This is a genomic window from Streptomyces sp. MJM8645, from assembly GCF_001625365.1.
Lineage (GTDB): Bacteria > Actinomycetota > Actinomycetes > Streptomycetales > Streptomycetaceae > Kitasatospora.
Map to the genome: position 1 here is coordinate 3,545,001 of NZ_LJJF01000001.1, position 56,857 is coordinate 3,601,857.

Sequence of the window (56,857 nt, forward strand, 5' to 3'; positions counted from 1 at the left end):
GCCGGCCCCGGTTGGCGGGGCGGCACGCCAAGGGACTCCGGTGAGCCGGGCGCTCCAGCGCATGAGGTTCAAACGACGGCCGCTTCCTCGATTTCCAGGCATATCATCACTTTTTGTGTGCACATCAGCACACGGGGTAATGACTAGGTTGGGCTGATCCTGTCAGGCAAGGGCCCGATTCCGGAAGTCGCCCGCCCGGCGTGGCCGCCCGTTCCGCCCCGGCACGGGGCGCCGGGGCGCTCACCGCGGGGCGTCCGGACCGCCGTCGGGCCGCGGCCCGGACCCGGCCTCGAACTCCGGACGCGGATGCTCCGCCGCCCCCAGCGAGACCACCTCGCGGGAGAACAGCCCGCCCAGCACCCAGTCCATCAGCACCCGCACCCGGCGCTCCGCGCTCGGCAGGCGCCGCAGGTGCCGGGCGCGGTGCAGCCACCAGGCCCGCCGCCCGGTGATCCGGCGGCCGCGCCGGGTGTGGGCGACGGCCCGGCGCAGGCCCAGCGAGGTCGAGCAGGCGGCGTGGCCCGGCCGGTACTCGGCGAGGCCGGGGGCGTGCGGTCCGGCGTCCAGGGCGACCGCGATGTTCCGGGCGAGCAGCTCGGCCTGGGCGAAGGCGTGCTGGGCGTTGGGCGCGCAGGGCGCCCCGTCCGCGTCGGGGTCCGGTACGGCGGCGCAGTCCCCGGCCGCCCAGACCCCGGGCAGCGCGCGCCCGTCCGGGCCGACGGCTTGCAGGGTGGCGAGGCAGCGGACCCGGCCGAGGGTGTCCAGCGGCAGGTCGGTGTCGCGCAGCAGCGGGGCCGGCCTCACCCCGGCCGTCCAGACCAGGGTGCGGGCACCGAAGCGGCTGCCGTCGGACAGGGCGACGACCCGGTCCGCGGCGGACGCCAGGGTGGTGCGCAACCGGATGTCGACGCCGCGTTCGCGGAGCTGGCCGAGGGTGTGCTCGGCCAGCTCCGGCGACTCCTCGGCGAGGATCCGGTCGGTGGCCTCGACCAGGACCCAGCGCAGGTCCTCGGGGCGGACGTTGTGGTAGCCGCGCACCGCGGTCCGGGCCATGTCCTCCAGTTCGGCGAGCGCGCCGACGCCCGCGTACCCGGCGCCGACGAAGACGAAGGTGAGCGCGGCCTGGCGCAGGGCCGGGTCGCGGGTGGCGGAGGCGAGGTCGAGCTGTTCCAGGACGTGGTTGCGCAGGCCCACGGCCTCGCCGACGGTGGAGAAGCCGCGGCCGTGTTCGGCCAGACCGGGCACCGGCGCCGTCCGGGAGACCGAGCCGGGCGCCACCACCAGGACGTCGTAGGGGAGTTCGATCGGTGCGGCGGCCTCTCCGGGGCCCGCGGCGTCGGCGAAGGCGCGACGGGCGGCGTGTTCGATCCGGGTGATCCGGGCGGTCAGCACCCGGCAGTCCGGCAGGGCCCGGCGGAGCGGGACGACCACGTGCCGGGGGTCGATCGAGCCAGCCGCGACCTCGGCCAGCAGCGGGTGGTAGGTGAAGTAGGCCTGGGGCTCGACGACGGTGATCTCGGCCTCGCCGCGTCGCAGGCGTTCCCGCAGGCCGCGCTGGAGGTGCAGCGCGGTGGCCATCCCGGCACAGCCTCCGCCGGCGATCAGGATTCTGATGGTGCACCTCCTGCCGATTGGCGCTTCCTCCCGGCCCCGCGGCCGGGGGTGTCCCCCCTCGCGCCCCCCTATGAAGGACCGGCAGGGGCGGTCTTGTCCACAGTCCGTACCGCGCCGGATGTGACGGGAGTCGACGGGTGGGGCCAGTTGTGCTGCCCGGGCGACTTTCTGACGGACTTTCGGCCGCGAACGGGCGTGAACTATGGTCGGATTGTGTGCCGGAGCGGTTACCGCCATGACAATCGGCGGCGACGCACCGTGGAGCGGCCACTACGGCCAGTTCCAGCGTTGGCTCGAGAACCCGACTGCGGGACAGTCATCCGGGGAAGGGTAGTTCCCGGACAAGGCCCCGGACGGTGCCGACGCGCCGAGCCGGACGCGAGCCGGCCCGGAGGCACGAACCGTGGTCACGAAACGGGACGGGCGGCAACGAGCGATGGGTCATCAGGTCATTTCTGACGGGCTGAGCTGCACCGGGGGGTGCAGGGGCGGGCGACGACAGGGTCCGGGTTCGGGCGCCTGCGGGGGAGAGTTGGGATGATGGAGCAGGAGCAGGTGTTGGGGCGAACGGGAGCACCGCACGCCGGCCAGGGCATGGTGCCGGAACAGCGCGGCCCGGTGGACCTGCCGCCGGAGGTCGGGGCCGCCTATCCGGGCGTCCCCTACCGGGTGGAGCCGCCACCGGTCGTCGTGCACGTCCCCGGGGCCCGACTACGGGTGGACGCCCGGCGGAATCTGGAGAGCGTGCTGCGGGCCGCCCGCGAGGTGTTCGGCGAGTTCGGCTACGGCGCGCCGATGGAGGAGGTCGCGCGCCGGGCCGGGGTCGGCGTCGGGACGGTCTACCGGCGCTTCCCGAGCAAGGAGGTGCTGGTCCAGCGGATCGCCGCCGAGGAGGTGGCCTGGCTGACCGCGCAGGCGCGGGAGTCGCTGTACGGCGGCGGCGGGGCCTGGGAGTCGCTGGCCGGCTACCTGGCGCGGGCGGTCGGCACCGGCGCCGGGCGGCTGCTGCCGCCGGAGGCGTTCCGGTACGCGGAGGAACTGGGCCGGGTGCCGGAGCAGCGGGTGCCCGAGCCGGCCGCCGTCCGGTTCGACCTGCGCGGCGAGGACGCGCAGAACGGTGCGGCCGTCGAGCCGTCGGCGGCCGACGCCGATCCCCGGCTGCTGCTGCAGCTGCTGGCCGCCCTGGTCGCCAGGGCCGGCGCGGCCGGCGAACTGCGGCCGGGCGTCACGGTGTCGGACGTCGTGCTGGTGCTGACCGCCTCGGTGCCGGTGCACGCGGCCCGCACCGCGCCGACCACGGCCGGTTTCTCGGCCGGGGTCCAGCAGGCGGAGGGGCAGCCGACGGCCGGCCCCTCGGAGCGGCTGCTGGAGATCCTGCTGGACGGCCTGCGGGCACGCTGACGCGCCACCGCGGGCGCGGCCGCCGCAGCTGGCGGGGACGGGAGTTGGACGGGAGACCGGCGCGCGGACCAGTCACGCGCGCCGGGTGCGGGCGGTACACAACCACCCGCCCTGTGCTGGCCGAACACATCCGCGACGGCTCCTCGGAAGAGTGGGTCCCGGCCGGTCCGGCTACCGCCCATCTCTGCGCTATGCCATCCTTTGCCCGTGGTTGGAGCCAATGTCCCGATGCGCGCCCTTCGCGCGCCCTCGGCGCCGTACAGCGCGGAACCGTGCGCCCACGCGCTCCCGCGCGCCCTGCCACACTGCGGGGGCTGTCGTGGAATCTGGGGTCCGTTGTGAGCGCCGAGGAACAGAACGACTACGGGTACGGCCTCGACTTCGGCCCGTCCGGAGGCTTGACCGGGGGACTGGCCGACGGCTCGTCCGGCAGTACGTCCAGTACGTCCGAAGGCCCCGCCACGGCCTCCGGCGGCCCGGCCCAAGTACCCGGCGCCGCACCGGGTTCGGCCACCGGACCGACCGCCGGACACGTGCCCGACCAGGCGGGCATGCCCAGCCGCGAGTCCCTCTCCGCCTCCGCCGCCGCGCTGCCCCCCGGGCGGGTGCCCGGCCAGGCCCCGGCCGGCCGCGGCGGCGTCGCCCCCGAGGCGTTCGTCGGCGCCGGCCGCCCCGCCCGCCCCACCGTGCCCGCCCCCGCCGACCCGGTCGACGGCGAGCGCCCGGCCTCCGACGCCGAGTTGACCGCCCGGGTCCGGGCCGGCGACGACACCGCGTACGAGGAGATCTACCGCCGGCACGCCGACTCGGTGCGCCGCTACGCCCGCACCTGCTGCCGGGACAGCTTCACCGCCGAGGACCTCGCCGGCGAGGTCTTCGCCCGCACCCTGCAAGCCCTGAGGGCGGGTAAGGGCCCGGAGTTCGCCGTCCGCGCCTACCTGCTGACCGCCGTCCGCAACGTCGCCGCCGCCTGGACCCGCAGCGAGCGGCGCGAGCAACTCGTCGACGACTTCAGCGTGTTCGCCCAGACCTCGGCCGCCGTCGTCGACCTCGACCTGGCCGACCCCGGTGCCGATGCCTGGGCGATGGCCATGGCCGACCAGCGCATGGTCATGCAGGCCTACGCCGAACTGCCCGAGGACGACCGGATGGTGCTCTGGCACACCGAGGTCGAACGGGAGTCCCCGAAGACCGTCGCCGTGATGCTCGGCAAGACCGCCAACGCCACCGCCGTCCAGGCCCACCGGGCCCGCGACCGGCTCGCCGCCGCCTTCCTCCAGGCGCACGTCTCCGGCAGCCAGGACCGCACCTGCGAGGCGTACGCCAACCGGCTCGGCGCGTACGCGCGCGGATCGCTGCGCAAGCGCGCCTCGGCGGAGGTCGGACGGCACCTCCAGGAGTGCGACCGCTGCACGGCCGCCTGCCTCGAACTCACCGAGATCAACACCGGCCTGCGCGCGCTGCTGCCCGGCGGCGTGCTCGTCTGGATCGGGGTCGGCGGGTTCAGCGCCGCCGCGGCGGCCGTCGGCGGGGTCGCCGCGGTCGGCGGTGCGGCTGCGGGCACCGCGGCGGCCACCTCCGGAACCGCGGGTGCGGGTGCAGTTGGCGGAGCGGGTGCGGGCGCCGGTGCGGCCTCCGGCGGAGGCGGGGCCGGCGCCGGCGCCGCGGCCGGCGAGGGCCTGGGCACCGCCGCCAAGGCCGGGATCGCCGCCGCCGTCGCGGTGGCCGCGGCCGCCGTCGCCGCGTACGCGCTCACCGGCTCACCCGAGCCCAAGCCCCCCACGGCCGCGCCCCCCGCCGCCGGCGCCCCCGCCACCCCCCGGCCGCAGGCCCCCGCACCCGCACCGCCCGCGCCCGCCGACCCGGCGCCCAGCAGCGCCGCGGCCGCCCCGGTACCGTCCGAGCCGAGCCCGAACCCGAGCCCGAGCGCGACGCCGGTCACCCGGTCGACGCCTGCCCCGACAGCCGCCCCGGCAGCCGCCCAGACCACGACGAAGGCCGCGTCGCCGGTCACGCCGAGCTCGACGACGCCCAAGCGGACCCCCACGCCGCCGGCCCCGGCCGTCCCCGTCGTGCCGACGCCCAGCGTGCCGCCGCTGCCCACGCCCGAGCCGCCGGTCGTCCCCGTCGTCCCCACGCCCACCGTGCCGCCGCTGCCCACCCCGACGGTCGTCCCGCCCTCGCCGCCCGCGCCCGCCGACTTCTGGGCCGACTCACTGCCCGTGGTCAAGCCCGGCAACAACCGGGTGCCGCCGCCCGGCCCCAGCATCCGGCAGAAGGGCAGCGACTGGTTCTGGCAGCACGACAGCGCCTGGATCGGCGGCGAGCGCCACGGGCACGCCATCACCGTGCGCGCCCCGGCGACCACCCTGATCGACCTCAACCGCAGCTGCACGTCCTTCGACGCGGTCGCCGGGGTCGACGACGCCACGCTCTCGCCGGGCGGCGTGGTCTTCTCCGTCCAGGGCGGCGACGGCAGCACCCTGTGGCGCTCCTCCCCGCTCGCCGCAGGGGACGACGCGGCACCGGTGCATGTGTCGCTGGCCGGGCAGAAGTCGATCCGGCTGGTGGTCACCCCGGTGCACGGGATCTGGTCGGCGCTCAACGTGGCGGACTGGGCCGAGGCCCGCTTCAGGTGTTCCTGAAACGGGCCTCGGCGGGGGCTGTGCGGGGTGGGGCTGTGCGGGGTCAGATCGCGCAGGAGCCGTCCGCGCAGGCCTCCCCCGCCGGGGCGACCTGCACCGGCGCCGGGCGGGTCTCGCCGATCTCGGCGGCGACCTGCTCCAGCACCTTGCGGAAGGTCTCTTCGTCCTGGCCGCCCTGCACCGCCCACTTGCCCTCGAACACGAAGGTCGGCACGGCGGTGATGCCCAGCTCCCGGGCCTCGGCCAGCTGCGCGCTCACCTCGGTGGCGCCTTCGTCGCCCGCCAGGTAGGCGGTGACCCGCGCCCGGTCCAGGCCGGCCGCCACCGCGACGTCGGTCAGCGCGGCGCGGTCGCCGACGTCGACGCCGTCGGTGAAGTGCGCCTTCAGCAGCTCCTCCTTCAGCCGCCCCTGGACGGCCGCGCCGTACTCGGTCTCGGCGAGGTGCAGGAGGCGGTGGCCCAGGAAGGTGTTGGCGTGCAGCGCGGCGTCGAAGTCGTACGTGATGCCCTCGGCGCGGCCCAGCTCGGCCACCCGCGCGTCCATCGCCACCGACTGCGGGCCGTAGCGCTCGGCCAGCCACGCGCGGTGCGGGCTCGCCGTCGCCGGCGCGTCCGGGACCAGCTGGTACGGCCGGTAGACCACCTCGACGCCCTCCTTGCCGGCGAAGCCCTCCAGGGCCTGCTCGAAGCGGCGCTTACCGATGTAGCACCACGGGCAGGCGATGTCGGACCAGATCTCGACCTTCATGAGGGGACTCCAGGGGTGGGGCGGGGACGGGTGTCGGGATAGGTGAACGATGAACCATCTCGGTACATTCCCGGCACCCCGGTCAGCCTCCCTGGTCAGCGCCCCGAGCCGGGCTGGTCAGCGCACCGGCCCCGCCCCGGGTCAGCCCTCCGCAGGCGCCGGAACCACCAGCACCGGGCAGGCCGCGTGGTGCACCGCCGCCGAACTCACCGAACCCAGCAGCAGCCGCGCGAACCCCCCGTTCCCCCGCGTGCCGAGCACCAGCGTGTGCTGCCGGGTCGAGGCCTCCAGCAGCACCTCGATCACGTTCCCCAGCACCACGTGCAGCGACATCTCCCCCGCGTACGGCCGGGAACGCTGCCCCTGCACGGCCACCACCGCCCGGCGCAGCCCGTCCGCCATGCTCTCCACCAACGTCTCGACGCTCTCCTGCACCAGCTCCGCCATCCCCGGCGGATAGCCGGCCGGCGCCGGGTTCACCACGGCCAGCACGTACAGCGGCAGCCCGAACAGCTCCGCCTCGGTCATCGCCCGGTCCAACGCCCACAGCGACCCGTCCGACCCGTCGCACGCGGCCAGCACCCCCGGCGGGCGCCCCGTCGGCGGTCGCCCCAACACCGACAGCACGACGGGAACGGACTGCTCCGGGCTCACGCTGGCCACCACGGCTCTCCTCACCGACGGACTCGTTGCCCGCCATCATCACCTGCCCCGGCTCCCGGACCCCGCCGCCCGGCCGGGCGCGGCGGGCGCGGCGCGGGGGCGTGGGGCGCGCGGCGCGGGCGGCGGGGTCAGGAGGGACGGACGGGGCTGAGGGCCGGGGGTTGGGCCAGGGGAAGGCCGGTCCAGCAGGCTCCGTGGCGGCGGGCGCGGATGCGGCGGAGCCAGAGTTCGGTGGAGACCAGGTCGGCGAGGCCCGCCAGGGCGGCCGGGGAGAGGGGGGTGGCGGGGTCGGCGAGGCCGGCGCGGACGGCGGGGAGGTCGATGAGGCCGGCTTCGGCGAGGAGGGGTGCGTCGAAGAGTTCGGCGAGGCCGTCGGCGGCGAGGCGCAGGCCGGCCCGGGCGGGGGCGGTGCGGTCGGGGCGGGGGCCGCGGCCCCAGTCGGGGGGCAGGTCGGTACGGCCGGCGCCGGTGAGGACGGCGTGCAGGAGGGCGTGCCGGGCACCGGGCTGGAGGCGGACGTCGTCGGGGAGCAGGCGGGCGGCGCGGACCACCTGGTTGTCGAGGAACGGCGCGTGCAGCCGCTGGCCGGGCTGTTCGGCGGCGTGGACGAGGGTGCGGTAGGAGCGCGCGTGCCGGTAGAGGGCGTGCCGGGCGCGGTGTGCGCCCGGGCGTTCGTCGGGCGCCGGTCTGCGCGCCGCCAGTCGCAGCCGGAGGGCGACGGAGGAGAGCGCCTCGTCGGACAGCCAGCGGGCGGCCGGGCCGGGGACGCACCAGGCGAGGTCGCCGGCCGAACGGTCGCCCGCCGTGCGGCCGTTGCCCGGAAGATGGCGGGCCGTCAGCTTGGCGGCGGCGTCGTCCAGCGCCTCGGCGTACCGGACCCGGGAGAGCCGGTGGGCGGCCCGGACCACGGTGAGCGGGGTGCGCAGCGCGCCGGCCAGGACGCCGACGACGGCCCGGTCGGCACCGGCCAGCGCGGCGACCGGGGGCAGCAGTTCGCGCGGGCGGCCGGCCCGGATGAGGTCGGCGAGCCGGGCCGGGTGGCCGTCGAGGACCTGGCGGGCGCCGTAGCCGGTGAGGTGGTCGGTGCCGCCGACGTCGAAGCGGGCCTCGGCGCGGGCGGCGGCGACGAGTTCGGGCCCGGGCTCGTCGGTGAGCCGGCCGGGCGGTGCGTCGGCGTGCAGTCCGGCGTACGGGAGGGTGTCGGGGCCGGGGTGGAGCACGGTGTGCCGCAGCCGGGGGGTGTCGGGGGCGAGCGCGAGGGTGGTCGGGGGTTCGGTCTCGCCGAGCGTGACGGCGGCCAACTGTTCCGGGGCGGAGGGTTCTTGGGCGGCGACGCGGGTCCAGGAGCCCTTGACCGCGCCGTTCCTGGCCCCGGCACGGACGGCCGGCAGGCGCTCCGGGCCCGTGCTCGCGGGCACCGGCGGCAGCGGTACGGCGGCGGCGAGCAGGGCGACGGTGGCGGAGGCGGTGCCGTAGGAGAGGTCGACGCCGAGCCGGGCGCGGCCGGCCGAACCCGGCACGGTGGCGGGCGCGGTGGTGCGGACCCGGGAGCGGACGGACTCCAGCAGCGCGCGGGTGAGTTCGCGGACGGCGGGCGCCTCGTCGCGCGGCTGCTCCCGGACGGCGGGGTCGTCGTAGGCGGAGAGGTAGGGGTGGCCGCCGCGGATGGCGAGCACGTGGCCGGGGGGCACCCGCTGGACGCCCAGGTACGGGGTGCCGGTGCCGAGCGCCTCGGGCGATTCGGGGCAGGCGAGCCGGGCGGCGAGGTGGCCGGTGTCCAGCGGGGCGCCGACCAGGTCGGCGAGCGGGAGGGCGGCGGTGGCGTACGCGGTGCCGCCGGCCCAGGGGGTGTGGAAGACCGGCTGGGCGCCGGCCAGGTCGGTGAGCAGCAGGGTGGAGCGGGTGCCGGTGCGCAGGACGGCGGTGTAGCTGCCGGGCCAGGCGGTGAGGTGGCGGACGGCGCCGCCGCGGGCGGCGGCGAGGCCGGCGGCGAGTTCCGCGTCGGTGGCGCCGCAGTGGCCGAGGACGGCGAGGCGCAGGGTGGCGGGGGTGTCCTCGACGGGGTCGGGGGCGGTGGGGCCGGTGGTGACCGTGGCGGGGGCGCCGGGGCGGAGGGTGGCGAGGCGGATCTCCTCGGGGCGCCAGTCCCCGACGGCCCAGAGCGGGTTGGGTCCGGTCCACAGGGGGCGCGCGGCGATCGGTGCGACCGTACCGAGTGCCTCGTGCGCCGGTGCGCCCGCCCGGGGCGCGCCCGTGCTCCAGCCCGTCAGCCACCGCATCGCGCCTCCACCGGACGAGGACCTGCACCCGTACGGCGCGTCCGCCGCCGGGCGGCTCCTCGCCGGTCCGCGGTGTGCCGTGACGGCGGCCCCGGGTACCGGCGCGCCGTCAGGAGACATCGTGCCACCGGTTGGCGCTCCCGTGGCCCGTGTTGCCGGTTCCGGTTCCGCCGGTGACCCCGGCGCGGGGTGGTTCCGGCCCCGGCGGCGATCCCGGTGCGGGCAGCGGGTGTTGACGTGTTCGCGTGGTCCGCAGGGCGGGCCGGGCCTTCCCCTCCCCGGCCCGGACCGCCCGCCGCGCCGCCTTTGACATGGGCATCGCGAGATGGCCGAAAGGCGTCGCCCAGCCCGGGAGGGCATCCGCATGCCCTCCCGGACTCAGCCACCACCCGCGGGGATTGAGGCGGCGGCGTCCCCCGGCCCGCCGGGTCCTCGACGGCGGGCCGACCCACGACCACCAGCGAATCGCCGACCAGCCGGTCGAGCCAGGGGGCACGGCCGGGCGCACGTGAACACAGGACCGGAGCACGACGCTCCGGCGCGCGGCACCCTCGGCCCGATCCGAGTGGTCCGGACCAACCCCGGCGAGGAGCCGGCGCCGCACCGCCGGGTGCGCGATCCCGCCATCCGGAATGCGGCCTCTTAACCGTCGGAACGCGTCCGACTACTCTAGGTACAGCAGCTACGGCCCGGTGCCGCCCGGGCCCCGCGCACAAGGCCGCAGGAGGTGCCGCCGCCACCATGACCGTCAGCCCACGAGGACCGAACGAACGGCTCGGCACGCTCCTGACCCTCGCCCAGATCAGCAACGCCGGACTGGCCCGCCGGGTCAACGACCTGGGCGCCCAGCGCGGGCTGACCCTGCGGTACGACAAGACCTCGGTGGCCCGCTGGGTCAGCAAGGGCATGGTCCCGCAGGGGCCCGTCCCGCACCTGATCGCCACCGCGATCGGCGGCAAGCTCGGCCGCCCGGTGCCGCTGGAGGAGATCGGCCTCGGCGACACCGACCCGGCCCCCGAACTCGGCCTGGCCTTCCCGCGCGACGTCGCCGAGGCGGTCCGCTCCGCCACCGACCTGTGGCGGGTCGACCTCGACCTGCGCCGCGGCCCCGGCGGCGGCCGCTGGAGCGACAGCCTGGCCGGCACCTTCTCGGTCGCCGCCTACGCGACGCCGGTGTCCCGCTGGCTGATCACCCCGGCGGACGGTTCGGTCGCCCGGGAGGCGCCGCGCGCGCCCAGCGAGGCGTCCTCCTACCGGGTCGGCCACTCGGACGCCGCCAAGCTCCGCGAGGCCGCCCAGGAGGCCCGCCGCTGGGACTCCAAGTACGGCGGCGGGGACTGGCGTTCGTCGATGGTGCCGGAGTGCCTGCGGGTGGAGGCGGCCCCGCTGCTGCTGGCCTCGTACAGCGACACCGTCGGCCGGGCGCTGTTCGGCGCGACCGCCGAACTGACCAGGCTGGCCGGGTGGATGGCCTTCGACACCGGGCAGCACGAGGCCGCCCAGCGCTACTACATCCAGGCCCTGCGGCTCGCCCGGGCCGCCGCCGACGTACCGCTCGGCGGCTACGTGCTCGCCTCGATGAGCCTCCAGGCCGGCTACCGGGGCTTCGCCGAGGAGGCGGTGGACCTCGCCCAGGCCGCCCTGGAGCGCAACCGGGGCCTGGCCACCGCCCGGACGATGAGCTTCTTCCACCTGGTGGAGGCCCGGGCCCAGGCCAAGGCCCGCAACGCGGCGGCGTGCGCGACGGCACTCGGCGCGGCGGAGAGCGCACTCGAACGGGCCCGCGCCGGGGATCCCGATCCGGCGTGGATCGACTTCTACGCCTACGACCGGCTCGCCGCCGACGCCGCCGAGTGCTTCCGCGACCTCGGAGTGCCCTCCAAGGTCCGCCAGTTCACCCGCGAGGCACTGGCCAAGCCCACCGAGGGCTTCGTCCGCTCGCACGGCCTGCGACTGGTGGTCTCGGCGATGGCCGAGGCCGAGGCCGGCAACCTGGACGCCGCGGTCGCCGCCGGCGAGCGCGCCGTCGAGGTGGCCGGCCGGATCTCCTCCCAGCGCAGCCGGGAGTACGTGGTGGAGATGCTGCGCCGCCTGGAGCCCTTCCAGGGCGAGCGCCGCGTCCGGGAGCTGACCGAACGGGCCCGCGCGGTCCTGGTCGCCCCGGCGTGACCGGGGGCGAGCCCGGCGGTCATTGAGGTGCACCGGCGAGAGGGGCCCCGGGCACCCAGGCCCGACACCGCCGGCCGGCACCGTCGCCCGCCCCTCGGCGCCCTCGACCGGCCCCGCCCGGCGTGGCAGCATCGGCGGCGGGGGGAGCCGGGCGGACTGCGAGGAGCGGGCGGTGGCGTACGACTTCGACGTGCTGGTGGTGGGCGGCGGGATCGTCGGCCTCGCCACCGCGTACGCGCTGACCCGGGCCCGGCCGGGGCTGCGGCTCGCGGTGCTGGAGAAGGAGCCCGGCTTCGCCGCCCACCAGACCGGCCGCAACAGCGGGGTGATCCACAGCGGCGTCTACTACCGGCCGGGCTCGTACAAGGCCCGGTACGCGGTGGCGGGCGCCGCCGAGCTGGTGGCGTTCTGCCGCGAGCAGGGTGTCCCGTACGAGGTCACCGGCAAGCTGATCGTGGCCACGGGCCCGGAGGAGCTGCCCCGGCTGGCGGCGCTGGCCGAGCGCGGGCGGGCGAACGGCATCCCGGTCACCGAGGTGGACCGGGCCGGGATCGCCCGGTACGAGCCGCAGGTCACCGGGGTGGCGGGGCTGCACGTCGGCACGACCGGCGTCTGCGACTTCCCGGCCGTCGCCACCGCCTACGCCCGGCTGGCCCGGGAGGCGGGTGCGGAGCTCCGACTCGGCTGCGAGCTGCGGGCGGCGGCCCGGCGGGCGGACGGCGTGACGGTGCAGACCTCCACCGGGGAACTGCGCTGCCAGGTGCTGGTGAACTGCGCCGGGCTGCACAGCGACCGGATCGCCCGGCTGGCCGGGGACGAGCCCGGGGTGCGGATCGTGCCGTTCCGCGGCGAGTACTACGAACTGGCCGAAGGGCGACGGGACTTGGTGCGCGGCCTGGTCTACCCGGTGCCCGACCCGGCCTTCCCGTTCCTCGGCGTGCACCTCACCCGGGGCGTCCACGGGGACGTGCACGTCGGCCCGAACGCGGTGCCCGCGCTGGCCCGCGAGGGCTACGACTGGCGCACCGTGCGCCCGCGCGACCTGGCCGGGACGCTGGCCTTCCCCGGCACCTGGCGGATCGCCCGGCGGCACTGGCGGTACGAGGTGGGCGAGTTGCACCGCTCGCTGTCGAAGCGGGCGTTCACCGCCGCCGTGCGACGGCTGCTGCCCGCGGTCGCCCCCGAGGACCTGGTGCCGGCCGGCGCCGGGGTCCGGGCCCAGGCCGTGGCCCGGGACGGCTCACTGCTGGACGACTTCGCCTTCGCCGGTTTCGACCCGGCCGACCCGCGCTCCCCGCGCCGCGCGGTGCACGTGCTGAACGCCCCCTCCCCCGCCGCCACGGCCTCGCTGCCGATCGGCCGCGAGGTGGCCCGCCGGGCGCTGGCGGCGCTGGAGGCCGGCGGATGAGCCCGGTCACAGCACCTTCGGGAGGGGCCCGGAAGCCCCGTAGACTCGGGGAATTGTGACTGCCACCGCCCCCATCCCCCAGCCCTCGCCGTCCGCCCGGTTGTCCGCCGCACCGGCCGGCTACCCCGCGCCGATGTACCCGCACAAGGCCACCGACGCCCAGCACCGCGAGCGGCGCATCCGCAGCTTCCAGCCGCGCCGGGGCCGGATGACCAACGCCCAGGCGGGCGCCCTGGACCGGGGCTGGGAGGCCTACGGCATACCGATCGACGGCAGCCCGCTCGACCTGCGGGAGCTGTTCGGCGAGCTGCCGGTCACCCTGGAGATCGGCTTCGGCATGGGCGAGACCACGGCCACCATGGCCGCCGCCGACCCGGCCATGGGCATCCTCGCCGCCGACGTCCACACCCCCGGCCACGGCAACCTGCTCGGCCTGCTGGAGCGCGACGGCTCGCGGAACGTGCGGCCGGCCGCCGGCGACGCCGTGATCCTGCTGCGCGACATGCTGCCGGACGCCTCGCTGGCCGGCCTGCGGGTCTACTTCGCCGACCCGTGGCCCAAGCCCAAGCACCACAAGCGCCGGCTGGTCCAGCCGTCCTTCCTGGAGCTCGTGCTGCCCCGGCTCGCCCCCGGCGCCCTGGTGCACTGCGCGACCGACTGGGAGCCGTACGCGGAGCAGATGCTGGCCGTGCTGTCCGCCTCGCCGGAGCTGGAGAACCTGCACCCCGAGGGTGACGGCAGCGGCTGGCTGGAGCCCGCGGACCACCCGGACGGCAGCATCCCCGGCTACGCGCCGCGGCCGGACTGGCGCCCAGTCACCAAGTTCGAACGGGCCGGACTGGCCAAGGGGCACGTCGTCCACGACCTGCTGTTCCGCCGCCGCTGAGCCGCCGTCGGCCGTTCGAACAGGCCACCACGCGCTGACCGGGGGGCCGTTCCCCGGGCGGACGGTTCGTCCCGAGTCCTCCCGACGGGCGGGTGCGGTGGCCTACCCTGTGCCGCATGGGCAGCCCGGCCGGCGGCGGGTCCCGGGCCACCGTCCAGGCCGCCGCTGACGCACCGGAGACGGTCCCGCGCACCGGCGACACCCGGACCATCCCGGGGCCCCGGAGGCGCCGGGCCCACCGCCTCGCGCCCCGGGCCGGCGCCGCTTCACCGCCACCGGCCGGAGCCGCCGCACCGCCCCGGCGCGGCCGCTCGGTGGCGGTCTCCTCCGTCACCGCCACCGCCGTACTGACCCTGGCCGGCTGCGGGGTGCTGATCCTGCACCTGGTCCAGCGCCAGACCGGCACCGTCGGACTGCTGGTCGGCGTCGGCCTGGCGATGGTGCCGCTGCCGTTCGTGCTCGGCGCCCTGGCCTGGCTCAACCTGACCGCCCGGGTGCCGCTGCGGCACACCGTGTTCTGCCTCGGCTGGGGCGCCTGCGCGGCCACCACCGTCGCCATCGTGGCCAACAACTGGACCGCCAGCTACCTGACCTCGCACCAGGGCCCGCTCGGCGAACTGCTGGGCGCCGGCATCGCCACCCCGCTGATCGAGGAGACCGCCAAGGCCACCGCCCTGCTGGTGCTGCTGCTGCCGCTCGGCCAGCGGCTGCGCTGCCACGGCCGCCGCACCGGCCGCCCCTGCGCTCCGCTGCTGCACCGGCTGCCGGCCTCCCGGCTCCCCCGGACGTACGCCCGCCGCCCGGCCGGTCCGCACGCCCGGGGCCGGCTGCGGCTGCGCCCCTACCTGCGCCCGCTGCCGTACCTGCGCCCGGCCCCGCCCTCCGGCGGCGGCCCGCACCGCCGCTCCCGGCCCCGCACCCTGGCGGCCGGGGTGGTACTCGGCGGGATGACCGCCTGCGGCTTCGCCTTCACCGAGAACGCCCTCTACCTGGGCCGGGCGTTCACCACCGACCAGCGGCAGCGGCTGGACAGCATCGGCCTCGGCGATCCGCCCAGCCTGCGCGACTTCGACGGCACCGTGCAGACCTTCGTGCTGCGCGCCCTGCTCTCCCCCTTCGCGCACCCGCTGTTCACCGCGCTCACCGGGATCGGCCTGGCCGTCGCCCTGACCACCGGTCGGCGCTGGCTGGCCCGGCTGGCCGCGCCGACCGGGCTGCTGCTGGCGATGGCGCTGCACGGCACCTGGAACGCCGCCGCCGACCTCGGCACGGACGGCTTCCTGGTGGTGTACGGGGCGCTGATGGTGCCCTGCTTCGCCGCGCTGGTCTGCTTCGCGGCCTGGGCCAGGTCCCGGGCGGCCCGGCACGCCGCCCGGCGCGGCAGGCGCTCCGCCGGGGTGGTCTGAAGAACCGATTTCCCATCTCGGCGACTTCCCCGTATTGTTGTGTTTACCGACGCGGGGTGGAGCAGCTCGGTAGCTCGCTGGGCTCATAACCCAGAGGTCGCAGGTTCAAATCCTGTCCCCGCTACTCAGTAGCAACGAAAGGCCCGGAGGATTCGTCCTCCGGGCCTTTCGCGTTCCCCGGCACGGCGAAGGAACGTTCTGCCGCGAAGCCGCAACAGGACCTGACCCCCCGTCAGCGGAGACCTCCCGAACGACGGCGGCCCGGCCGTCGGCTGCCGGGCGGGCGGGCCGCCGATAAATCCGTTGCCCTCCGGCCGGTGGGCTGCCTATCGTGGCGGCACACTGAAGGGAGGTGATCCTGAATTGAGTTCCATCAGGATGCGTGAGGTGGCTGCTCGCTAGAGCCGCCCCTGCCTGCGCGGGGTGAGGCCTGAGGCCTCCGGCAGGCGAAATCCATAGCAGTCACCCGGCCCGCAGGCCCACCGGAACATCCCCGGTGCCTCGGCGCCAGGCCAGTGCACGGGCCGGCGCGGAGGAGCAGCCTGCGGGCTGTCTGCGTTCTCCGCCGCCCTCCGGCGTCTTCCGGCGTCTTCCGGCGTCTTCCGGCGTTCTTGGCCGTCACCCGCGCCCTGTCCGGGGCGCCCCCGGGTCGTTCCCGCGGTGGGGCCGCGGCGCTAGAGTCGGCGCGGGTTCCGGAGCGGAGCGGCGCGGGCACAGGGGGTAGGCGATGGCGAAGGCGCGACGGCGGAGCGGCACGACGGCCCTGCGGACGGCACGGTGGGCCGCGCCCGGGGCGCTGGCCGGGACGGGCCTGCTCGGGCTGCTGCTCTTCTCGCTCGGCCGGGAGCAGGCCTGGCAGGCTTTCGGCGGCGGGCTGGTGGTGGCCGGGGCCTCGACGGTGCTCGGCGGCGCGCTGGGCTTCCTGTTCGGAGTGCCCCGGGTGCGCAGCGGCAGCGGCGAACCGCAGGGCTCGTACGCCCCGAACACCAACCTGGAGCAGGTGTCCGACTGGCTGACCAAGGTGCTGCTGGGCGTCGGGCTGACCCAGCTCGGCTCGCTCGGCGAGCGGCTGCACCAGCTCGGCACCGCACTGGCCCCCGCGCTGGGCGGGGAGGACGCCGCGGTGCCGTTCGCGGCGGCACTGGTGCTGTACTTCGTGGTCTTCGGCTTCCTGGCCGGCTGGCTGGTGACCAGGCTCGCGCTGCCGCAGGTGCTGACCGACGCCGACCAGGCCCTGGACCTCTTCCTCGCCGGGCAGGACCGCGACCGGCGGGGCGACAAGGTGGGCGCCGACGACCTGCGGGTCCGGGCGATGCAGCAGCTCGGGCTGCTGGGGGGCAGCGCGGAGCAGTCGGCCGCGCTGGCCGCGCAGTTGCCGCCCGCCTCCTCGCCCTCGTCCGGGCCGGAGGGCGTGGTGGCCGAGGTCCGCTCGACCGCGCGCCGCTCGGCGCTGACCGCCGACCAGGTGCGGGCGCTGTACGCGGACGGCTCCGAGGGCCGCCGGATCCAGGCGCTCGCGCTGATGCAGGGCGACCCGTCGCTGGCCGACCTGCCGAGCCTGCTGGACGCGATCGAGCGCCCGCGCTCCGGCTTCGAGCAGTACCACGCGCTGCTGGCCGCCCGGGGGCTGCTCTCCCGGCTGCCCGGCGCCGAGGCGCAGCGGCTGCGGGACGCGGTGGCCGGGCAGCTGGTGCTGCCGGAGGGGATCCCGTACGGGTCGGACCGCAGCTGGCTGGCGGAGAAGATCCTGTCCCGACTGGAGGCGACGGCCTTCGTCCCGACGCAGCCGGCCCCACCCGCTCAGCCCGTCCAGCCCGTCCAGTCGGTTCCGTCGGCGGGCGACCACAGCTAGCTGCTGAACTCCTTGACGGTGAAGCGCAGTTCGGGCTGCTCCCAGGGCGTCTTGACCTGCGGCGGGCGGGTGCCCGTGCGCTCGGCGCCCATCTGGAGGTAGAAGCCCTCGGCGGGCGGGTGGGACACCACCTTGACCGAGGCGATCCCGACTGCCCGGGCGCGCTCCAGCATGTCCGCGATCAGCTTCCGCCCGATGCCGAGCCCCTGGGCCTCGTCGGCGACGAACATGAGGTCCAGTTCGGCCGGTTCGCGGATCAGGCCGTAGAAGCCGAGCAGTCGGTCGGTGGTCGGGTCCGAGGCCAGGAACACCTCGTGCCGGGCGACGTACTCGGGGGTGACCCGGTAGCCGTCGATCATCGCCGCGTAGTCGCCGCGGTAGGCGGTGGAGGCCTGGATCAGCTCAGTGAGCCGGTCGGCGTCGGCCGCCCCGGCGCGCCTGATGGTCGTCTCGCTCATGCGGGCGAGTATAGGGGTGCTGACCAGGAGAGACCATTACTTTTCGGCGGCGGACCGGCGGCGGTGGTCGGCGGCCCGCAGGACCAGGACGCGGCGGGTGCGGCCGTCCGCGGCGCGGGGGAAGCGGCGGATCTCGCTGGCGACGCGGCGCTCGCCGAGCGCGTACCGCAGCGGGTCGAGGTGGGCGCAGCGGAGGCCGTGGCCGTCGTGCAGCGGCTGGACGCGGACCTCGCCGTCCGGAGAGGTCACCCGGACCAGCTCCATCAGGGCGGCCAACTGCCGCTCGGGGCCGAACAGTTCGGGGTAGGCGAAGAGCAGGTAGCCGCTCAGGGTGAGCGCGAAGGCGCCGTCCGCGAACGGCAGTCGGGGCAGCGCGGCGGCCACGTACTGCTGCGGGTGCGCGGCCGAGTCGGCGGCGAACAGGCGGCGGGCGCGGTCCCAGCTGCGCAGGTAGCGGTCCGGCCGACAGGAGCGCGGTGACGGGTACAGGTGCGGGCGGGCGGCCATCGCGGTGGCCATCGACGCCCGGGCCGCCAGCGCGTGGGCCGCGACCTCGGGTGCGGGGAGCGCGTACGCCGGGTCGGCGGCGATCACCCGGCAGCCGAGCCGGCGCGCCTCGGCGGCCAGGCCGGCCGCGCCGCCCGGGCAGTCCAGCACCGGGCCCGGCAGCGCAGCGAGTTGGGCCCGGGTGAGGTCGAACAGGTCGCAGTACTCGTCCAGCGGGCGGGAGGTGACCAGGATGTCCCGGCCCAGGGCGCCCGGGTCGGCGGGGGTGTGTGCGGCGGCCACCCGGCCATCCGAACACGGGCCGGCCCCGTCCGCATCCGGAGCACGTCCGGGGCGCGGGCGGGGCCGGTGAGGCGGGCGGGACCGGGGAAGCGGGCGGGACCGGGAAGGCCCGCGGGGTTCAGCGGCCGAGCAGGCCCTGGGCGGCGGCCCGGTTCACGTTGGTCAGGCCGCGGACCAGCTGGGCGGTGAGGATGATGAGCAGCACCCCGACCAGCGAGAAGCCGGCGATCTGCCAGGCCCCCTCGACGTAGTAGACGTGCTGGACGTTGTCGCTGTCGTGGAAGTCGAAGAGCCGGTACCCGCGCCACGGGGTGAAGGCCGGGAAGACCCACTGGTAGAGCGGGTACAGCGCCATCGCCCAGCCGAGCAGCAGGAACACCAGCGACAGGGCGAAGCTGAGGACCGCCCACGGGAACATCACCACCTGGTAGAACGCGGCCTTCCACCCGGCCGGGTCCGCCAGCCGCGCGGTGATCGCCCCCCAGGTGCCCGGGCGGGTCTGGCGCACCGGCGCCGGGGCGGGCACGTCCAGGGCCAGCATGCCGCGCACCCGGGCCCGCTCCATCCGGCCCATGCCGCGGGCGACGGTGGTCAGGAGGGCGAGCACGGGCAGGCCGAGGACGGTGACGAAGGTGCCGACCCCCATGCAGAACAGGATGATCGAGACGGAGAAGCCGATGACCGACAGCGGCAGGCCGGTGAGCGTGTAGCCGATCTCGCGGTAGTAGTGCTTGGAGAACGGCGCCCGCCAGACGGCCGGCGGCTCCTCGGTCCGGTGGGCCCGAGCGGGACGCGGGTCGTCGCCGTAACCACCGAGGACGTCCCACTCGCGGTCCTGCGTGCTTCGGCTGATGCTCATGTCCCGGCCCCGGTCCCTCGTTCTCGGCTGCTGATGGCATCAGTCTGGTCGAACGGCGGGCCGGGGAGGATCCGGAGGCCTGGCGGATCGGGGGTGGGGTTAACCCCCCGGGCCTGACCTGGCAGGCCTGCCCCGGGTCCGCGCCAGATGTCCGCGCCGGACGTCCGCGCCGAAAGGTCAGCCGGCCGCGCCGGTCCACTCGTCGGCGAGCAGCGAGTACAGGTACGAGTCGGACCAGGCGCCACCCTTGTACAGGTCGTGCCGGACCCGCCCCTCCAGCTGGAACCCGAGCCGGACGAGCACCTTGGCGGAGGCGGCGTTGTCCACGTCGACCCGGGCCGCCAGCCGGTGCACGCCGAGGGCCTCGAAGGAGAGCTCACAGAGCAGGCCGGCGATCTCGCCCGCGTAGCCGCGGCCCCAGACGTCGCGGCCCAGCACGTAGCCGAGGTGGGCGGAGCGGTGCTTGCCGAGGGTGAGGGAGGCGTGGGCGATCGGCACGGCGTCCACCGGGTCCTCGGCGTCGTCGCGCCGGGTGACGGCCAGCCGGTAGGTGTCCCGCTCCGGCGCCATCGCCTCCTCCAGGTAGAGCTCGATCTGGTCGGCGCAGGTTTCGCGGTCGCGCGGCTCGAAGGGGAGGTAGCGGGTGACCTCCGGGTCGCCGAACAGCCCGTGCAGCGCGTCCACGTCGCCGGGGGTGTGGTGATACTCGCGGATGGCCAGCCGGGGGCCGGTGAGTCGTACGGGGACCATGGCAGCCGACCCTACTCCCGGCCAGCGGTTACCGTTCGAGCTATGAACGACGAAGACCTGCGGCTCGCCCCGCGCACCAGGGCCGCCGACCTGCTCGCCTGGGCGGCGGAAGAGGACCGCACCCCGGTGGCCGAAGCGCCGCTGCGCGCGGTGCTGGCCCTGCTGGAGCTGGGCGAGGGCAGGATGCACGACGGCTGGCCCGAACTGACCTCGAACGCGGTGGAGCACCTGCTGTACGAGCGGCTCTACCTGTACGTCCAACCCGAACCGGAGGCGGACCCGTTCGCGTACGGCGCCGCCGTCCGGCTGCTGACCGACCACCAGCGGGCCGCCAAGCGGCTCAACGCCAAGCGCCAGGAGCGGCTGCACGCCGAGGCCGAGTGGCAGGGCGAGGTCGCGGCCGGGCTGCTGCGCCGCGCCGACCTGGTGACCTGGCCCCGGCTGTACGCGCTGCTGCTGCACGCGTACGGGGCGGACGTCACGGATCCGGAGGCGGTGCGGGAGTGGCTGACCGGCTTCCGGGAGCTGGCGCAGGAGGAACGGCTGGCCAGGTTCGCCGCACTGGCGCAGACCGGCTGGCTGGACGAGGTGGACGAGCAGGGCTGGAGCCCGACCCGGGTGATCTCGGTCGGCATGGCCACCGACGGCGCGCGCCGGCTGCTGGAGCAGGGCCTGATGCGGCGCAGCTACCGCAACCTGACCGAGCTGACCGCGCTGGGGCGGCCGATGCCGGACGAACTGGCCGGGGACTTCGGGGCGTTCGAGGAGGCGGCGGTGGAGGCCGCGCTCGACCTGTACGGGGAGTGGACGGTGCCCGGGCTGCCGCGACTGCTGGTGGAGGAGTTCCCGGACCTCGCGCCGGAGCCGGGGCAGGAGGAGATCGACGCGTATCTGGCGGGGCTGGCGCAGGAGGAGTTCGACGCCCGCCTGGAGGAGCTGGCGGGATCGGCAGTCCCGGCGGACCCGACGGACCCGGCGCAGGAGTGACGCGGCGAAGCCCCGGCCGCCGGTGCCTTTCGGTTCCGGCGGCCGGGGCTTCGCGGGTGTGTCAGGGGTTGAGGCCGCGCTGCTGGAACCAGGTCTCCGGGTCGACGGGGGCGCCGCCACCGGGGCGGACCTCCACGTGCAGGTGCGCGCCGGTGACGTTGCCGGTGGCGCCGACCTTGCCGATCTGCTGGCCGGAGCCGACCTTGCCGGAGCCCTTGATGATCGAGGAGAGGTGGCAGTACCAGATCTCGGTGCCGTCGGGCAGGGTCTCGACGATCCGGTAGCCGTACGAGCCGGACCAGCCGGCCGAGGTGATGGTGCCCTGGCCGACCGCGTAGACGGGGGTGCCGGTGTCGGCGGCGAAGTCCAGGCCGGTGTGCAGGTGGGCCCAGTAGCGGGCGCTCTGGCCGTAGTGGGCGGTGAGGTGGTAGTCGCGCACCGGCAGGGTGAGGGCGGCGGCCTTGGCCCGCTCGGCCTCCTCGGCGGCCCGCTTGGCCTCGGCCTCCTTGGCGGCGGCCTTGGCCTCCGCCTCCTTCGCGGCCTGGACGCGGGCGTCCTCCTCGGCGGCGGTGCGCTGGCTGTCGGCCTGCAGCTGGATGCGGGCGGCGAGCGCGAGGCCGGGGTCGGCGGAGAGGGCGACCGGGGTTTCGTCCGGGGTCTCGATGGCGGGGGCGGCGGCCGGGGTGGCGGAGGCGAAGCCGGTGGCGCCCAGGGTCGCGGCGACGGCGGTGACGCCGAGCAGCGGGGAGGTCCCACGGACCTGACGCGGCATCCGGTGCCGGTTGGTCTCGGCGTCCGGGCCCGCGTACTCGGGGCCGTCCGGGCCGGGGTGGTCGAGGAGCCGGGTACCTGCTGCGAGGCCGGCCGGGTGTGCCGGGGTGTGCGTCGACGCCACGGAGGCGCGCTCCTTTCCTTCCTTCGCGCCTACCGGGTTAGCTGACGGGTTCGGAGCAGGAAGGTCTCCTACGGCTGGGCCGGAGCCCCGCCGATTCACCCCAAGGAACGTGGTTCCCCGGCTCCCTGACCTGCCCGGAGGCCGGTCGGCGGGATTAGGCGACGGCGCACGGTGCCGTCTGGGTACGGCGTTGAGGACCGCGCTGCGTTATCAAACGTTAATCCTAGGAGGCCCTGATTCCAAGCCGTTCGCCCGGGACGACCGGAGACGGACGGGGCACTCTGGGACGCGAAGGGCGTTTTGTCCACCTTGAGCCCCTTGGGCACGCTTGAACACCATTGACGCCACCTCACGTGATCGGACGTCAACGGACGGCCCTTCATTCAGGCACTCACCGCCAACCTCCCCCGCCCCACAGGGCGCGAAGGCTTGACGGCTAAGGCTATTAGCCTTAGCTTTATGGCTATCGGAAGCACACCGAAGCCCGCACCGGCAGCCCCCGGAGGCCCACCATGAACGCCACCAGCGCCCCCACCACCCAGTACCTCGACGTCACCGGCGGCCGCCTCGCCTACGACGACACCCGGCAGGGCGACGGCACCCCCGTCGTGCTGCTCCCCGGAATGCTCGACACCCGCGCCGCCTACCGGCACCTCCACCCGCTGCTGGCCGCCGCCGGCCGCCGGGTCATCACCATGGACCTGCGCGGCTTCGGCGAATCCTCGATCATCTGGGACGACTACTCCCCCGCCGCCATCGCCACCGACGTCCTCGCCCTGCTCGACCACCTCGGCATCGGCCGCGCCGTCCTGGTCGGCAACTCCTACACCGGCGCGACGGTCGTCAAGGCCGCCGGCGACGCCCCGGAACGGGTCGCCGGCATCGCCCTGATCGACGCCTTCGTCGAGAACCCCCCGCCCGGCGCCCTCATGCGCGGCGCCCTCCGCGTCATGGGCGCCCTGACCGTCCACTCGCCCGCCTTCTGGGGCCTCTACCACCGCAAGCTGGCCTACCCGGGCGCCAAGCCCGCCGACTTCGACACGTACGTGGCCGGACTCGTCGCCGCCATGCGCACCCCCGGCCGCAAGACCGCCACCCGCGGACACGTCGGCGGGGACTCCGCGCCCGTCGGCTGGACCGCGGCCGTCCGCTGCCCCTCGCTCGTCATCATGGGCAGCAAGGACCCCGACTTCCCCAGGCCGGAGGCCGTCGCCGACCGGCAGGCCGCCGCCCTCAACGCGCGGAAGGTCATGATCGACGGATCCGGGCACTACCCGATGGCCGACAACCCGCAGGCCACCGCCGGCGCCCTGCTGCCCTTCCTCGCCGAACTCGCCTGAGCCCCGCCCACCCCGTCCGCCCACGTCAGCCCCGCCCCCACGCGCCGCCCCGCCCCGCCCCGCCACGTACGCCTTCCACCGACGGAGAGCCCACACCATGCCCCGAGTAGGACTCACCCCCGAGCAGGTCGTCGACCACGCCCTCGCCCTCATCGACGAGCAGGGCGCCGACGCCCTCACCCTGGCCGCCGTCGCCGCCCGGGCCGGGGTCGCCACCCCGTCGCTGTACAAGCACGTCAGCGGCGGCCTCACCGAACTGCGGCGGCTCATCGCCGTCCGGGTCACCGAGGAACTCGCCGACCGGCTCGCCGAGGCCGCCGTCGGCCGCAGCGGGGACGACGCCGTCGCCACCGTGCTGCGCGCCTACCACGCGTACGCCACCGAGCACCCGCACCGCTACAACGCCCTCCCCCAGGCCCCGCAGCCGGACGACGACCTCACCCGCGCGGCCGGCCGGCTCGTCGGGGTGATCATCGCCGTCCTGCGGGAGTACGGCCTCGACGGCGCGGAGGCGATCCACGCCGCCCGCACCGTCCGCTCCGTCGCCCACGGCTTCGCCTCCCTCTCCATCGGCGGCGGCTTCCAGCTCGCCGAAGACCTGGCCACCACCCAGAGCCGCCTCATCACCCTCCTCACCACCGGCCTCCGCACCTGGCCCACCCCCTGAGACGCCGGCCACCGCACCGACCGCGGCACGACCCGCCCGGCCTCCCACGACGGCGGAACGGCCAGCGCCCCGGGTGAGGCATGCGTGAGAAGTCGGACCCGCCGACTTCCCGTGCAACAGGCGGACGCGGGGGCGCGCCCGGAAACCGCCGGCGGCAGGGCGTGCGCGCGGCAGGCGCGGCGTACGAGGCAGGCGCAGCAGGCGCGGCGTGCGCGAGAAGTCGGACCCGCCGACTTTCCGTGCGGCGGGCAGGCAGCGGGCCTGGGGGTGGTGGGGGTGGACGGGTTAGTGTGGCCGGGCTGACTGGTGGTCATGACAGGGGACCGCCGACCCCTTGGCGGAGGTCCACGTGCCCGCACCGATAGCGAGGGCGCGGCGGTGGTACCTGCGGCTGCTGGACGGGAACGCCCGGGCCGCGCGGTACGCGCTGGGGGTGCTGCTCGGGGTGACGGCGGTGCTGAGCGTCCTGCCGATCGTGCTGCCGTACAGCTGGCCGCCGTCGGCGCTGGTGCTGCCGCTGGTGGTCGGCGGGCTGCTGTTGCGGCGCGGGCAGCTGCTGGTGCTGGTGTGCGCGGCGCTGGCCGGCGGGGTGCTGGGGGCGGTGGTGCGGGATCCGCTCGGGGTGCGGATCGGGGTGACGCTGGTACTGGCCGCGACCGCGGTGACGGTGCTGGCCGCGAACCGGTTCCGGCACCGGCTGGGTCTGCGCGGGACGCAGGGCGATTCGATGCTGCTGGAGCTGGCCGAGCACACCCGGACGCTGGCCCGGCTTCCGGAGCGGCTGCTCGACTGGCACTTCGACAGTGCGCTGGCGCCGGCCGGCGACACCTCGTTCTCGGGTGACTTCCTGCTGTGCGCGCACCGCCCCGAGGAGGATCTGCTGGAACTGCTGCTGGTGGACGTGTCGGGCAAGGGCAGCCGGGCGGCGGCCCGCTCGACGCACCTGTCGGGCGCGTTCGCGATGCTGCTGGGGCGGGTGCCGCCGGAGGCGTTCCTGCCGGCGGCCAACGACCATCTGGTGCGGATGGGCTGGGAGGACGACTTCGCGACGGCGGTGCACCTCGCGCTGCGTCCGGCGACGGGCGACTACCTGCTGTTCAACGCCGGCCATCCGGCGCCCGCGCAGTTCCGCCGGGCGGACGGCGGCGGCTGGGCGCGGTCGGGGCACGGCGGTCCGGCGCTGGGGCTGGTGTCGGGCGCGCTGTACCCGGCGGTGTCGGGGCGGCTGCGGCGGGGCGATTCGCTGCTGCTGTTCAGTGACGGCCTGGTGGAGGTGCCGGGTCGGGATCTGGACGAGGGGGTGGGTCGGCTGCTGGCGGCGGCCGAGCCGGTGGTGCGGCCGTGGCGGACGCAGCAGCAGCTCACCCGGGGTGCGGCGGAGCGGCTGGTCCGGACGGTGGCGCGGGACGCGGCGGACGACCGGACGCTGGTGCTGGTGCGCCGTCTGGGTCACCATTCACCCGCTTCAGCACCCGCTTGAGAAATAAGGTATGAAGAATTAAGTGCCCGTTCGGGCACCCAGAGGGCACCCACCCCCCGAGAGCGGAAAGGCCGGGTATCCGATGGACCTGACCTCGCCGTGGGTTCCCCCCTCCGAGGACGAGAGCCGGACGCCGCGCAGCAGTCCCACCGCCCGCAGCCCCATGCGCTGCGTGCGCTTACTTCTCGGCTGCACCAGTGCCGCCGAACTGCTCGGCACCGTCCTCGCCGAGGGGCCGGGCTGGATCACCGGCGAGGGTTCCGCGCTCTACCTGCTGGATTCCGCCGGAATGCTCCGGCTGACCGCCTCGCACGGGCTGCCGGACTGGGCCCACGAGCGCTACAGCATCGTCGATCCGGCCGGTGACCTCCCCGCCGCGATGGCCCTGCGGTTACGCCGCCCCTACCTGCTCAGTCCCGAGCACACCAGCGTCGACTACCCGAACAAGAACGCCGGCATGGGCACCGGCATGGTCGCCGTGATCGCCCTGCCGATGGTCGTCGACGAGCGGCCGGTCGGCGTCCTCGCCCTCGCGCTGGCCCACCGGGGCACCGTCCCCCGCCGCGACCTGGACGTCCTGGAGACCATCGGCGAGGCCTGCGCCCACCGGCTGTCCCACCTGCTCGACCACGCGGACGCCCGGATACCCCAGGATCCGGCCGGGGCGCCGCCGGACGGGGCCGGCAGCCGCCCCGCCGGGCTGGCCCACCCGATGCTGTCGCTCGCCGTCCGGGCGGCCGGGCACGGCGCCTTCGAACGCGATCTGGTCACCGGCGAGAGCTACTGGGACGCCGCGGCGTTCCGGGTCACCGGCCAGCCCGCCACCGCCGACGGCTCCGCCCCGGAGCTGGACCGGATCGTCCACCCGGAGGACCTGCCGGACGTGCAGGCGGCGCTCGCCGAGTCGCTCACCACCGGCGGGTGGTACCGGATCGGGTACCGGGTGCTGCGCGGGGGCGGCAGGGTGGCGCGGATCGAGGAGACCGGCGAGGTGATGCTGGACGTCCACGGTCGGCCGGTCCGGGTCGCCGGGCTGCTCTCCGACCGGGACCAGGGCCGGGGCCGAGACCGGGACCGGGACCGGGAACACCCCGGGCAGCAGGCCGGGCACCAGCAGCCCGAGGAGCAGTCCACCCCGGCCGGGGCACGGACGGCGCTGCTGCTCGCGCTCACCCGGTCGCTGTCGCGGGCGGTGACCGTCCGGGACGTCACCACCGCCGTCACGGACGTCGCCCGCCCGGCGTTCGGCGCCGCCAGCATCGTCCTGGACCTGGTGGACGAGGGCCGGCTGCTGCCCGTCTCGCACACCGTGTACGGCGGGCCCAGGCGCACCGAGCTGACCCGGCTGGCGGACCTCTCCGAGAACGTGATGCAGCACGCGCTGACCCGCTCGGCCCCGCTGTTCAGCGAGCCCGGCCCGGACCGGGGCCGGCACGGCCCGCTCACCCCGGCCTCCTGGGCGGTGCTGCCGCTGGTCGCCTCCGGGCGGCAGGTGGGCTCCTGCCTGATCACCTTCTCCGCCGAGCGGGCGTTCGGCCGGGAGGACCGCACCCTGTACTCGGCCTTCGCCGGGATCCTGGCGCAGTCCCTGGAGCGGGCCCGGCTGTACGACACCCACCATCACCGCGCCACCGAGCTGCAGCGCGCGATGCTGCCGCGCACCCTGCCCCGGCTGCCCGGGATCGCCAGTGCCGCCCGCTATCTGCCGAGCACCGAGGGCATGCAGATCGGCGGCGACTGGTACGACCTACTGAGACTGCCGGACGGCCGGATCGGGCTGGTGATCGGCGACGTCCAGGGCCACAACGCGGAGGCGACGGCGGTGATGGGCCAGCTGCGCAGCGGCCTGCGGGCGTACGCGACGGACGGGCACGATCCGGCCGCCACGCTGGCCCGGACCAGCCGGCTGCTGACCGAGCTGGACACCGACCTGTTCGCGACCTGCCTCTTCCTGGCCCTGGACCCGGCCGACGGCGCGCTGACCGCGGCCCGGGCCGGGCATCCCGCGCCGGTGCGGATCGCGGACGGCAGGGCCGTCGAGCTCGACCTGCCGGGCGGGCCGCCGCTGGGCGTGGACCCGGGGCAGCCGTACCCGCTGACGGTCGGCCGGCTGGCGGTCGGCGAGACGCTGCTGGTGTACACCGACGGGCTGGTCGAGGACCGCGAGGAGGACTACGACGAGTCGGTGCAGCGAATGCTCGGCGGGCTGGAGCTGTGGGCCCGGCAGACCGGCCCGACCCGGGTCGGCGCGGCGCCCGCGCTGGAGCGGCTGGCCGACCTGCTCACGCTGAACGTGACCGAGCGGCGGTCCCGGCCGGACGACGTGGCGCTGTTGCTCCTGCACCGGACGTCGCCCCTTCCGTAACACCGTGCACACGTTCCCCACACATCCCGGGACGTGACTCGGCCATCTGCCGCCCGGCCCGGCCGACGCGCCGCAGGCGCCCCACCGGGGACGAACGTCCTCGGGCCGTCCGGATCGCGGTCGAACGGCGCCGGTTTGACGCCGTATTGACTGGATATTGACGAGATCCGGTCACTTGGCGAGATCCGTTCACACCTTCGTAGGATCATCACCCTAGAATTCGCGGCGTGACGATGACTCAGTGGTGCACAACGGCAACCGGCGTACTCGCCGCCCTCGCCCTCGTGGCCACCGCCCGGTACCGCGCCGTGTCCGTCACCCAGCGCCGCCGCGCCGACCGGCTGCGACGCGACCTCGCCCGGCTCCAGGAGCAGCTGGGCGCCGAACTCTCCCGCCGCGGCGCCGACCTGGCCGCCGTCCAGCAGGAGCAGGAACTCACCGCCTCCACCCAGCGGGCCTTCCTCAGCGTCGCCCGCCGCATCCTCGTCATGGCCCACGACCAGCAGGCCCTGCTCGACGAGATGGAACGCACCCACGACGACCCGGCGCTGCTGGAGGGCCTGCTCAAGGCCGACCACGCCGCCGCCCAACAGGCCCGGCTGGCCCAGACCCTGGCCGTGCTGTGCGGCGCGCGGGCCGGCCGGCACTGGCCCGAGCCGGTCTCGCTGGAGGACGTCGTGCGCGGCGCCCAGTCCCGCATCCTGCCGTTCCAGCGGGTGGTGGTCCGCAGCCGGATCGAGACCGCGGTGGTCGGCGCCGCCGCCGAGGCGCTGATCCACGCCGTCGCCGAGCTGCTGGACAACGCCACCCGCTACTCCCCGCCCAGCACCCAGGTGTTCGTCACCCTGATGCCGGTGCACAACGGAGCCGTCATCGAGATCGACGACGGTGGCGTCGGCATGCCGGAACAGGCCGTCGCCAAGGCCGCCGCCGCCCTCGCCGGCGGCACCAGCCTGGAGGTCTCCCGGCTCGGCGAGGTGCCGCAGCTGGGCCTCGCCGCGGTCGGCCGGCTGGCCGAGCAGTACGGCTTCCGGGTCACCCTCAGCTCGGCGCCCTCGCCGTACGGCGGCGTCCGCGTCGTCGTGATGCTGCCGAACGCCCTGCTCACCGAACCGCTGCCGCCCACCGTCCCCGGCCTCGGACCGGACGACCGGGCGTTCAGCACCGACCTCCGGCCGACCGGACACCCCGCCGGACACCCCCTGGTGGAGACCCCGCCGGCCGGCCGACCCCCCGCGGCCGCCGACACCCCGCCGCCGCTGCCCCGCCGGAGCCACCGACGCGACCGCGCCGCCCGCCCCGCCCAACACGCCTCTCCCGCGCCGCCGCCCGCCCCGCCGTACCGCTCGGCCCGGGACGCGCAGGCGTTCATGGCGATGTTCCAGGCCGGCACCGCCAGCGGCCGATCGGCCGCCCGGGTCCAGGCCCAGCACGACCCTTCCCTGCCCGCTTCCCCCCGACTTCCCCAGCGCTCCGGAGAGTTCCATGACCACCACCCCTGATCTCGGCTGGATGCTCGCCGACATCGTCAACGTCCCGCAGGTCCAGCACGCCGTCGTCGTCTCCAACGACGGCCTGGAGATCGGCCGCAGCGCGAACATCGCGCGCGAGGACGCCGAACGGCTCGCCGCCGCCTGCTCCGGACTCCAGTCGCTGGCCCGCGGCGTCGCGACCGGGTTCGGCGGACCGGGCAGCGCCACCCGCCAGATCATCATCGAGTACGGCGGCGGCTACCTGTTCATCGTCGCCGCCGGGGCCGGCGCGCACCTGGCCGTGGTGACCAGCGACGCCGTGGACGCCGGCCTGGTCGCCTACCAGATGCAGGTCCTGGTCGAACGGATCGGCAGCCACCTCACCAGCCCGCCGCGGGTCGACCACGCGGCGGGGGGGCACCGGTGAGCGGGCCGGTCCGGCCCTACGTCATCACCGGCGGCCGCAGCCGGTCCACCCGGGCCGAGCTGGCCGTCGAGAGCCTGGTCAGCGCGTTACCCGAGCCGCCGGAGCTCCCCGACCACGCCCTGCTCAACCGCGAGCACCGGCGCATCCTCGCGCTCTGCCACAGCCTGCTGTCGATCGCCGAGGTGGCGGCCCACCTGGGGCTGCCGCTCGGCGTCGTCAAGGTGCTGGTCGGCGACCTCTGGGACCTCGGCGCCGTCCAGGTCCTCCCGCCCGTCCCGCAGGCCGAACGCCTGCCCGCAACCCTTCTGGAAGAGGTGCTCGTTGGCCTCCGCCAACTCCGCTGAAGCCCCCGGGGCCACCGCCGACCTGCCCGCCGAGCCGCGGTACCTGCCGTCCTCGGTCCAGGGCGCGGTGAAGATCCTGGTCACCGGCCCGTTCGGGGTCGGCAAGACCACGCTGGTCGGCTCGCTCAGCGAGATCACTCCGCTGCGCACCGAGGAGACGATGACCGCCGCCAGCAGCGGCATCGACGACCTCACCGGGCGCGCCGGCAAGACCACCACCACGGTCGCGCTCGACTTCGGCCGGATCACGCTCAACCCGCGGCTCGCGCTGTACCTGTTCGGCACGCCCGGCCAGCGGCGGTTCTGGCCGCTCTGGGACGACCTGTCGCGCGGCGCGCTCGGCGCCATCGCCATGGTCGACCTGCGCCGCCCGGACGAGAGCTTCGACGTGCTCGGCCGCCTGGAGGAGCAGCGCATCCCGTTCGCCGTGGCGGTCAACACCTTCTCGGACACGCCGAGTTACCCCGAGGAGGAGCTGCGCTCCGCCCTCGACCTGCTGCCGGAGGTACCGATCCTGCACTGCGACGCCCGCGACCGGCGGCAGTCCTACGACCTGCTGATCGACTTCGTCGACCACCTGCACCGCAGCTCGATCCTGGAGCTCCAGGGATGACCGCGCCCGAACCCGGCACCGCCTCCCCCGGCTGCCCGTTCCCGCACGGCGGCAGCCTGCCCGCAGGCCTCCCGCTGACCCCGCTGTACGGCCCCGCCGTCGCCGAGGACCCGCACGGCCTGTACGCCCGGCTGCGCCAGCGCTACGGCCCGGTCGCGCCGATCGAGCTGGAGCCCGGAGTCGAGGCCTGGCTCGTCCTCGGCTACGCCGAACTGCTCGAACTCACCCGCAACGAGGCGCTGTTCTCCAAGGACTCGCGCCGCTGGCGGGTGCCCGCCGAGGGCCGGCTGGCCCCCGACTCCCGGCTGCTGCCGATGACCTCCTGGCGGCCCACCCTGCTCAACCTGGACGGCGCCGAGCACCAGCGGCTGCGCTCCGCCGTCTCGGACACCCTCTCCCAGATCGACCACCGCCAGCTGCGCGAGACCACCGAGGCCTGCGCCAACGACCTCATCGACAGCTGGGGCCCGGACGGCACCGCCGACCTGATCGCCCAGTACGCCCGCCCGCTGCCGCTGCTGGTCTTCACCCAGCTGGTCGGCCTGCCCCGCGAGGCCGGGCCCCACCTGGTCGAGCTGATCAGCCACTTCGTGGACAGCGGCCCCAAGTCGGTGCGCGCCAACGCCGAGTTCCAGGCGATCCTGGTCGACCTGGTCCGGCGCCGCCGGACCGCCCCCAGCGCCGACCTCACCTCCTGGCTGCTCGCCCACCCGGCCGGGCTCACCGACGAGGAGGCCGTGCACCACCTGGTGGTGATGCTGGTCGCGGGCAACGAGACCAGCATCAACTGGACCGGCAACACGCTGCGGCTGCTGCTCACCGACCGCCGGTTCCGGGCCACCCTCACCGGCGGGCGGCTCACCGTCTCCGACGCGCTGGAGGAGGTGCTCTGGCGCGACCCGCCGACGCAGAACTTCCCCGGCCGCTGGGCCACCGGCGACACCGTCCTCGGCGGCCAGTACATCAGCGCCGGCGACATGCTCGTCCTCGGCCTGGCCGCGGCCAACGCCGACCCGGCCGCCCAGGGCGTCGCCTCCGCCGCCCAGGGCTCGCTCGGCGGCAACCGGGCCCACCTCGCCTGGGGCGCCGGACGGCACGTCTGCCCGGCCCAGCACCCGGCCCGGATCATCGTCGAGACCGCCGTCGAGACCCTGCTGCACCGCCTGCCCGATCTCCAACTCGCCGTCCCCGCCGGCGACCTGGGATGGCGCCCGTCCCCGTGGTCACGGGCCCTGCTCGGCCTGCCGGTGCTGTACAGCGCCTTCACCCCGCCCCGCCCGCCAGCCCCCGAGAGGCCCGCATGGACACCGCCGTCGACCCCCGACCCGAGCCCATCAGACTCGACCCCTTCGGACGCGACCAGCACCAGGAGAACGCCCGCCTCCGGGCGGCCGGCCCCGCGGTCCTGGTGGAGCTCCCTGGCGGGGTGGTGGTCTGGGCGATAACCCACCACGACACCCTCCAGGCGCTGCTCGCCGACCACCGGGTGGGCAAGAACGCCCAGCTGTGGACGACCTTCCGGGAGGGCCGGCTGCCCCAGGGCTGGCCGCTGCTCAACTTCGTCACCGTGCCCGGCATGGTCACCGCCGACGGCGACGACCACCGGCGGCTGCGCGGCCTGGTCAGCCAGGCCTTCACCCCGCGCCGAATAGCCGACCTGGCGCCCGCGATCGAGGCCCGCGCCGTCTCGCTGCTCGACCGGGTCGCCGAGCTGGACGGGGCGTTCGACCTGCGCGAGCACTTCGCCTACCCGCTGCCGATGCAGGTGATCGGCGAGCTGCTCGGCCTGGCGCTGGAGGAGCAGGACAGGCTGCACGAGCTCTCCGACACCCTGGTCTCCAGCTCGGCCACCCCGGCGGCGGCCGCCGCCGCGCAGCAGGCCCTGTACGCGCTGCTGGGCTCCGTGGTGGCGGCCAAGCGGGCCACGCCCGGCGACGACCTCACCACCGACCTGATCGCCGCCCGCGAGGCCGGGGACCGGCTCAGCGAGGCCGAACTGGTCGGCACCCTGCTGCTGATGCTGGTCGCCGGGCACGAGACCACGCTCAACCTGATCACCAACGCCGTCCGGGCCCTGCTCGCCGACCCCGACCAGCTGCGGCTGGTGCTCTCCGGCGAGCAGCCGTGGTCGGCGGTCATCGAGGAGACGCTGCGCTACGACTCGCCGGTCGGCCAGTTCCCGCTGCGCTACGCGACCGAGGACATCGAGGTCGGTGACGTGGTGATCCGGCGCGGCGAGGCGCTGCTCGCCTCCTACGCGGCGGCCGGCCGCGACGCCGGGCACCACCCGGACGCCGACCGCTTCGACGTCACCCGGCGGCCCAACCGGCACCTGTCGCTCGGCCACGGCCCGCACTTCTGCCTCGGCTCCGGACTGGCCCGGCTGGAGGCCGAGACCGCGCTGCGGCACCTGTTCGGACGGTTCCCCGGGCTGGCCCTCGCCGAGGGCGACGCGCCGGAGCCGATCGGCTCCTTCATCAGCAACAGCGTGCGAACCCTGCGGGTGACGGTCTGAGCCGCCCGGTTACCTGAAGGCGGCCCGGGTCGTTCGGCAGTGCATGAAGAAACTCGCCACCCTGGCCGCCCTCACCATGGCGGGCCTCGCGCTCGCCGCCCCGGCGGCGTCCGCCACCACCCAGACCGCGAGCTCCCCGGACGCCACCGGGGGCCTCACCGACGGTCTCAACCTCTCCCCGGCCGACCTCGCCATCCACGCCGCCGGCAAGTTGCCGGTGGTCGGCCACACCGCCCAGGAGGTGGAGGCCGTCGGCACCAACCAGATGACCCACCCGGGGCTCAGCGGTCAGATCGGCTGACCCGGATCGCCTGACCCGGATCGGCTGACCACGCCCACCGGGCACCGCCCCGGTTGCCGCCACCCCCGTCGGCGGCAACCGGGGCTTCGCCGTTCCCGGGCCCGCGCCACCCAGCACCGCCCGGCCCGCGCCGCCGGGCCCGCTCAGCGCCGATCTGACCGCGAGAAGCCCGCTCAGAAGAGGCCGTTCAGCTCCTGGTAGGTCAGCCCGCCCTCCAGGGCGGTGTAGGTACCGCTCGCGTACACCTCCGCGGCGGCCCGGCGCACCGCCGCGTACGCCACCTCGGCCAGCCCGGGGCCGAGGCTCACCCGGGCCACGCCCAGCTTCGCCAGCTCCGGGACGGACGGCGCGCCCGGCCCCGCCAGCACGTTCAGCGGCACCGGGACGGCCGCGGCCAGCGCGGCGATCGTCTCCTGGTCCGCGACACCGGGCACGAACACGCCGTCCGCACCCGCCTCGACGTAGGCCCGCAGCCGGCGCACCGCGTCGTCCAGCCGGCCCTCCGGCGCGCCGATCCTGTGCAGGAACACGTCGGTGCGCGCGTTGACGTAGGCGGGCACGCCCGCCGCGTCCGCCGCCGCCCGGGCCGCCGCGATCCGCTCGGCGGCCTCGGCCACCGGCCGGCCCTCGTCCTCCAGGTTGACGCCGACCGCGCCGGTGGCCAGCAGCGCGGCGACGGACTCGCCGACGCCGGCGGCGGTCCGCGCGAAGCCGCTCTCCAGGTCGGCGGTGACCGGCAGGTCCACCGCACGGACCACCTGCGCCGTCCGTACGAGGACCTGTTCGAGGTCGGCGCCGCCGCCGTCCCGGCTGCCGAGCGACCAGGAGACGCTCGCACTGGCCGTCGCCACCGCCCGCGCTCCGGCGGCGGCGACCAGGCGGGCGCTCGCCGCGTCCCACACGTTGGCGAGCACCAGCGGCTCGCCCGGCCGGTGCAGTTCCCGGAGCAGCCGGGCCTTCTCCTGCTGGACGTCCACCATGTCCGCCATGTTCGTCATGTCCCCGGGCCTCACTTGGCGGCCGGGCTGAGCCGGGAGGCCACCCCGATCCGGTTCCAGGCGTTGATGGTGACGATCAGCGCGATCAGCTGGGCCAGCTCGGTCTCGTCGAACTGGGCGGCGGCCTCGGCGTAGACCGCGTCCGGGACGTGGCCCTGGGTCAGCAGGGTGACCGACTCGGTGAGGGCCAGCGCGGCCCGCTCCCGGGCGGTGAACCAGGGGGTCTCGCGCCAGGCCGGGAGGGAGAGCAGCCGGTGGTCCTGCTCGCCGCCCTTCAGGGCGTCGGTGCTGTGCATGTCGATGCAGAAGGCGCAGCCGTTGATCATCGAGGCGTGCACCTTGACCAGCTCGGCGAGCGTGTGGTCGATGCCCTTCCGGGCGGCGCGGTCCACCGCGATCATGGCCTGGTAGAAGTCGGGGGCCAGGCTGTGCAGCGCGAGGCGCTGGGCGGGGGCCGGGACCGGGGCCTCGGTCGGCTGGTGCTCGTTCGTCGTCATGGCCACCAGCCTAGGGACCTGGTGGACCTGTTCCCTGGTGCATTTGAACCGCGAAATCCTGGGCCACTTCGGCCTGCGCCCGGCCGTGGGGCGAGTGTGCCACGGCGGCGGCCGAAAAGGGAGGGCCCTGGGGCGCCTCAGGGCGCGGACGCGCACTCCCGGCGCGCGAACGGGAGTGCGAGGATCGACCGCGGGGGCGCCACCACGCGTGCCCCCGCCGGGCGAGGTCAGGGGGCCGCGATCGTGTGTACGGCGTTCGTCAGCATCGAACCGGGAGCGGCCGTGCCGGTGCTGCTCCTCTCCGTCCGGGACGAGTACCTCGGGCGCGGCTGGCTGCCGCCGGACCACCACTGGCCGGACCGGCCGGCCCTGGTCGGCGGACTCGACCTCGCCGCCGGCGGCACCTGGCTGGCCGTCGACCCCGGGCGGCGGACCGCCGCCTGCCTGCTGAACGGCTTCGGGCCGCTCGCCCCCGCCGACACCCGGCTGTCCCGTGGCGAACTGCCGCTCACCGCCGTCCGGGACGGCGGGATCGGCCACCTCGACCTCACCCCGTACGACCCGTTCCACCTCGTCCTGGTCCGGCCCGACGGCGCCCGGGTCGCCAGCTGGGGCGGCGGCCGGCTGGAGGAACGCGAACTGCCGGTCGGCCTCAGCGTGGTGCTCAACGACGGGTTGGAGGGCACGGCCGCCAACCGGACCGCCTCCGAGCGGATCCGCGCGCTGATGGCCGCCCGCGCCGACCGCTTCCGGGCCCGCCTCGCCGCCGCGCCCCGGCCGGAGCCGACCGGCGACGGGCCCGCCGAACGGGCTTGGGGCGACTGGCTGCCGATCGTCACGGGCGACGGCCTGCCGCTGGACGACGACGCGGCGCTGATCCAGCGGCGGGACTTCGGCGACGGGCGGATCTGGGGGTCCTCCTCGATCTCGCTGCTCGCGCTCGGGCCGGACGGGCCGCGCTACGACTTCGCCCCCGCGCCGGTGCCCGCCGACGGCGGGGCGTGGCGGCGGGTGCCGCTCGGCGGAGGCGGGTCGGCGGCGCGGTCCGGCGGCTGACCGGCTGCCAACCGGCGACTGGCCGGCAGCGGTGGCGCCCAGACGTCCGCTCGATGAACTTCTGGCGGCGGGGCTGCCGGGCGTCTACATGCCCGTAGTAGCTTCGCGGGGCTCCCCCGGATCCAGACCCCCGAGCGAAGGTGCGCGATGTCCACCCTGACCTACCCGGAAGCGATAGGCGTCGGCCTACTGCAGGGTGTGACGGAACTCTTCCCGGTCTCCAGCCTGGGCCACAGCATCCTGCTCCCCGCCCTGATCGGCGGGAAGATCCAGCGGGACCTCGACATGACCGCCGAGGGCTCCTCCTACCTCGCCGTCCTGGTCGGCCTGCACCTGGCCACCGCGTTCGCCCTGGTGGTGTTCTTCCGCAAGGACTGGGTCCGGGTGATCGGCGGCTTCCTCAGCTCGATCCGCCGCCGCCGGGTCGAGAGCCGGGACGAGAAGCTCGCCTGGCTGCTGATCATCTCCACCATCCCGGTCGGGGTGGCGGGCCTCGCCCTGGAGAAGGCGCTGCGCAACGCGCTCGGCAAGCCCGTCCCGGCCGCCGTCTTCCTCGCCCTCAACGGGCTGGTGCTGCTCGGTGCCGAACGGCTCAAGCGCGGCGGCACCGGCCGCCGGCGGGCCGGGCACGCCGCCCCGCCGACCGAGGAACCGGGCCTCGACCCGGCGATCGCCTCCGACCACCGCCTCGCCCGGCTCAGCTTCGTCCAGGGCGCCTGGATCGGCGCCGCCCAGATCCTCGCGCTCTTCCCCGGCATCAGCCGCTCCGGTGTCACCATGAGCGCCGGCATCCTGCGCGGCCTGCACCACGAGGACGCCGCCCGCTTCTCCTTCCTGCTCGCGACCCCGGTCATCCTGGCCGCCTCCGTGCTGAAGGTGCCGGAGCTGTTCAAGCCGGAGAACTCCGCCGTCCTCGGCCCGGTCGTCGCCGGCAGCATCGCCGCCTTCGTCGCCGGCTACGTCTCGGTGCGCTTCCTCACCAAGTACTTCGAGACCCGCAGCCTGACGCCGTTCGCGCTCTACTGCTTCCTCGCCGGCGTCGGCAGCGCGGTCTACCTGTCGGTCTGATCCGCCCCCACCCCGGGGTCGAGGATGCCGGGCCGCGCGATAATCGGGCCCGTGAGCAGCTCCTGGACTTCCTTCGGCGGCGACTTGCACCTGGACCTCACCGAGCGGCGCGCCGCCGGGGCCGGGCTGCGGGCCGCCCTGGAGGACGCGCTGCGCGAGGCCGTCCAGGACGGGCGGCTCGTGCCCGGCACCCGGCTGCCGTCCTCGCGGGCCCTCGGCGAGGACCTCGGGATCGCCCGGAACACCGTGGTCGAGGCGTACGGGCAGCTCACCGCGGAGGGCTGGCTCACCTCCCGGCAGGGCTCCGGCACCACCGTCGCCCGGCGGGCCGCGCCCGGCCGGAGCCGGCGGGCCGCCCGGCCCGCAGCGGGGCGGCGGACCGTCCGGCACGACCTGATGGCCGGGCGGCCCGACCTCTCGCTCTTCCCCCGCACCGCCTGGCTCGCCGCCGCCCGCCGGGCCCTCGCCACCGCGCCGCACGAGGCCTTCGGCTACGGCAGCCCGTTCGGCCGGATCGAGCTGCGGCGGGCGCTCACCGACTACCTGGCGCGGGTCCGCGGCGTCCGCACCGATCCCGACCACCTGCTGATCTGCACCGGTGTCTCCCAGGGCCTGGGCCTGCTCTGCGCCGCCCTGCGGGAGCGCGGGGACCGCGCCCTCGCGGTCGAGGAGTACGGGCTGCCGCCGCAGCACGCCGTCGCCCGGGCGGCGGGGCTGGCCACCGTCCCGGTGCCGCTGGACGAGGCGGGCGCCCGGGTCGAGCGGCTCGACGGCCGGTGCGGGGCCGTCCTGCTCACCCCCGCGCACCAGTTCCCCACCGGTGCGCCGCTGGCCGCCGACCGGCGGGCCGCCGCCGTGCGCTGGGCGCGCGAGCGGGACGGGTACGTCGTCGAGGACGACTACGACGGCGAGTTCCGCTACGACCGGCAGCCGGTCGGCGCGATGCAGGCGCTCGACCCGGAGCGGGTGGTGTACGCCGGGACGGCCGCCAAGAGCCTCGCGCCGGGCCTGCGGCTGGCCTGGCTGGCCCTGCCGGACGCGCTGGTCGAGCCGGTGGCCCGGTTGAAGAGACTGGCCGACACGATGTCCCCGGTGCTCGACCAGCTGACCCTCGCCGAGCTGATCACCTCCGGGACGTACGACCGGCACGTCCGCCGCTGCCGGCTGCACTACCGGCGCCGGCGGGACCAGTTGGTCGCCGCGCTCGCCGAGCACGCCCCGCGCGTGCGGGTCACCGGGATCGCCGCCGGGCTGCACGCCGTTCTCCAACTGCCGCCCGGTTCCGCGTCCGAGGCGGAGCTGCTGGCCCGGGCCGAGGCCGCCGGCCTGGCCGTCGAAGGGCTGTCCTGGCACCTCGCCGACCGGTCGGCCGCCGACCCGGACGCCGCCCCCGCTCTGGTGATCGGCTACGCGTCCCCGCCCGAACACGCCTTCCCGGCGGCGCTGGACGCCCTCTGCGAGCTGCTGCGCGAGCGGTGAGGGCCGCGACCGCCCCGGTGGACTACTTGTTGCGGTTGCCCAGTTCGAACAGCAGCATGATGAAGCCGGCGACGGCGTGGATGCCGGCGGTGTAGATCACCAGGCGGACCCCGACCCGGCGGTTGGCCGAGATGCCGGCGTCGACGGTCAGCGGGGCGGGGGTCGGAGCGGCCGGGGCGGTGGCCGCGGCGGCCTGGTCGGGGCTGGTGGGATCGGCCATGAGGGATCTCCTCCAAGGGTTCTGACGTCGGGTCAGTGGGTTGCTGCGGGGCCGCCGAGGCAGAGTTCGCCGCCGGGGCTCTGCAGCAGGGTGTGGACGAAGAGCAGTTCGACGCCGTCCGGCGCGTCGGCGGCGATGCAGTGCGGGGTGAGCGAGTCGAAGTGGGCGGAGTCGCCGACGTCGAGGCGGTGGACGCGGTCGCCGAGGGTCAGCTTGAGCCGGCCCTGCAGGACGTACAGCCACTCCTCGCCGGGGTGGACCCGGACCACCGTGTCCTGCACGCCCGGGGGCACGTGGACGCGCAGCGCCTGCATGGCCCGGCCGGGGGCGCCGGCCCGGCGGTAGCCCCAGCCGCCGGCGCGGCCGGGTTCGATGGCGCCGCCGCGCACGACCGGGTCGGGTTCGGCCATGGTCTCGCCGAGCAGGCCGGAGACGGAGGTGCCGTAGGCGCGGGCGAGGCCGAGCAGGACGGGGAGGGAGGGCTGGCGGCGGCCGGTCTCCAGCCGGGACAGATAGGCTGGGGAGAGCCCGACCCTGGCGGAGGCCACTTCGAGGGTCAGGCGGCTGCTGAGCCGGTGTTCCCGGAGGCGGGCGGCGAGGCCGACCACTTCCTGGTCGTCGAGCCGGTCTTCCGGGGCGGCGTCCCCGGTCGGGCTGGTGGTCATGTGACCAGTGGACACCCGCCGTGCCGCTCGGGCAAGAATTTTGCCTCAGAGGCAAGAGGGCCCGGAGTCCCCCTCTCTCGGACAGGGCCTACGGCCGCGGGATGTTGCGCAGGTTGCTGCGGGCCAGGTCGATCATGCGCCCGACCCCGCCGGAGAGCACCGTCCGCCCGGCCGCCAGCGCGAAGCCCTTCAGCTGGGCCGCCGTGATGTACGGCGGGATGGACAGCGCGTTGGGGTCGGTGACCACGTCCACCAGAGCGGGGCCGGGCCGCTCCAGCGCCTCCGCCAGCACCTCCCGGACCCTCCCCGGCTCGGTGACCCGCTTGGCCGGGATGCCCATCGCCCGCGCGATCCCCGCGTAGTCGACGTCCCCGTTGTCGATCTCGTACTCCGGGTAGCCCGAGACCAGCATCTCCAGCTTGATCATGCCGAGCGCCCCGTTGTTGAAGACGACGGTCTTCACCGGCAGCCGGTGCTTGGCCACCGTCAGCAGTTCGCCGAGCAGCATGCCGACCCCGCCGTCACCGGCCATCGCGATCACCTGCCGCCCGGGGCAGGCCAGTTGGGCGCCGATGGCGTGCGGCAGGGCGTTGGCCATCGAGCCGTGCAGGAAGGAGCCGATCACCCGGCGGCGGCCGTTCGGCTGGAGGTAGCGGGCGGCCCAGACGTTGTTCATGCCGGTGTCCACGGTGAACACCGCGTCGTCGGCGGCCACCTCGTCGAGCACCGAGGCGACGTACTCGGGGTGGATCGGCAGGTGCTTCTCGATGTCCCGGGTGTAGGCGCCGACCACGTCCTCCAGCGAGCGGCAGTGCTTGCGCAGCATCCCGTCGAGGAAGGCGCGGTCGCGCTTGGCGTCCAACAGCGGCAGGACGGCCCGCAGGGTGGCGGCGACATCGCCGTGGACGGCCAGTTCGAGCGCGGTGCGGCGGCCCAGCCGGGTGGCGTCGTGGTCGACCTGGACGGTGTGCGCCTGCGGCAGGAAGGAGTCGTACGGGAAGTCGGTGCCGAGCAGCAGCACCAGGTCGGCGGAGTGCAGCGCCTCGTGGCAGGCGCCGTAGCCGAGCAGGCCGCTCATGCCGACGTCGTACGGGTTGTCGTACTGGATCCACTCCTTGCCGCGCAGGGAGTGCCCGACCGGCGCGTTCAGGGCCCGGGCCGCCTCCATCACCTCGCCGTGCGCCCCGCGCACCCCCGCACCGCAGAACAGGGCGACCTTGCGGGCCGCGTTGAGCAGCCGGGCCAGCTCCTGCACCTGGGACCACGGCGGCGCGGCGACGGCCTGCTCGGTGAGGAAGTGGCTGGTCCCGGTGGGCCCGGCGGCGGGGAGCGCGGCGACGTCCCCGGGGAAGGCCAGCACCGAGACGCCGTGCGAGCCGAGCGCGTGCTGGATGGCGATCCGCATCAGCCGGGGCAGCTGGGCGGGGGTGGAGAGCATCTCGCACCAGGAGCTGCAGTCGGTGAACACCCGCTCGGGGTGGGTCTCCTGGAAGAAGCCGGTGCCGATCTGCCCGGACGGGATGTGCGAGGCGAGCGCCAGCACCGGCAGGCCGCTGCGCTGGGCGTCGTACAGGCCCTGGACGAGGTGGGTGTTGCCGGGCCCGCAGGAGCCGGCGCAGACCGCGAGCCGGCCGCTGAGCTCGGCCTCGGCGGCCGCCGCGAAGGCGCCCGCCTCCTCGTTGCGCACGTGCACCCAGCTGATGCCGTCGGTCCGCCGGATCGCGTCCACGACCGGGTTGAGGCTGTCTCCGACCACGCCGTAGACCCGCTCGACCCCGGCCTGCCGGAGCACCTCCACCATCTGTTCGGCCACGCTCGCCACGGGTGCTCTCCAATCACCGGCCGCCGACTGCCGCAGGACACCTGCACCCTCCGACGGCCGGGCCCGCCCCGCACCCGGAGCGGACCCGAACAGGTGAACGACCGGCTGGTGCGGCTACTCCGCCGCCAGGTGGTCCTGCTGCCCGAGCTTGCCGCTGACCAGGCCCGCCTGCGCCTGCCGCCGGGCGGGCTCGCGGCCGGGCGGCTGGCCGCACCGCTCCTTTGCCGGCGGCGCGGTGGTCGGCAGGGTGACCGGCTGCCCGGCCTTCACCTGCACCGGCTCGCCGTCGTGCCACAGGTGCAGCACCTCGCCGCGGCGCAGCGCGTACGTCGTCCCCTCGTGGGTGATCTGGACGCCCAGCAACTGCCCGCGGACCATCAGCGAGAACCCGAGCCTCATCAGCCCGCCCGGCAGCCGGGGCCGGAAGGACAGCGAGTCGCTGTGGTCGCGCAGCCCCCCGAAGCCCGCCACCAGGGCGATGCAGGCGCCCGCGAGCGAGGCCATGTGCAGGCCGTCGCGGGTGTTGCCGCCGAGGTCGTGCAGGTCCATCAGCGCCGCCTCGGCCGTGTAGTCGTACGCGAGGTCGAGCTGGCCGACCTCGGCGGCGATCACCGCCTGGGTGCACGCGGAGAGCGAGGAGTCGCGGACGGTGAGCCGCTCGTAGTAGGCGAAGTTGCGGGCCTTCTGCTCGTCGGTGAACGCGTCGCCGCGGACCTGCATGGCGAGCACCAGGTCGGCCTGCTTGACCACCTGCTTGCGGTACAGGTCGAAGTACGGGTAGTGCAGCAGCAGCGGGTACTTCTCGGGCGGGGTGTGCTCGAAGTCCCAGACCTGGTGGTGGGTGAAGCCGTCGGCCTGCGGGTGCACGCCGAGGTCCTCGTCGTACGGGATGTACATCGCGGCCGCGGCGTCCCGCCAGGCGGCGGTCTCCTCGGTGTCGACGCCGAGTTCGGCGGCCTCGTGCGGGTGGCGGGCGGCGGCCTCGGCGGCGGCGCGCAGGTTCGTCTGCGCCATCAGGTTGGTGAACACGTTGTTGTCGGCGACGGCGCTGTACTCGTCCGGGCCGGTGACGCCCTCGATGCGGAACTTGCCCGAGACGTCGTGGTGGCCGAGCGAGCGCCACATCCGGGCGGTCTCCACGAGCAGTTCGAGCCCGTACGCGCGCTCGAACTCGGCGTCCCCGGTGGCCCGGACGTAGCGGGCGACGGCGGCGGCGATGTCGGCGCCGATGTGGAAGGCGGCGGTACCGGCCGGCCAGTACCCGGAGCACTCCTCGCCGCGGATGGTGCGCCAGGGGAACACCGCTCCGGCCAGGCCGAGTTGGGCGGCCCGCTCGCGGGCCAGCGGCAGCGTGGTGTGCCGCCAGCGCAGGGCCTGGTTGACGGCCCCGGGCAGGCAGTAGGTGAGCACCGGCAGGACGAAGGTCTCGGTGTCCCAGAAGCTGTGGCCGTCGTAACCCGGGCCGGTCAACCCCTTGGCGGGGATGGCCCGTTCCTCGCTGCGGGCGCCGGCCTGGAGGACGTGGAAGACGGCGAACCGGACGGCCTGCTGGAGTTCGACGTCGCCTTCGATCTCGACGTCGCTGGTCTCCCAGAACTCCTTGAGGTAGTCGGCCTGTTCGGCGGCCAGACCGTCCCAGCCGGTGTACCGGGCGGCGGTCAGCGCGGCCTCCACCTGGTCCCGGACGGCGGGCAGCGAGCGCGTCCCCGACCAGCCGTAGGCCATGAACTTGACCAGCCGCAGCCGCTGTCCGGGCCGGAGCACGGTGGTGACGCTGATCCGGCAGTGGTCGGCCTCGGCCTCGGCGACGGTTTCGAGCTCCTCCGGGCCCTCGATCACGTGGTCCATCCCGGCGGCGACCCGGATCGCGCTGTAGCGGGTGCGGTGCACCAGGACGGCCTTGGTGCCGCTCGCGTGGTGCACCTCGGGCTGCAACGGCGCCTCCAGCACGGCGGAGGCCCGCGGATCGCCCTCGGGGCCGCCGGGCAGCTGCTCGTTGGCGACCAGCTCGGACTGGAGCACGATCCGCACCGGCCCGTCCACCGCCTCGACGCTGTACTCGACCGCGGCGACCGCGCGCTGGGTGAGCGAGACCAGCCGGGAGGAGCGCACCCGGATGGTCCGGCCGGCCGGGGAGGTCCACTCGGCCTCGCGGTGCAGCATCCCCTCCCGGAAGTCCAACCAGCGCTTGTGGCGGATGAGTTCGCCGTAGCGCAGGTCGAAGGGCTCGTCGTCGACCAACAGCCGGATGATCTTGCCGTTGGTCACGTTGATGACGCTCTGGCTGGACTCCGGGTAGCCGTAGCCGCCCTCGCCGTACGGCAGCGGGCGGAGCTCGAAGACACCGTTCAGGTAGGTGCCGGGGAGGCCGTGCGGCTCGCCCTCGTCCAGGTTGGCGCGCAGGCCGATGTGGCCGTTGGACAGCGCGAACAGCGACTCGGCGCGGGCCATCGCGGTCAGGTCCAGGCCCTGCTCGGCGATCTGCCAGGGGTCGACGGAGAAGTTGTCCAAGCCACTCATGCGACTACCCCGCTCCACTCACTCATGCCTGCTCCTCCAGCAGTTCGGCGAGGTCGTCGACGACCACGGTCGCGCCGTCCCGGCGCAGTTCGGCGGCCTGCCCGGTGCGGTTGACCCCGACCACGGCCCCGAAGCCGCCCGCCCGGCCGGAGGCCACCCCGGCGAGCGCGTCCTCGAAGACGGCGGCGTGCGCGGGCTCGACGCCGAGCGTGCGGGCGGCGTACAGGTAGGTGTCGGGGGCGGGCTTGCCGGGCAGGCCCTCGCGCTGGGCGACGACGCCGTCCACGATCACGTCGAACAGCCCCTCGATGCCCGCCGCCCGCAGCACGTCCCGGCAGTTGGCGCTGGAGGACACCACGGCGCTGGGCAGCCCGAGCGCGCGCAGCCGGTGCACGTACGCGACCGAACCGTCGTACGGCTGGACGCCCTGCTCGCGGATCAGCCGCAGGACGGTGTCGTTCTTGGCCCGGCTGATCCCGTGCACGGTAGGGGTGTTGGGCGGATCGGCGTCGGTGCCCTCGGGCAGGTCGACGCCCCGGCTGTGCAGGAACGCCCGGGTGCCGTCCAGTCTCGGGCGGCCGTCCACGTAGGTGTCGTAGTCGGTGACGGCGTCGAAGGGGACGAACTGCCCGCCGGTGCGGGCGGCTTCGGCGCGCAGGAAGGAGTCGAAGGTGTCCTTCCAGGCCGCGGCGTGCACTTTGGCGGTCTGGGTGAGGACCCCGTCGAGGTCGAAGAGGAAAGCGCGGATGTCGTCCGGTAGCCCCAGCATGGGTGCAGTCTTACCCGGGAACGCGGGGAAGCCGCCCATTTCCCGGCGGCGCGTCGCGGGAAGGGCGGCTTCCGGTTGCCCGGGTGCTCGTGGGCGGCCGGGTGGGCTCGTGGGTGCCCGGCGCCGGCACGGCGGGGGTGCCCGGCTGCTGTTACGGCGAGTCGGGCATCTGCGCCTCGGCGGCCTCCGCCACCGCGAACACCGCGCCCTGCGGGTCCTGGACGACCGCCATCCGGCCGGACTGCATGTCGAACGGCGGCTGGATCACCGAGCCGCCCGCCTTGACCAGGGCGTCCACGGTGGAGTCGGTGTCGTCCACCGAGAAGTAGGCCATCCAGTGCGAGGGCGTGCCCGCCCCCAGGTACTTGGGGATCGGCTGCATGCCGCCCACCGTACGGCCGCCGGCGTTGAGCGAGAAGTACCCCTCCATGCCCTGGATGGTCGCCGGGCGCAGCCCGAGCGCCGGGAGGTAGAAGCGGCCGGCCGCGTCGGTGTCGGCGGTGTTGAGCTCGTTCCAGACCAGTGCGCCGGGCTCGTTGACCACGCCCGCGCCGATGAAGTCCATCGCCTGCCAGACGCCGAACACCGCGCCGGTCGGGTCGGCGGCGACCAGCATCCGGCCGATCACGCCGACGTCCATCGCCGGGTAGAGGATCGTGCCGCCGTGCTCGGCGATGGCGGCCCCGCTCACGTCGGCGTCGTCCGAGGCCAGGTAGGTGGTCCAGGCGACGGGCGGCAGCGGCTGGCCCTCGGGCGCGGACCGCGCCATGATCCCGGCGACCGGTCGGTCGTTGAGCATGCACACGGCGTAGCCGCCGAACTCGGCCGGGCCGACCTCGCCCTGCCAGCCGAACAGGTCGCGGTAGAAGTCGAGCGCGGCCTGCTGGTCGCTCGCCATCAGGTCGATCCAGCACGGGGTGCCGGGCTTGTACGGAGCGGTGACTACGGGCATTGCTGGGCCTCCCGAAGGCAGTGGTCGCCGGCGTGGTCGTCGGGGCGGGCGGGTCCCGGCCGCCCGGTGCCGGGCTGCCGGTGCCGGCCGTCAGCGCGAACGGCGGGTACACCGCCCACCATCGGCCCGGCGCCGCGATCCCGCCACCGGACGGCGCCCTGGCGGGCGATCGGACGGGCCCGGGGCCCGTTGGCCGTCGGCGGGCCGTTCACGCGGTGTCGTGCCGCTCACGCCGCCGTAGGGGCCGTTCACGCGGCGTCGTGCCGCTGGGCCGTGACGAAGTACGGCTGCACCTTGCCGCTCTGCGCGTAGTCCTTGAGCCGGACCAGCAGTTCGGCCCAGGTGCCGGCGACCAGCGGGACACCGTCCTCGCTGCCCGGCTGCCAGCCGCCGTGCCGGAACAGCAGCCGGGTGCGGCCGGGCTCGTCGGGCTGGTCGGCGAGGTCCCAGCTGATCCAGGTGCCGGCCCAGTGCGGCGGGAAGGCCCCGGCGTTGGCCCACACCACCCGGTCCAGGTCGGCCCGCTCGCGGCGCAGCCGGAACGGCTCGGGGACGCCGGGGAAGTCGAACAGCAGGACGTCGCCCTCCCGGTCCACGCCGGTGGTCCACCAGCTGGTCAGCCCGTCGTGCGTGTTGAGCGCGGCGAGGACGACGGCCCGGGGTGCGGCGATGTCGAACTGGAGGGCGATCTCGGGCATGGGGGTCCGCCTTTCGGTGCGCGCCCCCCTTGTCCGTGGGCCGGGTCCGGTGTGCCGGGGTCCCGCGCGTCGGGCCCCCGTCCCTCGGGTCGCCCGTCCCTCAGGTCGCCCGGGCCGGGCGCCTCCCCGGTTTCTCCGGCCACCATGGCACGACCCCCGGGCCCGCGCGCCCTGGACGGCGCCGGCCCGGGGGTCGTCCCCACGGCTCGGGTGCGGTCAGCCGCCGCTGCCGTAGGTGGTGTTCGCGCAGATGTCGTCGTCCGCCGAGCGGGCGTCGTTGGTGACGGTGGTCGGCAGCGGCGCCGGGGGCGCCGGGGTGCCGTTCGCGGCCGCGCCGCCCGTCCCGGCGGCCGGGCCGGTGGCGCCGCCGCCGTTGGCCGCCGAGAAGTCCTTGCCGACGATCAGGGTCACGCCCGCCGAGTTGCCGGCCTCGACGCTGGCCCCCGGGAACAGCGCGGCGACCTTGTCGGCGTTCGCCTTCTGCCCGGAGCCGTACTCGATCATGGTGGTCTTGTACTTGGTGCTCGCCGCCTGGCCCGCCGTGGTGGCGACGAACTTGGCGGCCTTCAGCTGCGCGGTCGCCTTGCCGGCCAGGCCGTTCTCGGTCGTCCCGTTGTAGACCGCCACCTTGATCGACGAGTTGCCGGCGTCCGCGGCCGACGCGGCGGGCGCGCTGGACGCGGCCGACTGCGACGCGGCCGGTGCGCTCGGGCTGGCGGCCGCGTCCGGCTGCTGGCCGGTGGCGTTCTGCCCGTCGATGGTCTGGTCGGCCTTGAGGGTCTCCCAGAGCTTGTTGGCGTCCGGCTGGACCAGGTCGAGGTCCTTGTCCTGGGTGCGGTAACGCCAGGGCGCCGTCACGAACTTGAGGTCGTGCATGTCGATGTTCTTGAGCGACAGCCCGAAGGAGAGCAGCTTGTCCGCGGAGGCCAGCCCCGGGTCGACCACCAGCGACTTGGTCGCGGCGTCGGCCAGCGGCAGCAGGTTGGTGGGGCTCAGCCCGTCCTTCTTGACCTTGCTCGCGAGCGAGCTGAGGAAGGCCTGCTGGCGCTTCATCCGGCCGATGTCGGAGCCGTCGCCGATGCCGTGCCGCAGGCGCACGTAGTCCAGCGCCTGCTGGCCCTGCACGGTCTGCTTGCCCTGCGGCAGGACGAGGTCGCCCTTCCTGTGCAGGTTGGGGTTGACGTCGCCCTCGTAGATGGCCTTCGGCAGGCAGACGTCGACACCGTTCACGGCCTTGGTCATCGCGGAGAAGCCGTTGAAGTCGACCACGATGGTGTGGTCGACCCGGATCCCGGTGAGCTTCTCCACCGTGTTCTGGGCGCAGGCCGGGTTGCCGCCGTCGCTGCCGCCGACCGAGAAGGCCGCGTTGAACAGGTCGCTGGACGCCCCCTTGGTCCACTTGCCGTTGGGCAGCTTGCAGGGCGGGATCGGGACCTTCGCGTTGCGCGGGATCGAGATGCCCACGGCGTGCTTGTGGTCGGCGTAGACGTGCAGCAGGATCGTGGTGTCCGAGCGGGCGCCGCCGTCCTCGCCGCCGCCGAGGTCCGAGTTGTTGCCGCCGCGGCTGTCCGAACCGATCAGCAGGACGTTGACCGGCTTGTTGCCGTCCGCGTCGGCCTGCGCCTCCGGCGGGCGGTCGGTGGCTATCGCGTCGCCGTCGAAGGACTTGATGTTGGCGTTCAGCTTGAAGTAGATCGCCCCGCCGGCGCCCGCGATCAGCACCAGCACGCCGGCCGCCGACCAGGCGACGATCTTCTTCACGTTCTTCTTGGGCTTGCGGCTGTTGCGCGCCGCCGCCCGGCCGCCGCCGGCCGCCGCCGCCTCAGGCCTGCCGCCGTCCTTGCCCGCGCCCCGACCGCCGTCCTTGCCCGCGTCCTTGCCGCCGTCCTTGCCAGCGCGGCCAGCGCCCTTGCCCTGGGCGGCGCGTCGGGCCTCCGCCCGGCCGCCGGTACGCGGCGGCGGCACGGACCCATCGCTCCCCGTCGTGAGCGCGCCGGGTGCGTTCTCCCCCCGAGCCGGGCCCTCGCCCCACTGACCTGACATGCGCGTACCTTTCACCGACGGAAGCGACGCCCCGGACGATCTGGCGCACCGCACACAGGGAGACGGTCGGAGCCGTTCCCAGGTTGCACATACGAACATCGGTACAAACCGATGAACGTGGCTTCCGATCATATTTAGGCCCGACGCGGTCACCGACCTCCGGTCCACCACCAACCCCGGCCACCACGGCGCAAGCTCGCCACAGAACACCCGAAACCAGCCGATTACGACGTGACCTACGCCACCTCTCCCCGCCCCAGCGGCACCATCCGGCACCACGCGCCGCACGTCCGCCGCCGCCCGGGACGGTCCGGGGGTTATCCTCACCCCGCCCCAGGGGGATGCCCCCGTTTCTCAAGGCCCGTTCGCTAGACCAGACTCAGCACCATGACCACCGATACCGCGGGGACGCCGACCGCGAAAACCCGGCCGCAGCCGCCCGCCGGACCACCGGACACCGCCCCGCCCGGAACCGGCGGGAGCGACTTCGCCCAACTGCTCGGCCGGATCAGCGCCGAGGCCCTGCTCGACCGACGCCCGGTCTACTACACCGTCCGCGCGGGCCTCGTCCTCGCCGCGTTCCTCGGCGGCTGGTGGGCCATGTTCGCCCTCGGCGACACCTGGCTCCAACTCGGCCTGGCCGCCGCGATGTCCATCGTCTTCGCCCAACTCGGACTGATGGCCCACGACCTGGCGCACCGCCAGGTGTTCACCGGGCGCCGCGCCGGCGAGATCGGCGGCCGCATCGTCGCCAACCTCCTGATGGGCATGAGCTACGGCTGGTGGATGAACAAGCACACCCGCCACCACGCCAACCCCAACCACGAGGAGCGGGACCCGGACGTCTCCCCCGACCTCGTCGTCTGGTCCCAGGACCAGGCCAGGAGGGCCAGCGGAATCGCCCGCTTCATCGGCCGCCGCCAGGCGTTCCTCTTCTTCCCGCTGCTCCTGCTCGAAGGCCTCAACCTCAGCTACAACAGCTTCCGCGCGCTGCGCAGCCCGATCATGAAGCGCCCGTACCTGGAGGGCTTCCTGCTGGTCGCCCACTTCGCCGCCTACCTCGGGCTGGTCTTCGCCGCCCTCCCGGTCGGCAAGGCCTTCGCCTTCCTCGCCGTCCACCAGGCCCTGCTCGGCGTCTACTTGGGCTGCGTCTTCGCCCCCAACCACAAGGGCATGCTGATGGTGACGCCCGGCATGCGGCTCGACTTCCTCCGCCGCCAGGTCCTCACCTCCCGCAACGTCCGCGGCGGCTACTTCATCGACGCCCTGATGGGCGGCCTCAACTACCAGGTCGAGCACCACCTCTTCCCCAGCATGCCCACCCCGGCCCTGCGCCGCGCCGCCGTCCTCACCCGCGACTTCTGCGCCGAGAAGGAGATCGCCTACTACGAGACCGGCCTCTTCCGCTCGTACCGCGAGATCCTCACCCACCTCCACCAGACCGGCGCCCCGATCCGCGCCGCGGGCTGACCCGCCCACGACCCACACCACACCGCGGCACCCCGGCTACTCGACCAGCCGGGGTGCCGCAGTGCGTTCACCGGCGGCGGACATGCAAAAGGCCAGGTCAGAGGGTTTCTGACCTGGCCTCGGTTCGGTGGGCCACCAGGGGCTCGAACCCTGAACCTACGGATTAAAAGTCCGCAGCTCTGCCAATTGAGCTAGTGGCCCGTGGCCCTCGTCCCGGTTGGGGAGGGCCACCGTGATCCTACCCGGTGGGGCGCAGGGCTCCGCCAGTGGATTGCGCGGGCGCGCCGGGGGCGGGGGGCGGAGCGTAGTGGGCGGCGCGGACGCGGCGGAGCCAGGATTCGGCGGGGCGCGGGTCCGGGGCGGCGGGGAGGACGCCGGGGCGGGCCAGGCGATCGGCGGCGTCGGCGAGCAGGGACTCGGCGACGGCGGGGCGGTCGGCGATGCGTTCGCCGAGGTCGCGGACGTGTCCGGGGTCGGCGAGGCGGACCAGGTTGTGGCCGGTCTCGTGCAGCCGGACGGCCTGCGCGACCAGCCGGACCAGGTGCCGGGCGTGCTTGGCGGCCCGGCCGCGGGTGACCGGGTCGGTGGTGTCGCGGGTCAGCAGTTTGCGGAACTGCTGCTCTGCGTAACCGAGATAGGCCTTCCGGACGGCCGATTCACTGAGGAAACTCGAGCGGATCTCGACCAGCTCGGCACCGAGCGGGGTGCGGATCTCGTACAGGTCGTCCGGCAGCCAGACGAGCTCGGAGGCGGTCGGGTTGCAGGACAGCGCCAGACGGCACCACTTGGCGGCCTCGTGCAGGGTGACGTCGGGCCCGGTGGTGACGTGCGACTCGGCCGGGCGGTGCAGACCGTGCAGTTCCTCGGTGGGGGCGGCGTACAGGCCGAGCCGGTCGACGTCGGAGCCGGCGTGGGCGAAGCCGTACGCGGTGGAGCCGACCACGCCGGAGAGCAGGACGGTGCCGGGGACGGCGGGTGCGGGTGCGTCGGGCATCGTCGGTCTCCTCTCGACCGGCAGGCTGGCAGGCTGGCAGGGCGGTGCCGGCGGTGAGGGTGATGGCGGCGCCGCTACCGCATCCTCGCCGGTCCGGGCCGCTCCGGGCGAACGATTTCCGCGCCGGGGCCCACCCCGGCCGGTCCGCCGGGTAGCGTACCGACCATGTCGACCACCATCCCCGACGACGGCGTCCTGATCGTCACCGGCGCCGGCCGCGGCATCGGCGCCGCCACCGCCCTGCTCGCCGCCCGGCGCGGCTACCGGGTCTGCGTCAACTACCGCACGGACGAGGCCTCGGCCACCGCCGTGGTGGACGCCGTCCGGGCCGCGGGCGGCACCGCACTCGCCGTCCGGGCCGACGTCACCCGCACCGCCGAGGTGGAGCGGCTGTTCACCACCGTGGACGCCGAACTCGGGCTGCTCACCGGCCTGGTGAACAACGCCGGCACGCTGGAGAAGCAGTGCCGGCTGGAGGACATCGACGAGGACCGGCTGAACCGGATCTGGGCCGCCAACATCACCGGCCCGTTCCTGTGCGCGGCCCAGGCCGTCCGCCGGATGTCCACCCGGCACGGCGGCCGCGGCGGTGCCATCGTCAACGTGTCCTCGGCCGCCTCGCGGCTCGGCTCGCCCAACGAGTACGTCGACTACGCGGCCGCCAAGGGCGCCGTCGACTCGATGACCCGCGGCCTCGCCCTGGAGGTCGCCGCCGAGGGGATCCGGGTCAACGCCGTCCGCCCCGGCCTGATCCACACCGACATCCACGCCCTCGGCGGCGAGCCCGGCCGGGTCGACCGGGTCGCCCCCGGACTGCCGATGCGACGCGGCGGACGGGCGGAGGAGGTCGCCGAGGCGATCCTCTTCCTGCTCTCCCCCGCCGCCTCGTACACCACCAACGCGTTCCTGGACGTCTCCGGCGGGCGCTGAAAGGTTCCCTCCGGTTTCCTTCCGCCGGCCCGCCCGCCGCCCGTACCGTGGGGCCATGACCGACGCCTTCATCGACATCCCCGGTGTGCGCAACTTCCGTGACGCGGGCGGGATCGGCGCCCTGCGGCGGGGCGTGCTCTACCGCTCCGGCTCCTTCCACACCCTCACCGACGAGGGCGCCCGGCGCCTCAAGGCCCTCGGCCTGCGCACCGTCCTCGACCTGCGCAGTCCGGTCGAGCTGGAGGTCTGGCCCGACCTGCGGCACGGCCTCGACCACGAGGCCCTCAACCTGCCGACCCTGCCCGCCAACCGCGAGGACGTCGACCAGCCCTGGCCCGAGGACCAGGCGGCGCTCTACCCCTTCATGGCCCAGACCGCCGGCCCGTCCCTCGCCGCCGTCGTCCGCCGCCTCGCCGCCCCCGGCGCGCTGCCCGCCCTCGTGCACTGCGCCGTCGGCAAGGACCGCACCGGCCTGACCATCGCCGTCCTGCAGTCCCTGCTCGGCGCCTCGGAGGCCGACGTCACCGCCGACTTCCTGCTCTCCAACGTCGGCCTCGGCCTCGACCGGGGCCCCACCCCCTACGTCGACGAGACCGGCACCGAACGCGTCTCCCGCCCCGTCACCGCCGAACTCCTCGCCTCCGCCCTGGGCTGGATCCACACCCGGCACTCCTCCCTCCCCGCCTACCTCCGCGCCCACGGCGTCACCGACGAGGAGCTGACCGCCCTGCGCACCAACCTGTCGGCCTGACCGGCCCGGGGACGCACCTGCTCCTGGCCTTCGAAGCACCACCACTGGGCGGGCGGGCCGGTGTCCTCCCCCTGGTGGACGGCGGGGTCGGGGGCGGTGCGGCGCGAAGGCCGTGGCCCGGCAGCCGACCCGGCACCCGCCACCGGGCCCGCCCGCAGCGCCGCCTATGCTGCGGCGGTGTCTTCCGACCATGATGCGCCGCACCGTCAGCAGCCCACCCTCCTGGAGGCGGTGGCCGGGCTGGAGGCGGTGGCCGCCGCCGGGGACGACGACCGCTTCGGCCCCGCCCTGGCGCTGGTGGGCGGGCTGTTCGGGTCGGCCGGCCCGGCCGAGGCCGCCGCAGCCGGCCCCCGGCTGGCCGCGCTGCTGCCGGGCGCCCCGCCGTTCCCCCGGGCGCACCTGGCGATGGTCGTGGGCGCCTGCGTGGAGAACGGCGCCGACCCGGTCGGCTGCGCGGGCCCGGTGCTGGCAGGCCTGCACGGGGCGCTGACCGGCACGCAGCGGCTGACGCGGCGGTGGGCGCAGACCGGCGGCGGCCCGCTGCCGGACCCGGAGGGCGACGACCCGGTCGAGGCGCACGACCGGGTCGCGGATCCGGCACACCTGGACGCGTGGCACGCGCACCTGGCCGTGGTCGGCTGGTGGACGCTGCACCTGTGGCAGCGGGCCGCCTGGGCCGTGTACGCGCACCCGCCGGTGCGCCGCGAGGCGCGCACCTCGGGCGTGACGGACGTGCTGCTGGAGCTGTTCGAGCGGTACGACGGCGGGCGGCACGACTTCAAGGGCCTGGCGCACCTGGCGCTGGTCCTCGACGACGAGCCGCTGCTGGTGCTGGACCGCCCCACCGGCACCGGCTACCTGCTGCGCATGGACGGGCTGGGCGACACCTTCCAACTGCACACCCTGCTCGCCGAGGTGCTGATCGGCGGCGGCCACCTGCCGGGCACCCGGCCGGACCCGGAGGTGGTGGCGCTGGCCCGTACCGCGCTCCCGGACGACCGCCGGGTGGTCGCGACCGGCGCGTTCAACCTGGTCGCCCCGGACGGCTCGTGGCTGTGGAACGAGGGGACGCCCAGCGACATCCCGGTGGTGGACGGCGTGCGCACCCTGGTCCTGGACCCGCCGCCGTACGAGCGCAGTTGGTCCGCCGGGCGGCTCCTCCAGGAGGTCCCGGGCGACCTGCGGCTGGAACGGGTGCTGCCCCCGGCGGAGGCCGCGCAGCGGCTGGCCCGCACGGTGCCGGCACAACCCGCCGAACAGGCGTTCCGGTAACGCGCCCGCGGGGAGACCCGAAAGCGGGGAGGCCCGAAAGCGGCGGGACCCGACGGCAGCAGGACCCGACGGCGGGGAGGCCCGGACGGGCGCGGGGCGGGCGGGCTATGGTCGGAAGCCGGAACAGGAAGTCGGGACAACCTCTACGAGTGGAGTCGACGATGGCGAAGGTCCCCAACGTGCTCTCGGCCGCCGCGCCCGCCGCGCTGACCGCGGCGAGCGGCCTGGTGGGCGGTTACGGCGTCGCCCGCTGGAGCGGCCGGCGCGAACTGGGCGGCGCGGTGCTGGCGGTGGCCGGTGCCGGGGCGGCCGCGCAGTGGCACCGCAGCTCGGGCGCGGCCACTGCGGCGGCGCTGACCGGCCTGTACGTGGCGGCGTTCGGCGGCTCGCATCCGCTGGCGAAGAAGATCGGCGCCTGGCCGTCGGTCTTCGCCGTCACCGGTGTGGTCGCGGCGGCCTCGACGGCCGCGACGGCGCTGGCCGCCCGCAAGCGGTAGCGGCACCCGGCGGCACCCAGCGGCACCCGGCGGCGGCCTCAGCGCACCCCCGCGCCGGGCTGCGCCGCCCCGCCGAACCGCGCCTCGAACGCGGCCCGGTTCGCCGAGACCGGTGAGCGGTCCCAGACCGCGAACACCACCTGTTCGAAGGCCGCCCCGTACCGGGAGAGCGCGCCCTCGAAGGCCTCGGCGACCTGGGCCGGGTCGTTGCGGAACACCCCGCAGCCCCAGGCCCCGAGCACCAGCGTGCGGACCTCGTGCCGAGCCGCCGCCGCGAGCACCCGGACGGCCCGCTCGGCGAGCACGCCCCGGACGTCCACGTCGGCCGAGCGCCGTTCCAGCTGGCCCGCGTTGGGTGCGGGCGAGGTCAGGAAGGTGACCGGGTACGGCCGCGCCAGCAGGTCGCCGCCCCGGCCGCGGATCACCGGTACGTCGGGCGAGACGATCACCCGGTGGCTGTACCGGAGGTCGGTGGAGGCGCGGTGCGCCTCGTAGTAGTCCGGCGCCTCCAGCAGGCAGGTGTAGAGCAGCGCGCTGCGGCACAGGTCCTCCTCCTGGGCGCGGGCGCCGCGCAGGTAGCCGCCGCCGGGGTTGCGCGCGGAGGCGAAGTTGAGCACCCCGACCGGGCCAGCCCCGCCCTCGACCAGGCGCCGGGCGGCCTCGATGCTGCCTTCGGCCGTCACCTCCACCGCCCTGACGGGCCCCCCGGGCCGACCCGGCCGATCCGGCCCGGGCCCCGGGCCCCCGCCCCGCAGCAGCGCGTCCAGCGCCGGCGGCGCGTACGACACCGTGCCGGCCCTGGCGGCCGCCAACTGCTCCTCCACCATGACGAGTTCGCCACCGGCCGCCCGGTAGCTCCCCCGCTCGGCGATCTCCTCGTTCACCCGGGCCACGTCATGCAGTCTGCTGCTCATGTCCGGGACGCTACGGGACTTCCGCCGGGCCGCGCCACAGGTTATTCTCAGCCGCAGAACAACACCTCGGGGGTGCGAGGGGTACCGGGGGAGGTACCCGGGGGGTATCGGGGGAACGCGACGGGCCCGCTCCAGCGCATGGAGCGGGCCCGTCGTGTGTGTTCAGCTGTTCAGCTACCGGTGGTCAACCACCGGCCGTACGGCGTCAGTTCTTCCAGCGCGGCTTGCGGTCGTCGCGGTTGAAGCCACCGGAACGGTCGCGGTCGAAGCCGCCCGAGCGGGCGCCGCCACGGTCGTCGCGGTCACGGCCGAAGCCACCACCGGAGGTCTGCGGACGGCCGCCGGAGCGGTGGTCGTCACGACGCGCGAACGGACGGTTGTTGCTGCCGCCGCGCTCGTCACGGTCCCGGCCGAAGGACGGGCGGTCACCGAAGGTGCGGGCCGGACGGTCGCCGAAGGAGCGGCCGCCGCGGTCGTCGCGGTCACGGTTGAAGCCACCGGAACGGTCGCGGTCGAAGCCACCACCGGTGCGGGCCGGGCGGTCACCGAAGGAACGGCCGCCGCGGTCGTCACGGTCACGGTTGAAACCGCCCGAGCGGGCGCCGTCACGGTCACCGAAGGAACGGCCACCACGGTCGTCACGGTCACGGTTGAAGCCACCCGAGCGGGCGCCGCCACGGTCGTCGCGGTCACCGAAGGAACGGCCACCACGGTCGTCACGGTCACGGTTGAAGCCACCGGAACGGCCACCACGGTCGTCACGGTCGCGGTTGAAGCCACCCGAGCGGCCACCACGGTCATCGCGGTCACCGAAGGAACGGCCACCACGGTCGTCACGGTCACGGTTGAAGCCACCGGAACGGCCACCACGGTCGTCACGGTCACGGTTGAAGGCCGGACGCTCGGTGCGCGCCTCGCGGTACGACGGCGTGCGCTCCTCGGCCTGCGGCGCGGCGGCCGGAGCCGGCACCTCGGTGGCCGGGGTCTCCGCAGCGGCCTCGTCGCCCGCCTCGGCGGCCGGGGCCTCGTCCTCGATGCCCAGCTCGGCCCGCTCGCGGGCGGCCCGCGCGGCCAGGCGGTCGGCCTCCTCGCGCAGCTCGGTGGTGCGGCGCTGCGCGCGCTCCAGCTGGCGGGTCATGTCGGCGAGCTCGCGCTCGGCGGCACCGGCGATGCCGGCCGCGCTCTCGGCCTGGACCTCGATCAGCGAACGGGCGCCGGTGATCTTGGCGACCTCGGCGTCGAAGGCGTGGTCGAGGATGTGGCGCGAGGCGTCGACGCCCGCGTCCTCCATCAGGCGGAAGACGCCGCGGCGCTGGTGCGGCAGCACCAGGGTGACGACGGCGCCGGAGCGCCCGGCCCGGGCGGTGCGGCCGGAGCGGTGCAGGTAGTCCTTGTGGTCGCCGGCCGGGTCCACGTTGAGGACCAGGTCGATGCCGTCGACGTGGATGCCGCGGGCGGCGACGTCGGTGGCGACGACGACGTTGACGTAGCCGTCCTTGAAGTCGCCGAGGACGCGGGTACGGGCGCCCTGGGTCATCCCACCGTGCAGCGCGTCGGCCTTCACGCCGGCCTCGATGAGCTGCTCGGCGACGCGGTCGGCGCCCATCTGGGTGCGGACGAAGATGATCGTGCGGCCCTTGCGGGCGGCGATCGCGTTGGTGATCGGCGCCTTGTCCTTGGGCTTCACCACGAGGATGTGGTGGGTCATGGTGGTGACCGCGCCGGCCGACGGGTCGACCTCGTGGGTGACCGGGTTCTTCAGGTAGCGCTTGACCAGGGTGTCGATCTCGTTCTCCAGGGTGGCGGAGAACAGCAGGCGCTGGCCACCGGCCGGCACCTGGTCGAGGATCTCGGTGACCTCGGGCAGGAAGCCCATGTCGGCCATCTGGTCGGCCTCGTCGAGCACGAC

At 75.1% G+C, this 56,857-nt stretch carries 49 protein-coding genes, 2 tRNA genes, 1 pseudogene and 1 riboswitch (2 of these 53 only partly in view); of the genes and pseudogenes, 28 read left to right on the forward strand and 24 right to left on the reverse strand.

All coding sequences use genetic code 11. The features are described from left to right. Positions 1-72, reverse strand: a pseudogene (locus A6F73_RS15120) (SpoIIE family protein phosphatase) (its annotated part extends 1,215 nt beyond the left edge of the window); the annotation flags it as partial. 168 nt (positions 73-240) lie between these two features. Then, complete coding sequence (locus A6F73_RS15125; RefSeq protein WP_347878563.1) at positions 241-1,632, reverse strand: FAD-dependent oxidoreductase; 1,392 nt, start codon at positions 1,630-1,632, stop codon at positions 241-243. 519 nt (positions 1,633-2,151) lie between these two features. Between A6F73_RS15125 and A6F73_RS15130 the strand changes: the two genes are divergently transcribed. After that, the gene (locus A6F73_RS15130) at positions 2,152-3,015 is read left to right on the forward strand and encodes a helix-turn-helix domain-containing protein (RefSeq protein ID WP_347878535.1); all 864 of its coding nucleotides are present in this window, start codon (positions 2,152-2,154) and stop codon (positions 3,013-3,015) included. Between the two features lie 338 nt (positions 3,016-3,353). After that, positions 3,354-5,660 (forward strand): sigma-70 family RNA polymerase sigma factor, encoded by a 2,307-nt coding sequence (locus A6F73_RS15135; RefSeq protein WP_347878536.1) that lies wholly within the window; start codon positions 3,354-3,356, stop codon positions 5,658-5,660. 43 nt (positions 5,661-5,703) lie between these two features. Here the strand turns inward: A6F73_RS15135 and A6F73_RS15140 are convergent, their stop codons facing one another. The 3 genes from A6F73_RS15140 to A6F73_RS15150 all read right to left on the reverse strand — a co-directional run bounded on the left by A6F73_RS15140 (position 5,704) and on the right by A6F73_RS15150 (position 9,350). Further along, positions 5,704-6,408: a DsbA family oxidoreductase gene (locus A6F73_RS15140; RefSeq protein WP_079135703.1), complete on the reverse strand. Its 705-nt coding sequence runs from the start codon at positions 6,406-6,408 to the stop codon at positions 5,704-5,706. Positions 6,409-6,549: 141 nt separating this feature from the next. Next, positions 6,550-7,071, reverse strand: coding sequence for a universal stress protein (locus A6F73_RS15145; RefSeq protein WP_159398461.1), 522 nt, complete (start codon positions 7,069-7,071; stop codon positions 6,550-6,552). A 128-nt stretch (positions 7,072-7,199) separates the two neighbouring features. Then, positions 7,200-9,350, reverse strand: a complete 2,151-nt coding sequence (locus A6F73_RS15150) for an asparagine synthase-related protein (protein ID WP_063348293.1) — start codon at positions 9,348-9,350, stop codon at positions 7,200-7,202. A 741-nt stretch (positions 9,351-10,091) separates the two neighbouring features. Here A6F73_RS15150 and A6F73_RS15155 point away from each other — a divergent pair. From A6F73_RS15155 to A6F73_RS15180, 6 genes are all read left to right on the forward strand, one after another. Beyond that, positions 10,092-11,519 carry a hypothetical protein gene (locus A6F73_RS15155; RefSeq protein ID WP_063348294.1) on the forward strand — a complete coding sequence of 476 codons (1,428 nt, stop codon included), beginning with the start codon at positions 10,092-10,094 and terminating at the stop codon, positions 11,517-11,519. Positions 11,520-11,691: 172 nt separating this feature from the next. Beyond that, complete coding sequence (lhgO, locus tag A6F73_RS15160; protein ID WP_063348295.1) at positions 11,692-12,927, forward strand: L-2-hydroxyglutarate oxidase; 1,236 nt, start codon at positions 11,692-11,694, stop codon at positions 12,925-12,927. A gap of 55 nt (positions 12,928-12,982) precedes the next feature. Next, the gene (gene trmB / locus A6F73_RS15165) at positions 12,983-13,813 is read left to right on the forward strand and encodes a tRNA (guanosine(46)-N7)-methyltransferase TrmB (RefSeq protein WP_208869083.1); all 831 of its coding nucleotides are present in this window, start codon (positions 12,983-12,985) and stop codon (positions 13,811-13,813) included. A 116-nt stretch (positions 13,814-13,929) separates the two neighbouring features. Further along, complete coding sequence (locus tag A6F73_RS15170) at positions 13,930-15,219, forward strand: PrsW family intramembrane metalloprotease (protein ID WP_063348296.1); 1,290 nt, start codon at positions 13,930-13,932, stop codon at positions 15,217-15,219. A gap of 50 nt (positions 15,220-15,269) precedes the next feature. Next, a tRNA-Met gene (locus A6F73_RS15175) sits at positions 15,270-15,343 on the forward strand. Positions 15,344-15,946: 603 nt separating this feature from the next. Next, positions 15,947-17,071 carry a hypothetical protein gene (locus tag A6F73_RS15180; protein WP_063348297.1) on the forward strand — a complete coding sequence of 375 codons (1,125 nt, stop codon included), beginning with the start codon at positions 15,947-15,949 and terminating at the stop codon, positions 17,069-17,071. Here A6F73_RS15180 and A6F73_RS15185 read toward each other — a convergent pair. From A6F73_RS15185 to A6F73_RS15200, 4 genes are all read right to left on the reverse strand, one after another. Further along, the gene (locus tag A6F73_RS15185) at positions 17,068-17,529 is read right to left on the reverse strand and encodes a GNAT family N-acetyltransferase (protein ID WP_063348298.1); all 462 of its coding nucleotides are present in this window, start codon (positions 17,527-17,529) and stop codon (positions 17,068-17,070) included. The two genes, A6F73_RS15180 and A6F73_RS15185, sit on opposite strands and share 4 nt — an antisense overlap. 36 nt (positions 17,530-17,565) lie before the next feature. After that, entirely contained in the window at positions 17,566-18,318 is a 753-nt protein-coding gene (locus tag A6F73_RS15190; RefSeq protein ID WP_063348299.1) for a hypothetical protein, read from the reverse strand. 118 nt (positions 18,319-18,436) lie between these two features. Next, positions 18,437-19,177, reverse strand: a complete 741-nt coding sequence (locus tag A6F73_RS15195) for a sensor domain-containing protein (protein WP_244293393.1) — start codon at positions 19,175-19,177, stop codon at positions 18,437-18,439. Between the two features lie 177 nt (positions 19,178-19,354). After that, positions 19,355-19,927: a GNAT family protein gene (locus tag A6F73_RS15200; RefSeq protein WP_063348300.1), complete on the reverse strand. Its 573-nt coding sequence runs from the start codon at positions 19,925-19,927 to the stop codon at positions 19,355-19,357. Between the two features lie 42 nt (positions 19,928-19,969). Here A6F73_RS15200 and A6F73_RS15205 point away from each other — a divergent pair, with 42 nt between their 5' ends. Further along, positions 19,970-20,914: a hypothetical protein gene (locus A6F73_RS15205; RefSeq protein WP_063348301.1), complete on the forward strand. Its 945-nt coding sequence runs from the start codon at positions 19,970-19,972 to the stop codon at positions 20,912-20,914. Between the two features lie 61 nt (positions 20,915-20,975). Here the strand turns inward: A6F73_RS15205 and A6F73_RS15210 are convergent, their stop codons facing one another. Then, complete coding sequence (locus A6F73_RS15210; protein WP_063348302.1) at positions 20,976-21,809, reverse strand: M23 family metallopeptidase; 834 nt, start codon at positions 21,807-21,809, stop codon at positions 20,976-20,978. 12 nt (positions 21,810-21,821) lie between these two features. Further along, positions 21,822-21,980: riboswitch (cyclic di-AMP (ydaO/yuaA leader) on the reverse strand. Positions 21,981-22,321: 341 nt separating this feature from the next. Here A6F73_RS15210 and A6F73_RS15215 point away from each other — a divergent pair. The 11 genes from A6F73_RS15215 (at position 22,322) to A6F73_RS15260 (ending at position 33,333) form a co-directional block, all read left to right on the forward strand. Next, on the forward strand, positions 22,322-23,149 hold the full coding sequence (locus tag A6F73_RS15215) for an alpha/beta hydrolase (protein WP_063348303.1): 828 nt from the start codon (positions 22,322-22,324) through the stop codon (positions 23,147-23,149). 97 nt (positions 23,150-23,246) lie between these two features. Continuing rightward, positions 23,247-23,816 (forward strand): TetR-like C-terminal domain-containing protein, encoded by a 570-nt coding sequence (locus A6F73_RS15220; protein ID WP_063348304.1) that lies wholly within the window; start codon positions 23,247-23,249, stop codon positions 23,814-23,816. A gap of 349 nt (positions 23,817-24,165) precedes the next feature. Next, entirely contained in the window at positions 24,166-25,296 is a 1,131-nt protein-coding gene (locus A6F73_RS15225) for a PP2C family protein-serine/threonine phosphatase (protein ID WP_079135705.1), read from the forward strand. Positions 25,297-25,378: 82 nt separating this feature from the next. Next, the gene (locus A6F73_RS15230) at positions 25,379-27,661 is read left to right on the forward strand and encodes a SpoIIE family protein phosphatase (protein ID WP_063348305.1); all 2,283 of its coding nucleotides are present in this window, start codon (positions 25,379-25,381) and stop codon (positions 27,659-27,661) included. A gap of 233 nt (positions 27,662-27,894) precedes the next feature. Further along, on the forward strand, positions 27,895-29,163 hold the full coding sequence (locus A6F73_RS15235; RefSeq protein ID WP_063348306.1) for a sensor histidine kinase: 1,269 nt from the start codon (positions 27,895-27,897) through the stop codon (positions 29,161-29,163). After that, entirely contained in the window at positions 29,147-29,560 is a 414-nt protein-coding gene (locus tag A6F73_RS15240; protein WP_063348307.1) for a roadblock/LC7 domain-containing protein, read from the forward strand. The genes A6F73_RS15235 and A6F73_RS15240 overlap by 17 nt, the downstream gene beginning before the upstream one ends. Then, a complete protein-coding gene (locus tag A6F73_RS15245) occupies positions 29,557-29,904 on the forward strand; it encodes a DUF742 domain-containing protein (protein WP_063348308.1) in 348 nt (115 codons plus the stop codon). The genes A6F73_RS15240 and A6F73_RS15245 overlap by 4 nt, the downstream gene beginning before the upstream one ends. Positions 29,905-29,926: 22 nt before the next feature. After that, on the forward strand, positions 29,927-30,517 hold the full coding sequence (locus A6F73_RS15250) for an ATP/GTP-binding protein (RefSeq protein ID WP_063351226.1): 591 nt from the start codon (positions 29,927-29,929) through the stop codon (positions 30,515-30,517). After that, positions 30,514-31,962 carry a cytochrome P450 gene (locus tag A6F73_RS43140; RefSeq protein WP_244293394.1) on the forward strand — a complete coding sequence of 483 codons (1,449 nt, stop codon included), beginning with the start codon at positions 30,514-30,516 and terminating at the stop codon, positions 31,960-31,962. The genes A6F73_RS15250 and A6F73_RS43140 overlap by 4 nt, the downstream gene beginning before the upstream one ends. Further along, positions 31,926-33,032, forward strand: coding sequence for a cytochrome P450 (locus tag A6F73_RS15255; protein ID WP_244293395.1), 1,107 nt, complete (start codon positions 31,926-31,928; stop codon positions 33,030-33,032). The genes A6F73_RS43140 and A6F73_RS15255 overlap by 37 nt, the downstream gene beginning before the upstream one ends. Before the next feature lie 43 nt (positions 33,033-33,075). Continuing rightward, positions 33,076-33,333 carry a hypothetical protein gene (locus tag A6F73_RS15260; RefSeq protein WP_063348310.1) on the forward strand — a complete coding sequence of 86 codons (258 nt, stop codon included), beginning with the start codon at positions 33,076-33,078 and terminating at the stop codon, positions 33,331-33,333. A 173-nt stretch (positions 33,334-33,506) separates the two neighbouring features. On the opposite strand, the gene A6F73_RS15265 is transcribed toward A6F73_RS15260, so the two are convergent. Continuing rightward, complete coding sequence (locus tag A6F73_RS15265; protein ID WP_244293396.1) at positions 33,507-34,331, reverse strand: isocitrate lyase/phosphoenolpyruvate mutase family protein; 825 nt, start codon at positions 34,329-34,331, stop codon at positions 33,507-33,509. Positions 34,332-34,342: 11 nt separating this feature from the next. Beyond that, positions 34,343-34,828 (reverse strand): carboxymuconolactone decarboxylase family protein, encoded by a 486-nt coding sequence (locus A6F73_RS15270; protein ID WP_063348311.1) that lies wholly within the window; start codon positions 34,826-34,828, stop codon positions 34,343-34,345. 243 nt (positions 34,829-35,071) lie between these two features. Between A6F73_RS15270 and A6F73_RS15275 the strand changes: the two genes are divergently transcribed. The 3 genes from A6F73_RS15275 to A6F73_RS15285 all read left to right on the forward strand — a co-directional run bounded on the left by A6F73_RS15275 (position 35,072) and on the right by A6F73_RS15285 (position 38,431). Beyond that, positions 35,072-35,884 carry an NRDE family protein gene (locus tag A6F73_RS15275; protein ID WP_063348312.1) on the forward strand — a complete coding sequence of 271 codons (813 nt, stop codon included), beginning with the start codon at positions 35,072-35,074 and terminating at the stop codon, positions 35,882-35,884. A gap of 147 nt (positions 35,885-36,031) precedes the next feature. Then, complete coding sequence (locus tag A6F73_RS15280; protein WP_063348313.1) at positions 36,032-36,952, forward strand: undecaprenyl-diphosphate phosphatase; 921 nt, start codon at positions 36,032-36,034, stop codon at positions 36,950-36,952. 51 nt (positions 36,953-37,003) lie between these two features. Continuing rightward, entirely contained in the window at positions 37,004-38,431 is a 1,428-nt protein-coding gene (locus tag A6F73_RS15285) for a PLP-dependent aminotransferase family protein (protein WP_063348314.1), read from the forward strand. A gap of 22 nt (positions 38,432-38,453) precedes the next feature. On the opposite strand, the gene A6F73_RS15290 is transcribed toward A6F73_RS15285, so the two are convergent. The 8 genes from A6F73_RS15290 to A6F73_RS15325 form a co-directional block, all read right to left on the reverse strand. Further along, positions 38,454-38,651, reverse strand: a complete 198-nt coding sequence (locus tag A6F73_RS15290; RefSeq protein ID WP_063348315.1) for a DUF6126 family protein — start codon at positions 38,649-38,651, stop codon at positions 38,454-38,456. Between the two features lie 32 nt (positions 38,652-38,683). Then, positions 38,684-39,316: an XRE family transcriptional regulator gene (locus A6F73_RS15295; protein ID WP_063348316.1), complete on the reverse strand. Its 633-nt coding sequence runs from the start codon at positions 39,314-39,316 to the stop codon at positions 38,684-38,686. Positions 39,317-39,404: 88 nt separating this feature from the next. Next, a complete protein-coding gene (locus tag A6F73_RS15300) occupies positions 39,405-41,138 on the reverse strand; it encodes a pyruvate dehydrogenase (RefSeq protein ID WP_279634903.1) in 1,734 nt (577 codons plus the stop codon). A 114-nt stretch (positions 41,139-41,252) separates the two neighbouring features. Next, positions 41,253-43,658, reverse strand: a complete 2,406-nt coding sequence (locus tag A6F73_RS15305; RefSeq protein ID WP_063348317.1) for a glycosyl hydrolase family 65 protein — start codon at positions 43,656-43,658, stop codon at positions 41,253-41,255. Positions 43,659-43,680: 22 nt separating this feature from the next. After that, complete coding sequence (locus A6F73_RS15310; protein WP_063348318.1) at positions 43,681-44,427, reverse strand: beta-phosphoglucomutase family hydrolase; 747 nt, start codon at positions 44,425-44,427, stop codon at positions 43,681-43,683. A gap of 151 nt (positions 44,428-44,578) precedes the next feature. Then, positions 44,579-45,379, reverse strand: a complete 801-nt coding sequence (locus A6F73_RS15315) for a VOC family protein (RefSeq protein ID WP_063348319.1) — start codon at positions 45,377-45,379, stop codon at positions 44,579-44,581. A 248-nt stretch (positions 45,380-45,627) separates the two neighbouring features. Next, positions 45,628-46,077, reverse strand: coding sequence for an SRPBCC domain-containing protein (locus A6F73_RS15320; RefSeq protein WP_063348320.1), 450 nt, complete (start codon positions 46,075-46,077; stop codon positions 45,628-45,630). Between the two features lie 216 nt (positions 46,078-46,293). Next, complete coding sequence (locus A6F73_RS15325; RefSeq protein WP_244293397.1) at positions 46,294-48,042, reverse strand: LCP family protein; 1,749 nt, start codon at positions 48,040-48,042, stop codon at positions 46,294-46,296. Between the two features lie 465 nt (positions 48,043-48,507). Here A6F73_RS15325 and A6F73_RS15330 point away from each other — a divergent pair, with 465 nt between their 5' ends. Then, positions 48,508-49,590 carry an acyl-CoA desaturase gene (locus tag A6F73_RS15330; protein ID WP_063348321.1) on the forward strand — a complete coding sequence of 361 codons (1,083 nt, stop codon included), beginning with the start codon at positions 48,508-48,510 and terminating at the stop codon, positions 49,588-49,590. A 128-nt stretch (positions 49,591-49,718) separates the two neighbouring features. Here the strand turns inward: A6F73_RS15330 and A6F73_RS15335 are convergent. Both A6F73_RS15335 and A6F73_RS15340 read right to left on the reverse strand, forming a co-directional pair. Further along, positions 49,719-49,791: transfer RNA gene (locus tag A6F73_RS15335), tRNA-Lys, on the reverse strand. Positions 49,792-49,828: 37 nt separating this feature from the next. Next, complete coding sequence (locus A6F73_RS15340) at positions 49,829-50,584, reverse strand: nucleotidyltransferase domain-containing protein (protein WP_063348322.1); 756 nt, start codon at positions 50,582-50,584, stop codon at positions 49,829-49,831. 165 nt (positions 50,585-50,749) lie between these two features. On the opposite strand from A6F73_RS15340, the gene A6F73_RS15345 reads away from it, so the two are divergent. From A6F73_RS15345 to A6F73_RS15360, 4 genes are all read left to right on the forward strand, one after another. Beyond that, the gene (locus tag A6F73_RS15345; RefSeq protein WP_063348323.1) at positions 50,750-51,514 is read left to right on the forward strand and encodes an SDR family oxidoreductase; all 765 of its coding nucleotides are present in this window, start codon (positions 50,750-50,752) and stop codon (positions 51,512-51,514) included. A gap of 55 nt (positions 51,515-51,569) precedes the next feature. After that, complete coding sequence (locus A6F73_RS15350; RefSeq protein ID WP_063348324.1) at positions 51,570-52,265, forward strand: tyrosine-protein phosphatase; 696 nt, start codon at positions 51,570-51,572, stop codon at positions 52,263-52,265. A gap of 177 nt (positions 52,266-52,442) precedes the next feature. After that, positions 52,443-53,537, forward strand: a complete 1,095-nt coding sequence (locus tag A6F73_RS15355; RefSeq protein ID WP_159398463.1) for a hypothetical protein — start codon at positions 52,443-52,445, stop codon at positions 53,535-53,537. A 161-nt stretch (positions 53,538-53,698) separates the two neighbouring features. After that, complete coding sequence (locus tag A6F73_RS15360) at positions 53,699-54,034, forward strand: hypothetical protein (RefSeq protein WP_063348325.1); 336 nt, start codon at positions 53,699-53,701, stop codon at positions 54,032-54,034. 38 nt (positions 54,035-54,072) lie between these two features. Here the strand turns inward: A6F73_RS15360 and A6F73_RS15365 are convergent, their stop codons facing one another. Continuing rightward, positions 54,073-54,948 carry a TIGR02452 family protein gene (locus A6F73_RS15365; RefSeq protein WP_063348326.1) on the reverse strand — a complete coding sequence of 292 codons (876 nt, stop codon included), beginning with the start codon at positions 54,946-54,948 and terminating at the stop codon, positions 54,073-54,075. A gap of 205 nt (positions 54,949-55,153) precedes the next feature. Next, positions 55,154-56,857, reverse strand: partial view of a DEAD/DEAH box helicase gene (locus A6F73_RS15370; RefSeq protein WP_063348327.1) — the 3' portion only. It continues 630 nt past the right edge of the window; 1,704 of the gene's 2,334 nt are visible here — the last part of the coding sequence; its start codon lies beyond the right edge, outside the window — the gene reads right to left on this strand; the stop codon is at positions 55,154-55,156.

What these genes read in the sequence shown, in the direction of transcription:
- A6F73_RS15130 (WP_347878535.1), top strand. Translation starts at nt 2,152, where the DNA reads ATGATGGAGCAGGAGCAGGTGTTGGGGCGAACGGGAGCACCGCACGCC.
- A6F73_RS15140 (WP_079135703.1), bottom strand. Translation starts at nt 6,408, where the DNA reads ATGAAGGTCGAGATCTGGTCCGACATCGCCTGCCCGTGGTGCTACATC.
- A6F73_RS15150 (WP_063348293.1), bottom strand. Translation starts at nt 9,350, where the DNA reads ATGCGGTGGCTGACGGGCTGGAGCACGGGCGCGCCCCGGGCGGGCGCA.
- A6F73_RS15155 (WP_063348294.1), top strand. Translation starts at nt 10,092, where the DNA reads ATGACCGTCAGCCCACGAGGACCGAACGAACGGCTCGGCACGCTCCTG.
- A6F73_RS15170 (WP_063348296.1), top strand. Translation starts at nt 13,930, where the DNA reads ATGGGCAGCCCGGCCGGCGGCGGGTCCCGGGCCACCGTCCAGGCCGCC.
- A6F73_RS15180 (WP_063348297.1), top strand. Translation starts at nt 15,947, where the DNA reads ATGGCGAAGGCGCGACGGCGGAGCGGCACGACGGCCCTGCGGACGGCA.
- A6F73_RS15185 (WP_063348298.1), bottom strand. Translation starts at nt 17,529, where the DNA reads ATGAGCGAGACGACCATCAGGCGCGCCGGGGCGGCCGACGCCGACCGG.
- A6F73_RS15195 (WP_244293393.1), bottom strand. Translation starts at nt 19,177, where the DNA reads ATGAGCATCAGCCGAAGCACGCAGGACCGCGAGTGGGACGTCCTCGGT.
- A6F73_RS15200 (WP_063348300.1), bottom strand. Translation starts at nt 19,927, where the DNA reads ATGGTCCCCGTACGACTCACCGGCCCCCGGCTGGCCATCCGCGAGTAT.
- A6F73_RS15205 (WP_063348301.1), top strand. Translation starts at nt 19,970, where the DNA reads ATGAACGACGAAGACCTGCGGCTCGCCCCGCGCACCAGGGCCGCCGAC.
- A6F73_RS15215 (WP_063348303.1), top strand. Translation starts at nt 22,322, where the DNA reads ATGAACGCCACCAGCGCCCCCACCACCCAGTACCTCGACGTCACCGGC.
- A6F73_RS15220 (WP_063348304.1), top strand. Translation starts at nt 23,247, where the DNA reads ATGCCCCGAGTAGGACTCACCCCCGAGCAGGTCGTCGACCACGCCCTC.
- A6F73_RS15230 (WP_063348305.1), top strand. Translation starts at nt 25,379, where the DNA reads ATGGACCTGACCTCGCCGTGGGTTCCCCCCTCCGAGGACGAGAGCCGG.
- A6F73_RS15235 (WP_063348306.1), top strand. Translation starts at nt 27,895, where the DNA reads ATGACTCAGTGGTGCACAACGGCAACCGGCGTACTCGCCGCCCTCGCC.
- A6F73_RS15240 (WP_063348307.1), top strand. Translation starts at nt 29,147, where the DNA reads ATGACCACCACCCCTGATCTCGGCTGGATGCTCGCCGACATCGTCAAC.
- A6F73_RS43140 (WP_244293394.1), top strand. Translation starts at nt 30,514, where the DNA reads ATGACCGCGCCCGAACCCGGCACCGCCTCCCCCGGCTGCCCGTTCCCG.
- A6F73_RS15260 (WP_063348310.1), top strand. Translation starts at nt 33,076, where the DNA reads ATGAAGAAACTCGCCACCCTGGCCGCCCTCACCATGGCGGGCCTCGCG.
- A6F73_RS15265 (WP_244293396.1), bottom strand. Translation starts at nt 34,331, where the DNA reads ATGACGAACATGGCGGACATGGTGGACGTCCAGCAGGAGAAGGCCCGG.
- A6F73_RS15270 (WP_063348311.1), bottom strand. Translation starts at nt 34,828, where the DNA reads ATGACGACGAACGAGCACCAGCCGACCGAGGCCCCGGTCCCGGCCCCC.
- A6F73_RS15280 (WP_063348313.1), top strand. Translation starts at nt 36,032, where the DNA reads ATGTCCACCCTGACCTACCCGGAAGCGATAGGCGTCGGCCTACTGCAG.
- A6F73_RS15290 (WP_063348315.1), bottom strand. Translation starts at nt 38,651, where the DNA reads ATGGCCGATCCCACCAGCCCCGACCAGGCCGCCGCGGCCACCGCCCCG.
- A6F73_RS15295 (WP_063348316.1), bottom strand. Translation starts at nt 39,316, where the DNA reads ATGACCACCAGCCCGACCGGGGACGCCGCCCCGGAAGACCGGCTCGAC.
- A6F73_RS15305 (WP_063348317.1), bottom strand. Translation starts at nt 43,658, where the DNA reads ATGAGTGGCTTGGACAACTTCTCCGTCGACCCCTGGCAGATCGCCGAG.
- A6F73_RS15310 (WP_063348318.1), bottom strand. Translation starts at nt 44,427, where the DNA reads ATGCTGGGGCTACCGGACGACATCCGCGCTTTCCTCTTCGACCTCGAC.
- A6F73_RS15315 (WP_063348319.1), bottom strand. Translation starts at nt 45,379, where the DNA reads ATGCCCGTAGTCACCGCTCCGTACAAGCCCGGCACCCCGTGCTGGATC.
- A6F73_RS15320 (WP_063348320.1), bottom strand. Translation starts at nt 46,077, where the DNA reads ATGCCCGAGATCGCCCTCCAGTTCGACATCGCCGCACCCCGGGCCGTC.
- A6F73_RS15330 (WP_063348321.1), top strand. Translation starts at nt 48,508, where the DNA reads ATGACCACCGATACCGCGGGGACGCCGACCGCGAAAACCCGGCCGCAG.
- A6F73_RS15340 (WP_063348322.1), bottom strand. Translation starts at nt 50,584, where the DNA reads ATGCCCGACGCACCCGCACCCGCCGTCCCCGGCACCGTCCTGCTCTCC.
- A6F73_RS15345 (WP_063348323.1), top strand. Translation starts at nt 50,750, where the DNA reads ATGTCGACCACCATCCCCGACGACGGCGTCCTGATCGTCACCGGCGCC.
- A6F73_RS15350 (WP_063348324.1), top strand. Translation starts at nt 51,570, where the DNA reads ATGACCGACGCCTTCATCGACATCCCCGGTGTGCGCAACTTCCGTGAC.
- A6F73_RS15360 (WP_063348325.1), top strand. Translation starts at nt 53,699, where the DNA reads ATGGCGAAGGTCCCCAACGTGCTCTCGGCCGCCGCGCCCGCCGCGCTG.
- A6F73_RS15365 (WP_063348326.1), bottom strand. Translation starts at nt 54,948, where the DNA reads ATGAGCAGCAGACTGCATGACGTGGCCCGGGTGAACGAGGAGATCGCC.